The organism is Sphingobacterium endophyticum (assembly GCF_009733535.1).
GTDB classification, from domain to species: domain Bacteria; phylum Bacteroidota; class Bacteroidia; order Sphingobacteriales; family Sphingobacteriaceae; genus Sphingobacterium; species Sphingobacterium endophyticum.
Genome location: NZ_ML771899.1, coordinates 623,176 through 677,562, shown reverse-complemented (window position 1 = coordinate 677,562; position 54,387 = coordinate 623,176). Strand labels below are relative to the sequence as shown.

General features: G+C 36.3%; 52 protein-coding genes (1 of these 52 only partly in view). 31 read left to right on the top strand and 21 right to left on the bottom strand.

Annotation, left to right across the window (positions count from 1 at the left end; translation table 11 throughout):
- Window positions 1–326: 326 nt before the first annotated feature.
- Window positions 327–1,598: a hypothetical protein gene (locus E0Y80_RS02955; RefSeq protein ID WP_156305911.1), complete on the top strand. Its 1,272-nt coding sequence runs from the start codon at window positions 327–329 to the stop codon at window positions 1,596–1,598.
- Here E0Y80_RS02955 and E0Y80_RS02950 read toward each other — a convergent pair whose 3' ends face one another.
- Complete coding sequence (locus tag E0Y80_RS02950) at window positions 1,599–2,750, bottom strand: acyl-CoA dehydrogenase family protein (RefSeq protein ID WP_156305910.1); 1,152 nt, start codon at window positions 2,748–2,750, stop codon at window positions 1,599–1,601. It lies immediately after the preceding gene.
- A 282-nt stretch (window positions 2,751–3,032) separates the two neighbouring features.
- Between E0Y80_RS02950 and amaB the strand changes: the two genes are divergently transcribed.
- The 6 genes from amaB to E0Y80_RS02920 all read left to right on the top strand — a co-directional run bounded on the left by amaB (window position 3,033) and on the right by E0Y80_RS02920 (window position 10,626).
- On the top strand, window positions 3,033–4,562 hold the full coding sequence (gene amaB / locus E0Y80_RS02945; RefSeq protein WP_156305909.1) for an L-piperidine-6-carboxylate dehydrogenase: 1,530 nt from the start codon (window positions 3,033–3,035) through the stop codon (window positions 4,560–4,562).
- 3 nt (window positions 4,563–4,565) lie between these two features.
- On the top strand, window positions 4,566–5,858 hold the full coding sequence (gene lat, locus E0Y80_RS02940) for an L-lysine 6-transaminase (RefSeq protein ID WP_156305908.1): 1,293 nt from the start codon (window positions 4,566–4,568) through the stop codon (window positions 5,856–5,858).
- A 178-nt stretch (window positions 5,859–6,036) separates the two neighbouring features.
- Window positions 6,037–7,902, top strand: coding sequence for a DNA mismatch repair endonuclease MutL (mutL, locus tag E0Y80_RS02935; RefSeq protein ID WP_156305907.1), 1,866 nt, complete (start codon window positions 6,037–6,039; stop codon window positions 7,900–7,902).
- 15 nt (window positions 7,903–7,917) lie between these two features.
- A complete protein-coding gene (locus tag E0Y80_RS02930; RefSeq protein WP_156305906.1) occupies window positions 7,918–8,634 on the top strand; it encodes a rhomboid family intramembrane serine protease in 717 nt (238 codons plus the stop codon).
- Between the two features lie 16 nt (window positions 8,635–8,650).
- A complete protein-coding gene (locus E0Y80_RS02925) occupies window positions 8,651–9,526 on the top strand; it encodes a rhomboid family intramembrane serine protease (RefSeq protein WP_156305905.1) in 876 nt (291 codons plus the stop codon).
- Entirely contained in the window at window positions 9,526–10,626 is a 1,101-nt protein-coding gene (locus E0Y80_RS02920) for an endonuclease/exonuclease/phosphatase family protein (protein WP_156305904.1), read from the top strand. Before E0Y80_RS02925 ends, E0Y80_RS02920 begins: the two co-directional genes overlap by 1 nt.
- Here the strand turns inward: E0Y80_RS02920 and E0Y80_RS02915 are convergent, their stop codons facing one another.
- Window positions 10,627–12,234, bottom strand: coding sequence for a S41 family peptidase (locus tag E0Y80_RS02915; protein WP_156305903.1), 1,608 nt, complete (start codon window positions 12,232–12,234; stop codon window positions 10,627–10,629). It abuts the gene before it with no gap.
- Between the two features lie 137 nt (window positions 12,235–12,371).
- Between E0Y80_RS02915 and E0Y80_RS02910 the strand changes: the two genes are divergently transcribed.
- From E0Y80_RS02910 to E0Y80_RS02895, 4 genes are all read left to right on the top strand, one after another.
- Entirely contained in the window at window positions 12,372–12,938 is a 567-nt protein-coding gene (locus tag E0Y80_RS02910) for a hypothetical protein (RefSeq protein ID WP_156305902.1), read from the top strand.
- Window positions 12,939–13,017: 79 nt separating this feature from the next.
- Window positions 13,018–14,415 (top strand): class II fumarate hydratase, encoded by a 1,398-nt coding sequence (gene fumC / locus E0Y80_RS02905; RefSeq protein WP_156305901.1) that lies wholly within the window; start codon window positions 13,018–13,020, stop codon window positions 14,413–14,415.
- 258 nt (window positions 14,416–14,673) lie between these two features.
- On the top strand, window positions 14,674–15,924 hold the full coding sequence (locus tag E0Y80_RS02900; protein WP_156305900.1) for a site-specific integrase: 1,251 nt from the start codon (window positions 14,674–14,676) through the stop codon (window positions 15,922–15,924).
- A gap of 174 nt (window positions 15,925–16,098) precedes the next feature.
- Window positions 16,099–16,980: a hypothetical protein gene (locus E0Y80_RS02895; protein ID WP_156305899.1), complete on the top strand. Its 882-nt coding sequence runs from the start codon at window positions 16,099–16,101 to the stop codon at window positions 16,978–16,980.
- A 102-nt stretch (window positions 16,981–17,082) separates the two neighbouring features.
- Here the strand turns inward: E0Y80_RS02895 and E0Y80_RS02890 are convergent, their stop codons facing one another.
- The 4 genes from E0Y80_RS02890 to E0Y80_RS02875 all read right to left on the bottom strand — a co-directional run bounded on the left by E0Y80_RS02890 (window position 17,083) and on the right by E0Y80_RS02875 (window position 19,143).
- Window positions 17,083–17,364, bottom strand: coding sequence for a helix-turn-helix domain-containing protein (locus tag E0Y80_RS02890; protein ID WP_156305898.1), 282 nt, complete (start codon window positions 17,362–17,364; stop codon window positions 17,083–17,085).
- On the bottom strand, window positions 17,361–17,654 hold the full coding sequence (locus E0Y80_RS02885) for a helix-turn-helix domain-containing protein (RefSeq protein WP_156305897.1): 294 nt from the start codon (window positions 17,652–17,654) through the stop codon (window positions 17,361–17,363). Before E0Y80_RS02885 ends, E0Y80_RS02890 begins: the two co-directional genes overlap by 4 nt.
- A gap of 100 nt (window positions 17,655–17,754) precedes the next feature.
- On the bottom strand, window positions 17,755–18,135 hold the full coding sequence (locus E0Y80_RS02880) for a hypothetical protein (protein ID WP_156305896.1): 381 nt from the start codon (window positions 18,133–18,135) through the stop codon (window positions 17,755–17,757).
- 507 nt (window positions 18,136–18,642) lie between these two features.
- On the bottom strand, window positions 18,643–19,143 hold the full coding sequence (locus E0Y80_RS02875) for a DUF3408 domain-containing protein (protein WP_156305895.1): 501 nt from the start codon (window positions 19,141–19,143) through the stop codon (window positions 18,643–18,645).
- 546 nt (window positions 19,144–19,689) lie between these two features.
- Between E0Y80_RS02875 and mobA the strand changes: the two genes are divergently transcribed.
- From mobA to E0Y80_RS02845, 6 genes are all read left to right on the top strand, one after another.
- Window positions 19,690–20,124, top strand: coding sequence for a conjugal transfer protein MobA (gene mobA / locus E0Y80_RS02870; protein ID WP_156305894.1), 435 nt, complete (start codon window positions 19,690–19,692; stop codon window positions 20,122–20,124).
- 4 nt (window positions 20,125–20,128) lie between these two features.
- Window positions 20,129–21,394, top strand: coding sequence for a conjugal transfer protein MobB (gene mobB / locus E0Y80_RS02865; RefSeq protein WP_156305893.1), 1,266 nt, complete (start codon window positions 20,129–20,131; stop codon window positions 21,392–21,394).
- Window positions 21,395–21,615: 221 nt separating this feature from the next.
- Complete coding sequence (locus E0Y80_RS02860) at window positions 21,616–22,458, top strand: DNA adenine methylase (RefSeq protein ID WP_156305892.1); 843 nt, start codon at window positions 21,616–21,618, stop codon at window positions 22,456–22,458.
- Entirely contained in the window at window positions 22,451–23,740 is a 1,290-nt protein-coding gene (locus E0Y80_RS02855; RefSeq protein ID WP_156305891.1) for a type II restriction enzyme, read from the top strand. Before E0Y80_RS02860 ends, E0Y80_RS02855 begins: the two co-directional genes overlap by 8 nt.
- Window positions 23,704–24,606, top strand: coding sequence for a hypothetical protein (locus E0Y80_RS02850; RefSeq protein ID WP_156305890.1), 903 nt, complete (start codon window positions 23,704–23,706; stop codon window positions 24,604–24,606). Before E0Y80_RS02855 ends, E0Y80_RS02850 begins: the two co-directional genes overlap by 37 nt.
- A gap of 218 nt (window positions 24,607–24,824) precedes the next feature.
- A complete protein-coding gene (locus tag E0Y80_RS02845) occupies window positions 24,825–25,358 on the top strand; it encodes a fumarate hydratase (protein ID WP_231595895.1) in 534 nt (177 codons plus the stop codon).
- Between the two features lie 84 nt (window positions 25,359–25,442).
- Here E0Y80_RS02845 and E0Y80_RS02840 read toward each other — a convergent pair whose 3' ends face one another.
- The 3 genes from E0Y80_RS02840 to E0Y80_RS02830 form a co-directional block, all read right to left on the bottom strand.
- Complete coding sequence (locus tag E0Y80_RS02840) at window positions 25,443–26,549, bottom strand: toxic anion resistance protein (protein WP_156305889.1); 1,107 nt, start codon at window positions 26,547–26,549, stop codon at window positions 25,443–25,445.
- A gap of 1 nt (window position 26,550) precedes the next feature.
- Window positions 26,551–27,336 (bottom strand): hypothetical protein, encoded by a 786-nt coding sequence (locus E0Y80_RS02835; RefSeq protein ID WP_156305888.1) that lies wholly within the window; start codon window positions 27,334–27,336, stop codon window positions 26,551–26,553.
- A 98-nt stretch (window positions 27,337–27,434) separates the two neighbouring features.
- Window positions 27,435–28,952: a hypothetical protein gene (locus E0Y80_RS02830; RefSeq protein WP_156305887.1), complete on the bottom strand. Its 1,518-nt coding sequence runs from the start codon at window positions 28,950–28,952 to the stop codon at window positions 27,435–27,437.
- Window positions 28,953–29,081: 129 nt separating this feature from the next.
- On the opposite strand from E0Y80_RS02830, the gene yiaA reads away from it, so the two are divergent.
- From yiaA to E0Y80_RS02810, 4 genes are all read left to right on the top strand, one after another.
- Complete coding sequence (yiaA, locus tag E0Y80_RS02825) at window positions 29,082–29,549, top strand: inner membrane protein YiaA (protein ID WP_156305886.1); 468 nt, start codon at window positions 29,082–29,084, stop codon at window positions 29,547–29,549.
- Between the two features lie 87 nt (window positions 29,550–29,636).
- Window positions 29,637–30,590: a DUF2157 domain-containing protein gene (locus E0Y80_RS02820; RefSeq protein WP_156305885.1), complete on the top strand. Its 954-nt coding sequence runs from the start codon at window positions 29,637–29,639 to the stop codon at window positions 30,588–30,590.
- Complete coding sequence (locus E0Y80_RS02815; RefSeq protein WP_156305884.1) at window positions 30,580–31,650, top strand: DUF4401 domain-containing protein; 1,071 nt, start codon at window positions 30,580–30,582, stop codon at window positions 31,648–31,650. The genes E0Y80_RS02820 and E0Y80_RS02815 overlap by 11 nt, the downstream gene beginning before the upstream one ends.
- A complete protein-coding gene (locus E0Y80_RS02810; RefSeq protein WP_156305883.1) occupies window positions 31,637–32,125 on the top strand; it encodes a GDYXXLXY domain-containing protein in 489 nt (162 codons plus the stop codon). The genes E0Y80_RS02815 and E0Y80_RS02810 overlap by 14 nt, the downstream gene beginning before the upstream one ends.
- 47 nt (window positions 32,126–32,172) lie before the next feature.
- Here E0Y80_RS02810 and E0Y80_RS02805 read toward each other — a convergent pair whose 3' ends face one another.
- Window positions 32,173–32,547, bottom strand: coding sequence for a DUF3127 domain-containing protein (locus E0Y80_RS02805; RefSeq protein WP_156305882.1), 375 nt, complete (start codon window positions 32,545–32,547; stop codon window positions 32,173–32,175).
- 65 nt (window positions 32,548–32,612) lie between these two features.
- Here E0Y80_RS02805 and E0Y80_RS02800 point away from each other — a divergent pair, with 65 nt between their 5' ends.
- From E0Y80_RS02800 to E0Y80_RS02765, 8 genes are all read left to right on the top strand, one after another.
- Window positions 32,613–33,776 (top strand): THUMP domain-containing class I SAM-dependent RNA methyltransferase, encoded by a 1,164-nt coding sequence (locus tag E0Y80_RS02800; RefSeq protein WP_156305881.1) that lies wholly within the window; start codon window positions 32,613–32,615, stop codon window positions 33,774–33,776.
- On the top strand, window positions 33,745–34,425 hold the full coding sequence (locus tag E0Y80_RS02795) for an HD domain-containing protein (protein WP_231595894.1): 681 nt from the start codon (window positions 33,745–33,747) through the stop codon (window positions 34,423–34,425). Before E0Y80_RS02800 ends, E0Y80_RS02795 begins: the two co-directional genes overlap by 32 nt.
- Before the next feature lie 40 nt (window positions 34,426–34,465).
- Window positions 34,466–35,338 (top strand): phosphodiester glycosidase family protein, encoded by an 873-nt coding sequence (locus E0Y80_RS02790; protein ID WP_156305880.1) that lies wholly within the window; start codon window positions 34,466–34,468, stop codon window positions 35,336–35,338.
- A 16-nt stretch (window positions 35,339–35,354) separates the two neighbouring features.
- Window positions 35,355–36,116 (top strand): glycerophosphodiester phosphodiesterase, encoded by a 762-nt coding sequence (locus tag E0Y80_RS02785; RefSeq protein WP_156305879.1) that lies wholly within the window; start codon window positions 35,355–35,357, stop codon window positions 36,114–36,116.
- A gap of 1 nt (window position 36,117) precedes the next feature.
- On the top strand, window positions 36,118–36,954 hold the full coding sequence (locus E0Y80_RS02780) for an endonuclease/exonuclease/phosphatase family protein (protein WP_156305878.1): 837 nt from the start codon (window positions 36,118–36,120) through the stop codon (window positions 36,952–36,954).
- 118 nt (window positions 36,955–37,072) lie between these two features.
- Window positions 37,073–37,846 carry a DUF4197 domain-containing protein gene (locus E0Y80_RS02775; protein WP_156305877.1) on the top strand — a complete coding sequence of 258 codons (774 nt, stop codon included), beginning with the start codon at window positions 37,073–37,075 and terminating at the stop codon, window positions 37,844–37,846.
- 63 nt (window positions 37,847–37,909) lie between these two features.
- Window positions 37,910–39,163: a peptidase T gene (pepT, locus tag E0Y80_RS02770; RefSeq protein ID WP_156305876.1), complete on the top strand. Its 1,254-nt coding sequence runs from the start codon at window positions 37,910–37,912 to the stop codon at window positions 39,161–39,163.
- 36 nt (window positions 39,164–39,199) lie between these two features.
- Window positions 39,200–39,766: a nitroreductase family protein gene (locus tag E0Y80_RS02765; RefSeq protein ID WP_156305875.1), complete on the top strand. Its 567-nt coding sequence runs from the start codon at window positions 39,200–39,202 to the stop codon at window positions 39,764–39,766.
- Between the two features lie 45 nt (window positions 39,767–39,811).
- On the opposite strand, the gene E0Y80_RS02760 is transcribed toward E0Y80_RS02765, so the two are convergent.
- From E0Y80_RS02760 to E0Y80_RS02740, 5 genes are all read right to left on the bottom strand, one after another.
- On the bottom strand, window positions 39,812–40,396 hold the full coding sequence (locus E0Y80_RS02760; protein ID WP_156305874.1) for a hypothetical protein: 585 nt from the start codon (window positions 40,394–40,396) through the stop codon (window positions 39,812–39,814).
- A gap of 50 nt (window positions 40,397–40,446) precedes the next feature.
- Window positions 40,447–40,983: an RNA polymerase sigma factor gene (locus tag E0Y80_RS02755; protein WP_156305873.1), complete on the bottom strand. Its 537-nt coding sequence runs from the start codon at window positions 40,981–40,983 to the stop codon at window positions 40,447–40,449.
- Window positions 40,984–41,368: 385 nt separating this feature from the next.
- Window positions 41,369–42,622 (bottom strand): YeiH family protein, encoded by a 1,254-nt coding sequence (locus tag E0Y80_RS02750; RefSeq protein WP_156305872.1) that lies wholly within the window; start codon window positions 42,620–42,622, stop codon window positions 41,369–41,371.
- Between the two features lie 6 nt (window positions 42,623–42,628).
- Window positions 42,629–43,549, bottom strand: coding sequence for a TIGR01777 family oxidoreductase (locus E0Y80_RS02745; RefSeq protein WP_156305871.1), 921 nt, complete (start codon window positions 43,547–43,549; stop codon window positions 42,629–42,631).
- Window positions 43,550–43,551: 2 nt separating this feature from the next.
- A complete protein-coding gene (locus E0Y80_RS02740; protein ID WP_156305870.1) occupies window positions 43,552–44,985 on the bottom strand; it encodes a phytoene desaturase family protein in 1,434 nt (477 codons plus the stop codon).
- A 171-nt stretch (window positions 44,986–45,156) separates the two neighbouring features.
- Between E0Y80_RS02740 and E0Y80_RS02735 the strand changes: the two genes are divergently transcribed.
- On the top strand, window positions 45,157–46,323 hold the full coding sequence (locus E0Y80_RS02735) for a glycoside hydrolase family protein (protein WP_156305869.1): 1,167 nt from the start codon (window positions 45,157–45,159) through the stop codon (window positions 46,321–46,323).
- Window positions 46,324–46,374: 51 nt separating this feature from the next.
- Here E0Y80_RS02735 and E0Y80_RS02730 read toward each other — a convergent pair whose 3' ends face one another.
- The 5 genes from E0Y80_RS02730 to E0Y80_RS02710 form a co-directional block, all read right to left on the bottom strand.
- Complete coding sequence (locus E0Y80_RS02730) at window positions 46,375–48,168, bottom strand: acyl-CoA dehydrogenase family protein (protein WP_156305868.1); 1,794 nt, start codon at window positions 48,166–48,168, stop codon at window positions 46,375–46,377.
- A gap of 67 nt (window positions 48,169–48,235) precedes the next feature.
- Entirely contained in the window at window positions 48,236–49,408 is a 1,173-nt protein-coding gene (locus tag E0Y80_RS02725) for an acetyl-CoA C-acyltransferase (RefSeq protein WP_156305867.1), read from the bottom strand.
- A gap of 37 nt (window positions 49,409–49,445) precedes the next feature.
- A complete protein-coding gene (locus tag E0Y80_RS02720; protein WP_156305866.1) occupies window positions 49,446–49,802 on the bottom strand; it encodes a four helix bundle protein in 357 nt (118 codons plus the stop codon).
- Window positions 49,803–49,942: 140 nt separating this feature from the next.
- Window positions 49,943–52,369 (bottom strand): 3-hydroxyacyl-CoA dehydrogenase/enoyl-CoA hydratase family protein, encoded by a 2,427-nt coding sequence (locus E0Y80_RS02715; protein ID WP_156305865.1) that lies wholly within the window; start codon window positions 52,367–52,369, stop codon window positions 49,943–49,945.
- A gap of 22 nt (window positions 52,370–52,391) precedes the next feature.
- Window positions 52,392–52,838, bottom strand: a complete 447-nt coding sequence (locus E0Y80_RS02710; RefSeq protein ID WP_156305864.1) for a MarR family winged helix-turn-helix transcriptional regulator — start codon at window positions 52,836–52,838, stop codon at window positions 52,392–52,394.
- Window positions 52,839–53,106: 268 nt separating this feature from the next.
- On the opposite strand from E0Y80_RS02710, the gene E0Y80_RS02705 reads away from it, so the two are divergent.
- Window positions 53,107–54,069, top strand: a complete 963-nt coding sequence (locus E0Y80_RS02705; protein ID WP_156305863.1) for an isopenicillin N synthase family dioxygenase — start codon at window positions 53,107–53,109, stop codon at window positions 54,067–54,069.
- Between the two features lie 201 nt (window positions 54,070–54,270).
- Here the strand turns inward: E0Y80_RS02705 and E0Y80_RS02700 are convergent, their stop codons facing one another.
- Window positions 54,271–54,387: the final stretch of a porin family protein gene (locus tag E0Y80_RS02700; RefSeq protein WP_156305862.1), read on the bottom strand. It continues 651 nt past the right edge of the window; 117 of the gene's 768 nt are visible here — the last part of the coding sequence; the start codon falls outside the window, past its right edge; the stop codon is at window positions 54,271–54,273.

Genomic DNA, 54,387 nt, shown 5'->3' with positions numbered 1-54,387 from the left:
GCTCGGGTTTCGCTCGTGAATGGTCCGCACACCGTCCGGGAATGATCCGCAGTTCGTCCGCTCACACGCGGACGAGCTCCGGACGAGTTTTGGACAAGCTGTGGACGAGACACGAGCAAAACTTGAACAAAACACGAAGAGAACTAAAAGAAAATTTTCCGGCGACTAACCACTGTGTCAAATAGCTTGGGTAAAAGAAAAAAGGGAAGAATAATTTTAAAAACAACAATGAATCTCCATTCTATGTTAAATAACATTAAAAAATAAATCCAATAAACAGTAGTTTACCTAAATCCATTATATTTAAATAACCAATTAAATAAAGCATGGAAAACATTAGCCAGCAAGAGACCATAAATTATTTTCCTAAAAACCCTATCCTATTCAGATTTACATTTATTTTCATCAGCCTCTTCATCCTAGTATTTAATAATGGAACATTTTTACCATTAACCTTATACCCTGTCTTGAAATGGCCTCCGTTAGAATGGGCAGTAAACTGGATAGGAAAAACATTTTTTTATGTAGAACACACCTTGAAACTTCCAATGAATGGAAGCGGCGACACCAGTTTTCACTGGTATTCCTTAGTATTTATACTCCTCCTATCCATAATAGGCACATTAATTTGGTCAGTGTTACCTCGAAAAGCTAATAATTATAACAAATTGTATTATTGGTTAACTGTATTTGTAAGATATTATCTGGGATTGATGTTGATTCATTATGGATTTGTGAAATTTCAGCAGTCACAATTTCCATTTCCAGGATATGGATCATTAATCAGCCCCCTATCAGAATTTGGATTAATGCGATTAGCCTGGTCATTCTTTGGTGCCTCCCATGGATATAATATATTTATAGGTATAGCGGAAGTTGCAGGAGTTTTATTACTGTTTAGAAAAACAGCAACCTTTGGAGCTATGGTCTCTCTAATCACCGCAATTAATATTATGGCCATAAACTATTTCTACAATGTACCAGTTAAGATGGTTTCTACAGCCTTGGTTTTATTCAGTCTATATTTATTAGCTCCCAACATGATTCGGATCTTTCAGTTTTTAGTCCTTCAGCAACCAACTAGAATCTTGAGTTTTCCAAAACTCCCGGCCAGATCGAAAGTCTTAAAAGGAATATTAATTGGTATTAAATGCCTCATTATCGTATCCGTTTTTGTGTTTAGTTATTTAAATATGAACAATTCCAAAAAATACATGGCTAACTACATAAGTAAGGATACAGATTTCTATGGTGCATACTACCTATCCCCAAGCCAGGATGAAAACAGAAAGGCAATGGGAATTCCAGAACATTGGGAAAGATTGGTTTTTGAATATAAAAATAAGATGTCGAGCCAAAATGTTGAATTGAAAACTCGGTTCTATGATATTGAAGTTAACAAAAACAAAAAGGAGATTAGGATCATCAGCCCAGCTGGAGAAAAAGGATTTCATGCCTCCTATATAATAGGAAGCAATGGAAATATAACTTTGACGGATCTCAATTCAGAAAAGCCGGTTCAATTAATATTGACAAAAATGGATCTGGATGATATTCCATTAAAGAACAATCGCTTTAATTGGGTTATTGGGGATTAGCTAGAAAGCATTGATTCCCGTAATATCATTTCCGGTGATTAAAAGGTGAACATCGTGGGTACCCTCATAAGTAATAACGGACTCAAGGTTCATCATATGTCTCATAATGGGATAATCTCCGACAATCCCCATAGCTCCCAATATCTGTCTAGCTTCTCGAGCGACTTCTAATGCCATATTTACATTGTTCCGTTTTGCCATAGAAATTTGGGCAGGAGTTGCACGATCTTCATTTTTCAGCAAGCCCAGTCTCCAAGATAGCAATTGAGCTTTTGTTATTTCGGTGACCATTTCAGCCAATTTCTTTTGCTGCAATTGATAGGAAGCGATTGGCTTTCCGAATTGCTTTCTTTCCTTGGCATATTGCAAGGCTGTTTCATAGCAATCTACCGCAGCCCCGATTGCTCCCCAAGAGATGCCATACCTAGCTGAATTTAAACAGGACAATGGTCCACGCATGGAATTTACTTCAGGCAACACATTTTCTTCAGGAATGTAAACCTGGTCAAAAACGAGCTCCCCTGTCTTGGATGCTCTTAAGGACCATTTATTGTGGGTTTCTGGCGTACTAAATCCTTCAAAACTTCGCTCGACAATTACTCCGCGAATCTTTTTATCTTCATCTCTAGCCCATACCACGGCAAGATCACAGATTGGGGCGTTGGTAATCCACATTTTCGCTCCGGATAATCTAAATCCATTTCCGTCCCTAACGATCTTAGTTTCCATGCTTGCTGGATCCGAGCCATGGTTTGGTTCGGTTAAACCGAATGCTCCGATGAGGTGTCCGGAGGCCAGACCGGGAAGAAACTTTTGCCTTTGATCTTCGGAACCGAATTTATAGATGGGAAACATGACAAGAGAAGACTGTACAGATGCGGCGGATCGAATTGCAGAATCTCCGGATTCCAGTTCCTGCATAATCAGTCCGTATGAAATCTGGTCAAGACCAGCACCGGCATATTTTTGAGGGATAAAGGGGCCTAATGCACCGATAGCGCCAAGTTTTTTCATTAAATCTGGGATTTCCTGATGTGCTTGTGCAAATTTGTCAATTACTGGGCTGATCTCTGATTTCACAAAACCACGGATAGAGTCGCGAACCAGAATCTGTTCTGCTGAATAAAACTCCTCGATTTGATAGTAATCCATCGTTATATTGATTTAAAGATAAATAGTAAAGAACAGAAGCTTATATCCAACAAGCACAAATTTGCGTTGATATCGGTATAAACTTAAGGACTTATAAATTTATAATATGTTATGCAGTACTAAATTAAAGTTCTTCTTTTCGAAGAACAATGATATTGGTCATGTATTTTTAATAAAATACAAAATTTACATCGTTTTAGTATATAATCTACTGTTTATATTATGAAATAACAAAATTTATTCTTTATATTTATTAAAATTTCGAATAATACAAACCATATTATGACATCAAAAGAATTAAAGGCGCTTGGCATAGAAGCTGAGAATTTAGGAACATCCACTGGAACGAAATGGTTTGCAAAAGGAGAATTGCTAGAATCCTATTCGCCAACCAATGGAAAGTTGATTGCGAAGGTTAAGTGCACAACAAGAAAAGAATACGAAAAAGTAATACAGGAAGCCGAGAAAGCGAAATTGATCTGGAGGGATATTCCAGCTCCAAAACGAGGAGAGATTGTTCGCCAATTGGGTGAAAAATTACGTGAATTAAAGCCTGTACTTGGAAAACTGGTATCCTATGAGATGGGTAAATCCTATCAAGAAGGATTAGGGGAAGTACAGGAAATGATCGATATCTGTGATTTTGCAGTTGGATTGTCGAGACAGCTTTATGGGAACACCATACATTCTGAAAGGCCGGGCCATAGGATGTACGATCAATACCATCCCTTAGGAACAGTTGGGATTATTACGGCATTTAATTTTCCAGTAGCAGTATGGTCATGGAATGCTGCATTAGCATTAGTATGTGGCGATGTTGTTGTTTGGAAACCCAGCGAAAAAACTCCATTATGTGCGGTTGCCTGCCAGCATATTATTTCAGAAATTTTGAAATCCAACAAATTGCCGGAAGGTATTTCGTCGATTGTAACTGGAGATGCAGAGGTAGGAAAATGGATTTCTGAGGATGAGCGGATTCCGTTAGTATCGGCAACAGGGTCTACCCGTATGGGGAAAGAGGTTGCTACGGTTGTTGCAAAAAGATTAGGGAAGTCCCTTCTTGAGTTGGGCGGCAACAATGCTATCATTGTGAGTCCAAGCGCAGATTTAAAGATGACCATTATCGGGGCTGTATTTGGCGCAGTCGGCACTGCTGGCCAACGTTGTACCAGTACCAGGAGATTAATCATTCATGAAAGCATCTACGATAAGGTTAAAAAATCCTTAGTTGATGCTTATAAGCAGATAAAAATTGGGGATCCATTGGATAGCCAAAACCATATGGGTCCATTAATTGACAATCAAGCCGTAAAAATGTATTTGGATGCATTGGAGAAAATAAAAGCAGAAGGAGGAAATATACTTACAAAAGGAGAAGTATTGACAGGAAAAGGATTTGAAAGCGGCTGCTATGTTAGGCCTGTTATTGCAGAGGTAGAGAACCATTATGCCATTGTTCAACATGAGACATTTGCTCCAATTTTATATTTAATAAAGTATAAGGGCGAGGTTAATGATGCGATAGCACTTCAAAACGGGGTAAAGCAAGGATTATCTTCAGCCATTATGACCAATAGTTTACGTGAGGCGGAATTGTTCTTAAGTCAAAATGGTTCAGACTGCGGGATAGCCAATGTTAACATAGGTACTTCTGGAGCGGAAATCGGGGGAGCTTTTGGTGGGGAAAAAGATACTGGTGGAGGTCGAGAATCTGGCTCTGATGCTTGGAAAGTTTATATGCGACGACAAACCAATACAATTAATTATACGAGCAGTTTACCTTTAGCACAAGGGATTAAATTTGATTTATAAACCATGATGAGAGAAACACATAAAAGATTAGCGAAGCATATCCTAGCGGATGGCCTACCTGTAGTTATGGATCTGGAAAAGTCCCACGGTTCATACATCGTAGATATTGACGGAAAAGAATATCTGGATATGTTTAGCATGTTTGCATCTTCAGCAGTAGGCTATAACCATCCCTATATATTGGCAAATGAGAAACAATTGGAGAAGGTTTCTATTAACAAATTAGCCTTATCCGACATCTACCCAGATGAGTATGCTGATTTTATAGATACATTTGAACGAGTAGCAATTCCGAAGGAGTTGAGTTATTGCTTTTTTATTGATGGTGGTGGATTAGCGGTTGAAAATGCGTTGAAAGCAGCTTTTGATTGGAAAACGCGTCTGAACCTATCGAAAGGGATCAATCAAGAAGCGAGTCAGGTCATTCATTTTAAGCAGGCATTCCATGGACGTACGGGGTACACCCTATCTTTAACTAACACCAAAGATCCTAGGAAGTACATGTACTTTCCAAAATTTGATTGGCCACGCATCAGCAATCCGAAGCTTACTTTTCCATTAACAGAAGATTCTGTTGCTGAAACGATCGAATTGGAAAATCAAGCGATTCAGGAAATAGAGGCTGCCATATCGAAAAATCCAAATGATATTGCATGCTTGATTTTAGAACCTATCCAAGCCGAGGGTGGTGACAATCATTTCAGGAAGGAGTTTTTTGTTAAATTGAGGGAGATCTGTGACAAGAATGATATTATCTTAATATTAGATGAAGTTCAGACAGGCATTGCGATGACGGGAAAGATGTGGTGCTATCAACATTATGGTATTGTACCTGATGTTATTTCTTTTGGCAAGAAAACACAGGTTTGTGGAATTTTAGCGAACAAGGAAAAGTTTGACCGTGTTGAAAAGCATGTATTCCAGGAGTCAAGCCGTATCAATTCAACCTTTGGAGGAAACTTGGTTGATATGGTTCGTTTCAAATTGATATTGGAAATCATTGAGAAGGAAGATTTGGTGAATAAAGCCGAAACCTTGGGAGCCTATCTACAGGTAAAACTGAAGGAACTATCAGAGAAGCATACCTCAATCAGCAATGTGCGTGGAAAGGGACTGCTTATCGCCTTTGACCTGCCAACTACAGAGATTCGGGATAAATTCATTCAAGATGCTATGAAAGAGAATATGTTAATATTAGGATGTGGGGATAAATCAGTAAGATTCAGGCCACATCTGACGGTTAAGAAAGAAGATTTAGATAAAGCGATATCTATAATAAACAAGGTGATTGATTAAGTAAATTAGGGACCCCGATCTTAGGATTGGGGTTTTTTATTTGAAATCATTAGTTTACAATAGGTTATCCATAGGGTATTTACATAATTAAAAGTTGTTCAAAATTTGACAAAAAATAGGAGAAAGAGATGGGTTTAAAGCGTTAGTGATTGCTGTCATTTTTGTACATTTGTAGATTATGTCGGATATTATTCAATTGCTTCCTGATTCAGTAGCAAACCAAATCGCGGCGGGAGAAGTAGTACAACGACCAGCTTCCGCGATTAAGGAACTTATGGAAAATGCTATTGATGCAGGAGCGGATCATATAAAGCTTATTATAAAAGATGCGGGGAAGTCCTTGATTCAAGTGATTGACAATGGCTGTGGAATGAGTGTGACTGATGCTAGGTTATGTTTTGAGCGTCATGCGACTTCAAAAATCAGGAAAGCGGAGGATTTATTTGCGATTCGTACGATGGGATTTCGTGGGGAGGCCATGGCGTCGATAGCCGCGATTGCGCACGTGGAACTTAAGACGAGACGGGTTGAGGATGAGTTGGGTACGATAGTAGAAATCGAAGGATCGGAAGTTATTCAACAGTATCCGGACCAAGCGCCTGCCGGAACCAGCATCTCCGTTAAGAATCTTTTTTACAATATTCCCGCAAGGAGGAATTTTTTAAAGAGCAATTCAGTTGAACTCAGACATATCATTGATGAGTTTCAGCGCATCGCATTAGCGCATCCACAAATATTCTTTACTTTTCATCATGATGGTAATGAAATGTTTCATCTTCCAAAGGAAACCTTAAAACAAAGGATTGTACATCTATTCGGGAACAATTACAACCAAAGATTGGTTCCAGTAGAAGAGACTACGAGTATCCTTAATATCAATGGTTTCATAGGAAAGCCGGAATTTGCAAAAAAGACACGTGGTGAGCAATTCTTTTTTGTAAACAACAGGTTCATAAAAGACCCCTATTTGAACCATGCTGTGATGAATGCCTATGAGGAAATCTTGGCAGCAGATACCTTTCCATTATATGTTCTATTTATAGATATTGACCCTTCGAAGATTGATATCAATGTACATCCAACGAAGACAGAAATTAAGTATGAGGATGAAAAGGCAATTTATGCGATCTTGCGTTCGGCAGTAAAACGCAGTATTGGTCGCTACAACATCGCTCCATCATTGGATTTTGAGCAGGAAACTGGATTCAATAATCTCATTACTCCAAAGCCCTTGGACGAGATCCAAGCACCCACGATAAACTTCAACCCGAATTTCAATCCATTTGATGATGGGGTTAGAAAACATACTAGAAGCTATATTGCACCGGAACATGTTGAACGTAAAACCGCCATCCCGCAGAACTGGGATAGCTTGTATCAAATAACGGAGAGCGAGGAAACAGAACAATTAAGTCTATTACCGACAGACACGGATTTGAGCAATGAGACAGCGATTATTCAACCCTCGGATCAACCAAAGAAGCAATTTTTTCAATTACACAATCGTTATATAGTATCTCAAATACATTCAGGATTTATGTTGATTGACCAACAGACTGCGCATGAAAGGATATTATACGAACAGTTTCAACAACAGCTACAGCATAATCAAGGGTCGAGTCAACAAAGTTTGTTTCCCCAAACGATTGAGCTGAATCCAGTGGACTTTGCCTTGGTACAGGATATATTGCCTGAGATTCATGCTTTAGGATTTCAATTACGTCCATTTGGGAAAACTACGTATATTGTAGATGGAATCCCTGCAGATTTGGAAAATATAAATGAGAGCCAGATTATAGAAAAGTTATTGGAGGATTTTAAGAACCAAAGTGATTTGCGACTTAGCAAAAGGGAAAGGTTGGCAAAAAGCTTGGCAAAAAACGCTTCGATAAAACCAGGTACAAAATTGGATAATGACAGTATGTCGGAACTGATTGACAAATTATTTGCCTGTGAATCACCGAATATATCCTTATCTGGGAAACCAGTAATTATTACTTACACCCTACAAGAGCTTGCTGAACGCTTTGGTAGGACCATTTAATTTTGAAATAAGTCTATGAATAACCTCTTTGGAAATTTACCAATAGTAACCAAAAATCTTTTGATCATTAATATCATCTGTTTTATTGGTTCAATGATATTTGAAGCATCTACCCGTTTTTTCGGAGTATTCTATCCTGATTCGCCATTTTTTAAAATATGGCAAGTGATAACTTATATGTTTATGCATGGAAGTTTTGCTCATATATTCTTTAATATGTTTGCATTAGTGATGTTTGGATCAGTTATAGAAAGAATATTGGGGCCAAAAAGATATCTTAATTATTATTTAATCTGTGGCTTAGGAGCACTTGTTTTACAATATGGTGTTCAAGCTATAGAGGTAAACAGTATTGCCGGAACAATTAAGGCTTCACAATATTTGAATTTCAACTATACAACAGGTATGGTTTCAACCAACCTACCCATTACTTCTGATCAATTAAGTACCTTGTTATCAATTTACGGCACACCATTAGTAGGAGCGTCCGGAGCAATTTATGGCTTGTTGCTTGCTTATGGATTTTTATTTCCAAATGCAGAAGTAATGTTAATATTCTTGCCAATTCCCATAAAGGCAAAATATTTTATTCCAATTTTAATTGTCATCGAAATTGTGTTGGGTTTTTCAAACTCAGGTTCCTCAATTGCACACTTAGCGCATGTTGGTGGGGCATTATTTGGATTTATTCTCCTAAAAATGTGGGGAATCAAAAGAACAAATTATTATTAAGATTGTATCGTTAGAGATGAAAAAGGAAAATGGATTAAAAATGTTCTTTAGGACAACCTATCAAACAGGTTCTCCTATTCCATATATATTATCCATACAGATTACCCTTTTTATATTAATCCATCTTGCAGATTTACTTGTAGAATTAAATGTTATCAATTTTCCATTGTATGATTGGATGTTGACGAATTTAACCCTTCCGAACAGTTTTTCTGCATTTATTGCAAAGCCATGGACATTGATTACCTATCCATTTGTTTATAAGGGCTTATTCAATATTTTATTTGATTGCCTCTGGCTTTATTGGATGGGAACCACCTTTTTGAATTTCCTAAACAAAAGGCAGCTATTGACAGTCTTTTTTGGGGCTTTTGTGATTGGCGCCATTAGTTTTTTGGCATTGTCAGAGATTGGATTTTTGGCCAAGGGGCCATTTCCATATCTTTTATCAAATTCATTAGGCTTGTCGGCTTTGGTAGCAAGTTTGATGGTTTTGATTCCGAATATGGAGATTCGCTTGTTTTTATTTGGAATTGTAAAATTCAGGACCATAGCGATTATCTTTCTTGCATTGGAAATCTTATATCATTCTTTTGCAAACCGTGCTGCAGGGGCATCCTTTCCATTAGCAATCTGTTGGGGAGCATTATTTATGTACCAATTACAAGCAGGGAATGATTGGAGCAAACTCTTTACCTATAATCCTAAGAAAAAATTAAAAGTAGTTCATCAAGTTCGAAAGTCACCAACCTACAAAAGCTATAAGGGAGACTTGCCTAATCAAGAAGTGATCGATGAAATATTGGATAAAATTTCTCAAAATGGCTATGAAAGTCTATCTTCACGGGAGAAAGAAATCCTGTTTAAGGTAAGTAGAGAAGAGCAAGAATAATGTTAATTAAGAAAAAGAATTTAGGTTTTTTCAGCAAGACTGTAATGCTAGGGAACTTGGCGGCAATAGCTGCTCTTTTTTTCTGTTATTCAGCATCGATCATCAACCCCAAATCATTTTGGCCCATCTCCTTTCTGGGTTTGGCCTATCTTCCTATTTTGTTGATCAACATTGGATTTATTTTTTATTGGATCTTACGCAAGCCTAAATACTCCTTGTTTTCATTCATAGCCATATTGATTGGCTGGAATTTAATGACGAAACATGTCACATTTAATTCAGCGAGTCCCGTTGCTAAAAATGATTCATCATTACGAGTGATGACCTATAATGTGCATATGCTGGAGCCAATTTCTAAAACTGACAAGCCGGCGAAAGATGAATTTACTGAAATCATTCAAGAAGTAGATCCGGATGTATTATGCTTACAGGAATTTAGCAGCACCATCAAGGGAAATAAAAAATTCAGCGAAAAGATTAAATCAAAAATTAATTTTGACAGCTATTATTTTGCACCTTCACAGCAAAATGAATACAATGCATATGGACAAATTATCTTTTCCAAATTTCCAATCATCAATTCTGGATTAATTAAAAAGAATGAGTACGGTATCAACCGTATTATCTATGTAGATATAGTTAAGAATGAAGATACGGTCAGGGTGTACAATGTTCATTTAAGATCATTTGGATTGCAGAACGAAGACAAGGAGTTCATCCAAAATCCCAAGACAAAAGATGGTTCGGAGGAAACGAAGACCAAACAAGTTGGGAGAAAGTTAAAATGGGCTTTTGAGCAACGTAGCGATCAGGCAGAATCCTTGTTTAGCCATATGGAAGAAACAAAATTTCCAAAAATCGTGATGGGTGATTTTAATGACACCCCTATGTCCTATTCAGTAAACCTGATTGGGAAAAATATGGAAAACGCTTTTCAAAAGAAAGGCAATGGTTGGGGAGTAACTCATTTTGAACTTTTACCCATCCTTCAAATCGATTACATCTTTTGTGAGAACAAATTTTCGGTAAACAATTATCAAGTAGTTAAGAAAAAACTATCCGATCATTATCCGATTTACGCAGATTTAAGTATCAATTAATCAGGTATTATTGACACCAAGCATTTGTACTAATGCAGCTTCCACAAAAGCGTCGTATCTGTTTTTCACTTTGAAATAAGCTTCCCTTCCAAAATAATATCTACCTAACAGGGCTTCAATATCACTTTGTATTAGATCATGTAGATCCCGTTGCTTTCTCTGTGAAATATTCCATCCTTTATCGGTGAGGAATTTAATAAAACTATTGTATTCAGAAATTGGCAAATTATATCCTTGCAGGAAGTTTTCAATAGAATATGCAGGAAGTTTTTTGGTAAATCTACTATAGACAAATTGCTCAATGAGGCTAGATTGAACTAAATCCTTATAGAGCAAGCTAACTTCATTTGAATCGATGGGAATGATTATGTCAGGAACAATTCCACCACCGCTATAAAGTTTTTTTCCAAGTTTAGTCTGATAAGCTTGGGCATGGGCATATGTTGTATCTAAAGACCACAAACCGTTATACATACTTACATAGTCATTCATGATAGACCAATTGGGGCTATATTTTCTTTGAATGCTTCGTCCTAGAGGAGTATGGTACCTTGCGATACTTAGATTAATTGTTGATCCATCGGAGAAATCGAATAGTTCCTGTACTGTAGCCTTACCGTAAGTTCGACGACCTATAATCGTACCACGATCCCAATCCTGTACGGCTCCAGATACCACTTCGCTTGCAGACGCTGTTCTTTCATTCACCAAGACAACTAATTTTCCATGCGAATATGCACCCTTACCTTCGGATAAGAAATCCTGTCTCATTTCATGAGCTCCTTCGGTGTAGACCATTAATCGTTGATCCGGAAAAAACTCGCTCGCCATTTTAATAGCAACATGGAAGTATCCACCACCATTATCACGAAGGTCCAAGATCAGATTTTTCGCTCCTTGTTTTTTGAGATCAATGACCGCATTTTTAAATTCTTCAGCGGTTTTAAGGGAGAATCTACGAATTCTAATAAATCCTATAGTTGGTTTTATGAGATAAGCAACATCCAAGGAGCTTACATTGATTTGATCACGGATAGCCTTAAGCGGTCCAGGAACTTTCATGGAATCTCTTTCAATAATCATCTGTACTTCGGACCCTCGCTTTCCCCTCATTAAAGCTTCCACTTCTTCTTTGGAAACAGCTAGTCCAGCGACCTGACGTTTACCTATCTTCAAGATACGGTCTCCCACTTTGAATCCACCTTTGTCAGCAGGACCATTCGTAATCACCCCCACAACCAATAATGTATCGTTGAGATTAAAATACTCCATACCTATTCCTTCGAAAGTTCCTTCCAAAACTTCGGTTTGAGATTTGGATTCATTCGGAGTTAAGAAAGTAGAATACGGGTCAAGATGGGAAATAATATGGTTGATTGCACCATTTTGGACAGAATCCATATTAATGCTATCCACGTATCGATTGGAAATTAGGTCGACAACTTGTTGAATTTTATAGGAATTATCCGACAGACCGATAGGCACAAGAGATCCTCCGGTATTGAATCCTTGTTGGTCAGAATAGTTCTGTCCAAGGATCAATCCCAATAAGAGTGTTGCAGCATAAGTAGCTGCGACAAAGATATTTCGTTTTCTACCTTTTTGCATTGACGGTCTGGTGCGCAAAATTAATGAATAACCGTTTGTTTAAAAGAAATTTATAATAAATATTTTATAACAATTAACAGTCCAAATTACAGGATAGAAAGTAATAATTCCGCAATTTTCAATAATTTTACAGATAGATGCATGAATTAGAACCATATTATAACTGGCGGGACTATTATATAGCCTCAGATGACGATCGGAGTCCATTTTATGCGACTGTTTATAGTGAATTTGAATACGATAAAAAGATATATAATTATCTTCTTCATCCTCAATGGGATTATTTTGGTTCACAGACACTTTATTTAAAAATTATTTATGTAGACTACGAAAAAGGTTATTGCATTATTGAATTTATCGGGGAATGGAATGATGCCATCTACAATGATATCATGATTCTCAAAAGGGAGATGATTGATTTAATGATTGATGAGGGAATCAACAAGTTTATCTTAATTGGAGAAAACATATTAAATTTTCATTCTTCAGATGACTCCTATTATGAGGAGTGGTTCAATGATATAGAAGATGGCTGGATAGCCGGGATCAATTTTCGGGAACATGTGATAAAGGAATTTCAGGACAACCATATTGACTATTATATCAACTTTGGGGAATACTTAAATAATTTCCCATGGCGGACCTTAAAACCGAAACAGGTATTCCATCATATAGAAGAACATCTTCAACGAAGATTAAGCTAAAATATACGGTTAATTGACTGGCTTATTTTAGCTTAATTATCTATTTTTCCTTAGATTTGCCAATCAAAACATTGTAATTATGTCATTCAGAATAGAAAAAGACACCATGGGTGAAGTTCAGGTGCCAGCGGACAAATACTGGGGTGCACAAACTGAACGTTCAAGAAACAATTTTAAAATCGGAGCTCCTGGTTCCATGCCAAGTGAAATCGTTGCGGGATTTGCCTACCTAAAGAAAGCAGCAGCATATGCAAACTGTGAATTAGGGGTTTTATCGTCGGAGAAACGTGATGCTATTGCAGCAGTATGTGATGAGATACTTGCTGGAAAATTAGATGACCAATTCCCATTGGTTATTTGGCAAACTGGTTCAGGAACACAATCCAACATGAATGTCAATGAAGTTGTTGCAAACCGTGCACAGGTTTTGGCAGGAGGAAAGATTGGCGAAGGTGAACCTGTTTTGAAAGCAAACGACGATGTCAATAAATCACAATCATCTAACGATACCTTCCCAACAGGGATGCACATTGCTGCCTACAAAGCTGTTGTTGAAGTGACTATACCTGGGGTTGAGAAATTACGTGATACTTTGCAGAGAAAATCTGAGGAGTTTATGAACGTGGTAAAGATTGGTCGTACGCACTTAATGGATGCTACCCCACTGACTTTGGGTCAGGAACTTTCAGGTTATGTTGCGCAGTTGAGCTATGGGATTAAAGCAGTTAAAAACACATTATCTCATCTTTCAGAATTAGCTTTAGGAGGAACAGCTGTAGGTACGGGATTAAATACACCAAAAGGATATGATGTATTAGTTGCTAAATATATTGCTGAATTCACTGGTTTACCATTTGTGACTGCGGCAAATAAATTTGAAGCATTAGCTTCCCATGACGCTATAGTTGAAACACATGGTGCTTTAAAACAATTGGCAGTTTCATTAAATAAAATTGCTAATGACATCCGTATGTTGGCTTCAGGGCCACGATCAGGGATTGGAGAGATTATTATTCCAGAAAACGAACCAGGATCGTCGATTATGCCAGGTAAAGTAAACCCTACACAATGTGAAGCATTAACTATGGTTGCTGCTCAGGTTATGGGTAATGATGTAGCAATTACTATAGGAGGCACACAAGGTCATTATGAATTAAACGTATTTAAACCATTAATGGCAGCTAACTTCCTACAATCAGCAAGATTACTTGGTGATGCATGTGTTTCATTCGAAGAACACTGTGCGATTGGTATTGAGCCTAATTATGCTCGAATCAAAGAATTAGTAGACAATTCCTTAATGTTAGTTACAGCATTAAACACAAAAATTGGTTACTATAAAGCTGCAGAGATAGCTCAAACAGCTCATAAGACAAATTCAACATTAAAGGAAACGGCTATTAAATTGGGTTATGTTACTGCAGAAGAATTTGACGAATGGGTTAAACCAGAAGATATGGTTGGCAGTTTAAAATAAATTTTCAGTAAAAATACATCAAAGATTAATAACAGGGAAAACGATTGTAAATAAAGGCTTTACAATCGTTTTTTGATTTTTTGGTAATGATGTAAAAAGCAGAAAAAAGCGAGGTTAGGCAAAAGTAAGGTTACTAAAACGTTACTTTCAAGCATTAGAAGAAACCGCTTTAAAACGCTGTATTTCAGCTTTCTGCATAGTTTTTCATATTGTTCCGTAGCTCATATAGGTTTAATTTTATAATTAAGAATTGTGAGTATGGAAACGACAAAAAAATCAACGTTTAAGGTTCTTTTCTACCTTAAAAAGAATGCCCCGAAGAAGAACGGAAAGGTTACGGTTATGTGCAGGATTACCGTAAATGGTAAACAATCTGCATTCAGTACCAAGCTGGATATTTCTGCATCAAATTGGGATTTGAAGTACGGCAGGGTTTTAGGAAAAAGCCGAGAAGCCCAAGATGTGAACGGCAAGCTTGATAAAATCCGTTTGGGCATTGAGGAATGCTATTCCAAAATTCTGAAGAACGAGGGGGCTGTAAACAGTACTAAACTTAAAAATGCCTTCCTCGGTATGGAAAGCGGAGAAATGACCTTTTTCAAGTTCTATGAACAGTTCTTATCCGACTATGAGAAAAAGGTCAATAGCGGACTTCGGGTAAATGGTACACGCAGTAAGTATAAAACACTATTAAGACATCTTCGCAATTTTGCACTTACAAAATACGGTTACTCCGATGTGTCTTTTAACGACCTTACTCCTGATTTTATACAGGACTTTGATTACTACCTGCGTGATGACCAAAGCTTGACACATAACACCATTTGGCTGTATATGATTGGTTTTACCACGCTTTGCCGATTGGCAATGAGCAGAAAGCATCTTGCTTTCAATCCGTTCAGCGAGTACAAGAATACCAAAAAGGACAAAGACAGAGGTTATCTGTTGCGGAACGAGTTGGAACAGCTTGTAACGTTCAACTGCGAGAAAAAGAAAGACGAATTGGTTAAAGACCTGTTTGTTTTCAGTTGCTTTACTGGTCTTTCCTATTCAGATATGAAAGGGCTTAGAAACAGCAATATTCAGGATTTCTTTGACGGTAACCAGTGGATTATCATACGTAGGAAAAAAACCGCCACATCGTCAAATGTAATGCTGTTGGATATTCCCAAAATGATTATCGAAAAATATGCAGGATTTTCAAAGGATGGAAAGGTATTTCCCGTACCATCAAATACAGTTTGTAATGACAGCCTAAAGCAAATATCCCAACAAATTGACTGCCTTAAAGAGAAGAAAGTAACCTTTCATTTAGCACGTCATACGTTTGCCACGTTGTTTTTGAGCGAGGGTGTTCCGTTGGAAAGTTTAAGCAAGATGTTAGGGCATAAGAATATTGCCACTACGCAGATTTATGCTAAGATACTCAATGAGAAAGTCGGAAAGGATATGCAAAAGGTATCGCATAAGTTTAAAAGTATGGAAAGCTCTTTTGCGGTTCAACTTTAAAACTAATAATGCGATTAACGAAAGCCAATGCTGTTTTTGCATTGGCTTTTTTGTATTTTAGCTATTTACAAAAATAACATCTCACATTAGTTAAACAAGACCAACCTATTTAACTGTATTGCCTAGATTTTGTGAGAGTTATATTTACAATGATTAAAACAATATGATTGAAGTATGTTGACATATAACGAACGTATCGAATTAAGGGAAAAGTTGACTAATGGAGAAATTTCATTAGAACTTGCCAAAGAACTATATTGGAAGGATTATAAAGAAGGACAACGGTCGTGGCACACAAAAGATTGGAAAGAGAGACGAGCTAAAATTCTTAAAGAAAAATGCGAAATATGCGATAGTACAGACACATTAACAATTCAGCATCTTTCTCACCCCAAAAAATATTCCGACTATGAAAGAGAAATAACAAGAAAATATACTCAAATTTTCAAAGAAACTAATTCTGACCTTGATAAATCAGAATTTAAGAAACATATTGTAAAAAACTATGATTACATAGCTGTTTCCTTATGTCCAAATTGTGGAGACAACCGCCCCAACAAAAGAGTAAGAAAACTACCGCAATATCGTTGTGCAGTATGCAAGCACGAGTTCGATGAACCTATTTATAAATCGTTAGAAGAACTCATCACAATTTTTTATACAGACGAAGAAGCTCTTGATGTTCGTGATAAGTGTTTTGTATCAAAAGACAAATGGAAAAATAATCACAATTTATCCAATATAAAATATTGGTTTCAAAGAGAAAAAGCCAAAACCAAAGATGAGGGAATAATCGGGAAAGAAGCGTTTTTACTCTATTTGGTTGACGATATAAAGTATCTTTCTTTTGAAGAGACAATAACTGCGTGTAGAAGATGTGCTTCTAACTATGATTTAAAAAATATGGAGTTATGTCCTAAATGTAAAGTACACTACAAAGGCATTCAATATCCAACTTGCATACAATGCTTGCCCGAAGATAAACGAAAGTCAGCATTAGAAATGATTGAATTTGGAAAAGAATGGCGAGCAATGCACGATAAACTTGGAATTTAATCTACACGTTTATAAAACACCACAGCCCACCGCTTTAAGCAGTGGGCTGTCTCTTTAATTGACCGATACGTTTACAGTTTCAAAGCATTTATTTAAAATCGGCTAACGCTGATAGTTATCTTCCAACACTTTCATAATATCCGACTCTCGGAAAAGGATTTTCCGTTCGAGCTTGATAAAAGGTATCAGTCCGTCATCTCTGTACTGTTGCAACGTCCGTTTGCTGATATGCAACATCTCGCAAACCTGTTCGCCCGATAGGTATATTTCCCCTTTTAAAAGTGGATGAAAATATTCCCTGATATACAGCAGTTCATTTTTTATACCTACCACAGCTTCGAGCAGGGCAAGCATATCTTCGTTTGAATTTCCAATCTGTTTCATTTCTTTTGCTTTAATGGTCGCTCTCCCTGCATAAATAACTCCACTTCGGATAATCTGAAATATGTTTTCCGATTGATTTGCGTTGCCCCAAGAATACCTTTTGCCCTATACGTCTGCAAAGTTCGTTTACTGATGTTGAGCAGTTGGCAGGCTTCCTGTTGGTCGAGCCATTTTGTTGCCTGTTGCAATGCTTTGTAGGGGGCAGTCATTTCCGCTATCAAATTGGAAACTTCCTTTACTTCCTTATGCAATGCCTTTAAAATCTGAATGTCTAAAACTGTTATTTCCATATCTGCATCATTTAAACCTCGAAAATAAAAGCTATTTACATAGGTCATTCCAATGTTGCCGTCAGAGGTAGCGTTTGGCGTTCAGATGTCAAATACTTGGCTATAATCCCAACTTTGGCTTATTGTTTTTCTGGAGAGCTTGTTGCGGTTTGATTGCGTTGTCTGTCTTCAAGGCAGGCTTTTTGTTTTTCTGTACAATCTGACTTTTTTCATCGTTTTTGAAATCCGAAAGCATAATCGTTTTTGTTGCACCTATTATACTTTCAGGTTCGGCAGTCTTTTTTTGTTGTTCAACACGCTTGCCCCCGAACAGCTTGCCCAGACCTAAGCCCTTTGTATCTTTGAATTGAAGTTTAAAGTTAGTAATGAAATTGGAAATTGGGTCGCTATGCTTATCGACCTGCATAAAATGAGTGTTCTTTTTCTTCTCGGATAGCTCGTTTTCTTTACGCTCTTTTTCGGTAATTGTTTTTTGTGCCATAGGTTCAAAATTTCCCCTAATTTAGAACACAAGAGAATGTATTATTTTAATTTGGCATTACGTGGTAGTATTTGGCTTGTGTTGGCACGATATAAATGGAAAGCAATCCTCAAAACACTTTAAATTTTCCTCGCAAAGCTTCTTCACATTTAAAGAGTTTTGTACGGATAAAGGAAAGCATACCAAAAACACCCAATACTTATCCCATACGTGTTTTTTGTATCCTTTCTTTGATTAGAATTGATAAAAAAATGAACAAAAGGTAGCAAATGTAAGGCGGACAGCCACCGCACCACCCAACCAAAAGCTTACGGCATAATGGCAGGGCAAATATGGTGGCTTCGCCCAGTTGTTGTGTGATTGCCCTGCCACCCTTCGGGATTTATTCCGTTTCCTTTTGGTTCTTCCACCTGTCCGCCTTGTTAAAATGGCTTTCTTTTTTTTCTGTTTTTTTCTTTTGGAAACAATTTTAAGAAGAAGTTACGCATCCTGACCAAAGGACGGTTATCAAAACAACGGTTTGTGCTTCTCATTATAGATTTCGCTAATTAACTCCCCGAACTCCTGAAAGTGGTACTCGATAATGTTGTCCAGATACGCATAAATCGTCAGTTTGTCGATGTCCATAATATTGGTAAGCCTGTTAAATTTTTCGTGGTGTTCCTGCCGTACATAGACCGATTTACCCCTACTTGCAGTACTGTTCGGAATTTTAAAGAACTGTCCGCAGTAGTCCTGTTTGGTCAGCTTCTTTGGCTTGAAGGTACTTTTTTTCGTACTGTTCGCTGACGGTTTAGTTTGTTCCGTTTCTGTTGCTATTTCCTCGGGTTTTTCTCCTGCCATTACACGCATAATAGCTTCCTCATCCACATCGGGTTTGGCAAAGTCTTTCCTATGTGTTGCTCCTTGTTGTTCTATCAAAGGTTGCTTCTTTTCATCAGTTAGGAAATTTTCAATAGAAAAATCCTCTTTTTCGGGTTGTTGATTTTTGTTTTCTTCGTGTATCATATCTCTTGTTTTTAATATTATCTCAAATTAGCTATCTGGTTAGCTGAATAGTCAGTTGTATATATTATTGTATTTATGTAACCAACTATTTACCTATGCACATGCATACACTTAACTAGCTAGTTCATTAACTCAAAAATCTGTAATTGGTCTGCATTCAATCACGCAGATTTGCTGTCGGGATTTATGCCGACTGGCTACATATTTAAGGTTATAACCAATCAGCCAGTTAACCAGTTACAAAGAAAATAAAAGCAATTCCAATCCACATAAAGGTGGCATTCTTTGGCGTTTAATGGCTTTATTTGGCGTGATTCTAAATGACTGTTATTCAAATAGTCTTACCGAAATTTGTAATAGAAACGATGGGGTTTCCCTGCTAACTCCAATCCGTTTGCAAAACGGATTTTTCTGAACTCCTGTTCAGAGCAAGTTATCTCTTGAGGTCCTCGAAATAAATTTCCGCACCTCAAGAGCACTTGCCCTTGCAGGGGGTTGGAAACGGCTCCGAAGTCGCTCGTTTGTTTAAAATTAAAATGGATTATTATGGAAGAGAAAAACAGAAAACAGATTAGGAAATCAGGACGAAAACCAAAGATTGACCCTGCGGTTCATCGATATTCCATCAACCTGAATGCACAGGATAACGCCAAGTTTCTTGCCCTTTTTGACCAATCAGAAATGAAAGTAATTGCTCATTTTATCACAGCTTGTATATTTCAGAAGACGGTAAAAACCGTCAAAATTGATATGGATGCTATTGAATATCACGAAAAGCTGACCCGATTTTTTAGCCAGTTCCGAGCAATCGGAACAAATTATAATCAGATTGTGAAGATATTGTACCGCAATTTTTCGGAGAAAAAAGCAGGAACTTACCTTTTTAGATTGGAAAAGGAAACCATAGAATTGGTACAAGTTACTAAAGAGGTTATCCGTTTGACACAGGAATTTGAAGATAAGTATCTGAAAAAAGAGTAAAGTTATGATTGCAAAAATCGGAAAGGGAAGCAATATGTACGGAGCGATTTTGTACAATCAACAAAAAGTAGATAAAGAAAATGGAGCGGTTCTGTTGCTGAACAAGATACCCGATACGGTGGACGGTAAGTATTCCGTAGCCTATTTTAATAAATGCTTTGAGCCATATTTATCGGCAAACATCAAAACGGAAAAGAAGGTACGGCATATATCGTTGAACCCAGATCCTGCGGATAAGGTCAACGATGAGCAGTTTACCGAAATGGCTCAGGAATATATGGAGCGTATGGGCTACGGCAATCAGCCCTATATTGTTTTCAAACATACGGACATTGACCGTACACATATCCATATCGTTTCGACCTGCGTAGGTATTGACGGAAAGAAAATCCCCGATGACTACGACCATCCACGCTCCATGGCAATCTGTCGGGATTTAGAACAGAAATATAATCTGCAGAAAGCTACTGAACAAGAGCAGAAACAAGCCAATAAAGTTTTCAAGCCTGTAAATCATAAAAATGGCGACACCAAAAGTCAGATTGCTTCGGTAGTAAGGCATCTCCCAAAGTATTATAGCTTTTCAACTATGGGTAGCTACAATGCATTACTTTCTCTTTTCAACATCACGGCGGAGGAAGTCAAAGGTGAACGGAACGGACAGACCGTAAACGGATTGGTGTATTTCGCATTGGATAAAAACGGCAACAAGGCTAGCAATTCGTTCAAAGCATCGCTATTCGGAAAAGATGCAGGAGTAACACAACTGCAAAAACACTTTGAACAGTCAAACGAGAAAATGAAAACTAACCCTACAAAGTCTGTTCTGAAAAATATTGTGGAACTTGCCAAACATACTACAAGCAACGAAAGGGAATTTAAGAAGCAATTGACTGAACAAGGAATTAATACGGTTGTAAGACGTAATAATGAAGGACGAATTTACGGAGTGACCTTTATCGATCACCAAAGCCGAAGTGTTTGGAACGCTTCGCAGTTAGATAGAAATCTGTCGGCAAATGTATTCAACGATTGGTGGAACAATGGAAACAAACCCGAATTGAAGACACAGAATATTCCTGTTTCTAAAGCAAATGAAATAGAAAATGTACCGAAAAAAGACCTTTTTGAATTTCTTTCAAATGAGCATTCGTCTAATTCCGATTTAGGATTGCTCAGCTTATTACCCGATGCACAGGGTGAGGATTACGAGGAAGAACAGTTTGCTAATCGAATGAAGAAGAAGCCATATCTACGCCCAAAAAGATAAAAATTGTCTAATGATTAATTATAATTTTTAGTAAATGTTTTTTTTCATACATGTATTTCAAAAGGCATAAAAGCCAGAAGCAAAAATAAATGTCATAACTAACTTTTTTTACAATACTACCTTAATAATTATTCTATAAAAACAACAAGAAAAAACTAATTTACCTGATCAAAAATTGCTATTTTAGCACTCGAAAGATATAGCAATAGAACAGACTTAAAATGGCAAAAAGCAATAAATTAGTAGCACCTTTCCTAAAGTGGGTTGGAGGTAAAAGGCAAATTATGTCTTCAATTGTGGATTTATTGCCTAAAAATATCAAAGATTTAGAATATGTTGAGCCTTTTATCGGAGGAGGTGCAGTACTTTTTCATTTACAACCAAAAAACGCAGTAATTAATGACTTTAATAAAGAGTTAATTAATGTATATGAAGTTATTAGGAATAATCTTGCTGAATTAATTGAGGATTTAAAAAAACATGAAAATAATGCAGAGTATTTCTATCAAATACGAGGTTTAGATAGAACTGAAGAATTCAACAATTTAACATCTATTCAAAGGGCTTCACGTGTTATTTTTTTAAATAAAACTTGTTTTAATGGGCTTTATAGGGTTAATAATGCAGGTGAATTTAATGCTCCATTTGGGAGATATAAAAATCCTAATATTGTAAATGAGCCGACATTAAAAGCTGTAAGCAAATACCTTAATTCAAATAATATAATTTTAAAAAGTGGAGATTATGCTGAAACTTTGGGGACGCTTAATGAAGGTTCTTTCGTTTATTTAGATCCGCCTTATCACCCAATTTCAGAGAGTTCAAATTTTACTGGATATGTTCAAGGTGGTTGGGGAGCGTTGGATCAAATTCGATTGAGAGAAACTTGTGATCAATTAAATGCAAAAGGTATTAAATTTTTACTTTCTAATTCTTCTGCACCTTTAATAATTGACCAGTATAATGATTATAATATTACTACTGTAAAGGCTAATCGAGCAATTAATTCAAACGGAGCAGATCGAGGTGAAGTAGACGAAGTTTTAATACGAAATTATGAGTAGCAAATCTAAAAATGATATAGCTTGGGAAAAAATATTTGAAAAGTACAAAATTACAAATAGGGTTTTGGAAGATGGTCATGCTATAATTTCATCAACTCATATAAACGAGTTTAGAGAGGCACGATTAATGACAAAATTTGACCATAAATCTCAGCTTCCAAGGCTTTTCGCTGATAATAATCTATCTATTCTACCCACTTCCAGGGGAGGTTACATAATAGGATCTTTTGAAACGTTTTGTGATTTTAATACAGACGATATCGAAGTTACCCCAATTGAATTTCCAACATTTTTAGAAAGTTTAGATTATAGAGATATAACTAGTGAAGCAACAGCGATAAATTGTGCTTTTGTTTCAAAAATACTTCATGATTTTACAGAAGAAGGAAATCTATTACCGACAGTTAGTGGACGAATGAGTTCATCTTCTTTTGGATTCGACATTAATTCATCGAAGGGGTTATTTAAAGTAAATGTTGGAAATTCACAAGTAGAAATCGATGGAGGGTATGAGGGAGATAGTTCTTTGAGTCTAATTGAAGCTAAAAATTATATTTCGGATGATTTTCTAGTTCGTCAACTTTATTACCCTTATAAACTTTGGAGTGGTAAAATACAAAAACAAGTACGCCCCATATTTCTAACCTATACAAACGGTATTTTTCATTTACGAGAATATGCTTTCGGTAATGTGAACCATTACAATTCGCTTGTTTTGGTTAAACACAAAAAATATGCAGTTCAAGATGGCGCATTCAATATTGAAACTATCCAAGAAGTTTTAGACAAAACTAAAACAGTCAAAGAACCTGAAATACCTTTTCCTCAAGCTGACAACTTTGAAAGAGTAATTAATCTTTGCGAACTTCTTAAACAAAAAGAATTTATAACTAAAGAAGAAATAACTCAAAACTATGACTTTGACGCAAGACAAACCGATTATTATTCAAACGCAGGTAAATATTTGGGACTTTTAGAAACAGGAAGAGATCCATTAAGTGGACAAATTGGTTGTTTTTTAACAAATAAAGGCAGACAAGTTTTTAATACTAACTTGATTGACCGACAAAAAGAGTTTGCGAAAGTCATTATTTCTCATTCGGCATTTAAACAAACTTTGAAACTTTACCTTGAAAATGGAGAAATGCCAAGTAAGAATGAAATCGTAGAAGTAATGAAACATTCTAAATTACATAAAGTTGGTTCTGATACAACGTATTTTAGACGAGCATCAACTATATCAGGTTGGATAAATTGGATAATGAACCAAATAGAGGAATAACTATGGCTTGTAACAAAGATCATTCTGCCACTGATTTAATTGTCAAAGACTTACCAATAAGTCAGGGTAATTTTGAACGTCATAAATGTGCTTCATGTGCATATGAAAAAGGGTTAGAGAACGGTACACTAAAACTATTGAATTTTGATCTAGAAAATTTTATATCAAATTTAGAAGAAAGTCAGAAAGGAGATCGTCGACATAGAAGTGCAATAGAAGCTTATACCTTAGGTTTTTTTCACGGTTTAAATGGACAGAACAACCATCTAGCCATTAAAGATAAATTTAAAATTGCTTCTCAAATGAGAGATTTCGGGCTCTCTATGGTTGCGAAAGGTATGGTCAATGCAACATTCTCAGAGGCGGGAGAACCTTATTCCCATGCCATGGGACTTGTGCAAGTTGCAAATGGATTTGAAATTTTGATAAAATCTAAAATTGTGGAGGAACACCCTTTATTAGTATTTAATAAAATTCCTAAAGAGGCAAATCTATTAGATGGAAACATTAAAATGGAAGATCTGATAGAACATGGTCAGACAATCATGTATTCAGAATTACCTGATAGACTTTGGGCTACAACGGGCTATAAGATAGCGCCTATCGAACTATTTAACAGATTTGGTCGAGTAAGAAATCAAATTATACATTTTGCAATTCCGAAAATATCATTATCAGATTTAACATTGGAATTTACTTTTAAAATAATTGAAAAAGCAATAAATAGCTGGTGGGATACAACCATTCTAGATTATTCACAAGATTACGATGATACAATATTAGAACACATTTTTGATCGTTTAAAAGATTTAAACCTTTCAACTAATTATACTGTTGATCATGAATATAATTTAATAAAAATTTAGTTATAATGTCGTGATTCTAAATTATCCTGTATAGTTAGAATTCAGATCATCATTTTATAACTAGAAATTTGTATATTTATGTTGAGTTAACGGAAGCACGTTGAAAAGCAAAGCAATAAGCACCATTACCAAATCGTTACCTGACTTTTTTGATAATCTTTATAAAAGCTTAGTATTCAATCGATACAGCTTTTTCCTGAAAACTTTAAAATAAAATAGTGAATAAAAAGAGCAATACATATTCTCAATTAAAAGCATACCTATCTATCATGGTAAGTATGCTTTTTGTTTTTGCAAGTTGTCAGCGACATACTGATATGCAAGGTGAAGGCGAGGATTATTTACAAGGGATTTGGGTTCAGGATAGTATTCCTGGACAAGATCAATTGCTGAATTACACCCTTTACCAATTTAAGTTCACCTGTGATTCGGTCTATGCAGAAATGCAGGTTCGGAATAAGGTTCAGAGTATAGCAGACAGCTGCTATAATAATGGTAAGTGGACTGAATATGCAAAAGCTGTTTATTCTGTTCGCTCCGATAGTATGATTGTGGATGGTGTTTACACCAAACCCAATGGGAAGCAAAAGATTTCCGGCTGCCATAAGCATGGAATTTACGGACCTAGATTTTTGATTAAGTTCAAAAGTAAGGATAGCCTGGTTTTGGAAAACAGGTTTGAAAGTAGGCCTATTATTTTACGCAAAACCGCGGACCTTAGCTGTGTCCCTAAGAAACGTTGGGAATTATAATTCGATAAAAACAGAAATATCAGATAAAAAGAAAGCCTAAGTATTTAACCCTAGGCTTTCTTTTTATAATGATTATTTTTTTACCTAATTGATCAAACGTGTATCATCTGAGGATTTTAGGATATGGTTTTTAAGTTCAGTTTCTGCCTGCAATAGTTCACCTTCAGCAACTTTACGTTTCTCACGTCCTTCACGTTGAATTCTTAACACTTCCTCAATAGTTGTAATGATATCCGTATTCGCTTTTTTGATGGTATCCATATCAATGATTCCACGTTCGGTTTCCTTAGCGACATTGATTGTTGCATCTTTAAGCATTTCAGAATTTCTTTTCAGCAACTCATTAGTGGCATCAGTGATTGCACGTTGAGCTTCCAAAGCACTTTGGGCATGTGCAATACCCAATGTCAACACCATTTGATTTTTCCACAATGGCAACGTATTCACAATACTAGATTGAATCTTTTCCATTAGAGAGCTGCTATTGCTTTGAATCATTCGGATTTGAGGTGCAGTTTGCAATACTACCATTCGGGTCAACTTCAAATCGTGAACTTTACGTTCAAAGCGGACAACATGTTGTTCCATGTCTTTATATTCCTGAACCTTATGTTGGTCACCAGTTGCTTCGGCTTCAGCTTTCAAAGCAGGCAATGTCGTAGTTAAAACTTCTTGAAGCTTCTCTTCTCCAGCCTGAATATGTAAAGAAAGGTCTTTGAAATACTGTTGATTTTGAACAAATAATTTATCAAAGATATTAACATCCTTCGCTAAGTTTTTATAATGACCTTCGAGCTTTAATTCAATAGAGTGAATATTTTTTTCAACGGATGCATATTCAGTACGCATCCTTCCTATTTTCTTTTTGATATTATCAAAAAAAGGCAATAAGGGTTTTTTGTTGACTTTATCATCGAACTCACGAATTTCAGAACGGAGATTAACAAGAATATCCTCCGCACCCCCAAGATCTTTAGTTCGTACCTGTTTTAATATTTCATTTGAAAAATTACTGACGTTGCTTTGTGCACCGACACCGAACTGGATAATATCCGTAGTAGATGTTAAGTTAATTTTGTCTTTATATTGTTGAATAAGTTGTTTTTCCTCATCGGAGAAGTTTACTTTTACCTCGGAGGGCTTATTCTGGTTTTGATCATCATCAAGGTTTGTCAAATCTAAATTTGCCATATTATTCTTTTAAAAGGTTTCTACTTTTGAGGGTTTGGATGTAAACATCTGTTTCAGCAGATACATCCAACATACCCATTTTAAACTGATTTGTTACTTCTTGTTCGACGGCTATTGCAGCTTGGCGAATAACATCCTCCAATTTTCTTTTGGATTCTATGGTAATACTGTTATTCAGTTTTGCGTTTTCAAGCTCATCATATTGCATTAAGACATTCACGATAGTTGAATGCCTGACTAGGAACTTTTCAGCTTCGCGTTTATCTTTTTTCTCCAACAATTGGAAAAGCCTTAAAATATTATCGATATCCTTATTGATTTTAGGGTTATTAATTTCCTTCCTCCAATGCAACAATCTTTCGACAAAGAATTGAGGGGTATCAATTGTTGGAGCAGCAATTTCAATACGTTTTTGTGAACCGATACTTGGTATCCAATATAATTCTCTTACTTCCGCAAGCTCCATCCTTTGTAAGTATGGTCTTGCTTGATTCAATAATAAACCATTTCCCACAATATAAGACAGAACCGAACCTCCCAAGGTCAATAACATGGCCTGACTGAGCGCACCAAAGAAGATTACGAAAGAAACAAAAAGTCCAATCTCAACCGCTAGCAAAAGCCAAGCCGTCAGCATCCAAGACCTCACCTTAGCTTTTTTTGCCTGGGACATCATCACTAATGGATGGATGTGAATAGGCAAAGGCAAGAACAGCAAGATAGAAAGTACAGTCCATCCCATTTGCTTAATCTTCCACGGTATACTTTTTTTTGTTACCAATCCCATTCTTTAAATTTAATTATTTTTATAAAAATACAGCAATTCTTAATCCAATGTAAGTATTGAATATGACTATTAGGTGATTGGCATAAAAACACCTGTCATTACGTCATTTTTGTCGGTGAATTTTCTTTAATTTCTTGAATAAGTCTTAAAGATACCACATAAGGTTTCTGTTTTTCCCATCTTGAAACCAACCAGGCAATAAAGCTAAGATTGAAGATGTCCTTATTTTCTTCTCTATCCAACATCGAATAAACAGTTTGTTGATAGGAATGTTGAAAAATAATATCAGGATTTAAAAGATATTTTTTCACCAAGTTTAAAAAATGTAACACTCTTTCTTCGCCTACACTCCTTAAATATTGTTTATACCTACGTTTAAAACTTTTCATTCTCGACATCGCTAATTCTATATTTTCAAATTGAGCATGCAGGAGGATTTCCATTAGATTCTTTCTAATACTCCATAACATTCCCAGTTTCTTTTCATACCATGCATCAGAATGAGTTAATCTAGCCAGATAACTCATGGAATTACGATCATCTAGTTGAGCTAAAAACATAGCCTTACTTAAAATAAGGTCGTCCCTATCCTCTTGAGAACTTTTGACCGGCAGGTTTTGCAAGGTATTTTCCAATGAATCGATCCCAGCTTGCGCATCCCCACTAAAAAAATAGTTAAGTGCGAAAAGCAGATTTTGTCTAACAAATAAAAGCTCAAAGTATTGTTTATTCTGCTCCAGCAAGCCGTTTAACTGCTTGAGATAGTTTAGGCTTTCACTGAAATTCCTATTACGGAGGGTAAAGTTAGCCAGATAGTAAAGTATATGCAGATGATAAAACACCTGAGATTTTGTATTAATTTTTTGTCCTTCAATGAATTGGTGACTTTTTATGAGATATTTTTCAATCAGTCCATAGTTTTGATTAATTGCTGCATATTCATTTGCTATATAAAGGATTTGATAGAGTGATTTATAATTCATCAAATCCAGCATGTTTATATGGTAATGCCTGATGGTATTTTCAATGAGTTCAGTTAGGTTGACTACTTTAGCCTTTAAATGTATTTCATTAAGTTCTCTTCTCAAGGCCGCATAAGCAAGTCTGAGTTTAGCTTCACGTTGCATATGATTTTGGTTGATTCGGAATTTCTCCGTTAAATCAGTAAGATTAATATGCTCATCCAAATGGGAAAATTGCAACCGCAGCAAGAGAATTTCATTTAGATAACTGTACTGTTCTTGAGTTTCAGCAAGTTTTTCGGCTTTAACTAGGGTTTTAAAACCTATTTTCACCAAGTTTCTCTCGAGGAGAAATCTTGCTACGACCAAAAACCTCAAAATATCATAAGCTTCATCACTGCTGTTTTCAAATGTTCGTTGGGAAATAAAAACCAACAGGCTATCATACAATCTCTTTCTTAATGCATGATAGGCATCTTTATTTTTTGATGTTTTGAATAGATTATTTACTGATTTAATATCGTCAGTTTCTATGAAATTGAACAATTTGATATTCTTAACATCTTGTCTTTTGTTTTTTCCATTTAAGAATGCTTTAAATGCTATTTTATCCTGTTCATTTAGAACTTCTATTAAATCCTTTAAAGAATCCATATTGAAATATAAGTTGAAATTATGCTTAAAAATACAATTTATATCATCAGTTTTCATCAGTTATTTGATTTGGTATTCAAAAAATGCTGGCGAAATTTGGATCAGTATTAATCATTAAAACAAATAAAAATGGAACCGCTAAATAAAAAAACTGAGGAGATATTAACTCCATTAAAACAAACGGAAGAGAATAACAAATCCTTCAAACCAACTGCTGCATTTGTTGGGGCCTCATGGATAGCCATGTTAACAGGAATCGTTGGTTATTGCATTGGATTATGGAATGCAAGCATGGAATTAAATGAGAAAGGCTATTACTTTGTTATCCTATTATTTGGATTATTCGCCGTAATCTCTGTTCAAAAGAGTGTTCGAGACAAGGCCGAAGGACTACCCGTAACGGAACTCTATTATGGTCTAAGCTGGTTTGCTACATTAGCATCAATCATCCTATTAATTATAGGACTATGGAATGCAGATTTACTTTTAAGCGAAAAAGGGTTTTATGGAATGTCCTTTATTTTAAGTGTTTTTTCAGCAATTGCTGTTCAAAAAAACACACGTGACGCTAAATTATTCAAGGAAGAAAACATATAACTTAGCGGTTACCCTGCAGAGTCCAATTTGGCCTGCAGGGATTTTTAAGTTTAAAAAATTAAAAATGCATACAAAATAGACGTTAAAATGGAAGATCTAGAGAGAAGAGACCTACAGGCTATTTCCGAGAATACGGATATTACAGGAAAGGAATTACAATCGATCCTAGAAGAAAATATATACCCAAAACAAGATTCATGGGAAAAATTCATAAAAATAGTTTTGTTAACCTTGGGTATAGGTTTCCTAGCAGCAGGGATTGTATTTTTCTTTGCATACAATTGGCAAGACCTAAATAAGTTTTTAAAATTGGGCATTGTCCAAGGTCTAGTAGTTATATCGGTCTTATTGGCCATGTTTTTGAAAATTGAAAAGCTATATAAGGATATTATTATAACAGGTTCGACACTGCTGGTTGGTGTTATGTTTGCTGTATTTGGCCAAATCTATCAAACCGGGGCAAATGCATATGATTTCTTTTTAGCCTGGACTGTCTTTATAAGTTTATGGGTTTTTATAAGCAATTTCCCACCGTTATGGATAGTTTATTTGGGACTTTGCAACCTTACCATTTATTTATATTGGGATCAAGTCGCCAGAAGCTGGGATTTTATTTATTTAAGCTCTGGATTATTTGTTCTAAATGGCAGCATCTTGTTGGTCTGCGCATGGATTAAAAGTAAGGGTAAAGGGAATATTCCTACCTATTTCACAAACCTATTAGCATTATCTGCTGCTATATGGTCTATTTATTCCAATTTATATTGGATTTTGGGAGATAGGACTCAGGATGCAATCATTATTGTTGCTGCCACGCTACTTTTTTATGGCCTAGGTTTATGGTATGCTAATCGGGAAAAGAGTGTTTTTTACATGGGATTAATCCCTTTGAGTGTAGTCATCATTCTTTCAGGAGCAATCCTGAAAATATCCGAGGAAGACTATATTTTCCTAGGATTGAGCATTTTCATTATAGTAAGTGTGAGTTTAATAATTTGGAATCTTATCAATATGCAAAGGAGGAAAAGTCATGGACAATAACAGATTTCCCAAGGTTTTACATTGGGCCGAAGAAAACATAGGTCGATCATTTACTATCGATCAAAAGAAACTCGAGGAACAATATAATCATGATCGTAATCAACAGTCGATGACCATTAAGGTATTATCCATCCTTGGAGGGTTTCTTGCTACATTGGCATTTGTTGTGTTTTTATATTTAGCGAGATTGGATCGGTCTGAGGCCGCTATGTACATTCTATCCCTGACCTTCTTTTTCACATCCATTTGGATCAATAAAAAATTTGACAAGGTCATTTTAGACAGTATTTCCGTCTGTTTATATTTATTGGGATTTGGACTGTTTTCTATGGGATTTTATGCTTCTGGAGGTAATGCATTTCAAACACATTCCATTTTTATTTTATTTGGAATAATAACCTTGTTCCTCAGCAAAAGTTATATCCTTTCCTTTTTATCGGTATTGATCATTTTTGGATCATCCATAGCAGTCTTATTTGATTTAGAAATATTCGATCTCATTCATGCCATTTATATCTGTATAGTTTTATTATTCATTTATTACACCTTTAAAGAGGGGCGTTTAATGAAATCATCCATGTTAGCTGGCAAGCAGTATATGTCAATAAGGACTGGCTTGGTATTCTCCTATATGATTTGTTTATATTTTATAAGTAGCCCAAGAATATCGGAAGGAAATTGGCATTTCAACTGGATCAGTTCAGGATTTAATATCGCAATCGTCATCTGGCTTATCCATTGTTTACTAAAAAGGTTTAAATGTGATGAATTAGGCAAGCGGATTTTTATTTTTCTAATCGTAACAGTCTGTTTAGGATTTACCGCTATGAGTCCAGCAATTTCTGGTTCTTTATTATTACTATTAATAAGTTTTAAAGTAAACTATAAAACTGGTTTTGCATTAGGAATACTTGGATTTATATATTTCATAGGTCAATATTATTATGATCTAGATTTGAGTTTGCTGTATAAATCTATTTCTATGATGGCATCAGGTTTATTCTTTATCATACTTTATCTCATGATTTTTAAAAAATCGACACAACATGAAAAAGCTTAGTCTAATAATTATAACGGTCAATTTAATTGGTTTATTGATTTATTTCAATTACAGTATAAGTCAAAAAGAGCAGATATTAAAAGTTGGAGAGTTGGTGCTATTAAAACTTGCGCCGGTTGACCCAAGGTCTTTAATGCAGGGTGATTATATGCAACTATCCTATGAAATAAGTCAAAATCTTATATTAGATAGTATTCCAAAGCGGGGTTATGTTGTCTTGCGAATGGATAAAAATGCTGTTGGGCATCGTATAAGATACCAGCCTACCAGATTACCTTTGAATTCAGGAGAATTATTGATTGAATTTACTAGGCCAGATAATTGGAATTTGAATATAGGTTCAGAGTCTTATTTTTTTGAGGAGGGCACAGGAGATCGCTATGAAAAAGCGGTGTATGGTGGTCTTAAAATCGATGAGAAGGGGAACAGTCTATTGGTAGGATTATATGATAAAGATCGTAAACTGATAAATTAGGCAATAAAAAGGGCTCACTTCGTTGAGCCCTTTTTTATAATTTTTAATTAGAACGGTAAATCATCATCATCCGATGAATTTGCTGAAATATCTACTGGAGGCATATCAGCATATCCGGGAGTAGATGCAGCTTGGGCAGTATTGGCCAATTTAGTAACTCTCCATGCCACTAATGAATTAAAGTAAGTTGTAACTCCATCTTTATTAGTCCATGGTCTGCCACGTAGGTTGAAAGAAACTTCTACTTCATCACCTACTGCCAAATTATCAAATATGTTGACGCGGTCTTGTGTTGACTCGAAACGAATGTACTCTACAAATTGTGGGTTTTCAGCATAGGCAACGATTAAATCTCTCTTTTTGAAAGATTCGGTTACTTGTTGCGTTGCCCCTATCTCATGTACTTTTCCTCTTATTTCCATAACTTATCTATTAAACCGTAAAATTAAACATTTTTTGCTAAGAGAATAAGTAACTTTGCACAAATATGGCAGAAGTTTTCAACAAAAAGAATAAGGTTATTGTTACATGCAACCGAAGGTTGTCCCCTTATTTGGAGCAGGAAGTCCGCGAATTGGGATTTGACATCAAGCGGGCATTCAATACAGGTGTAGAATTACAAGCATCTGTTAATGAGTGTATAAAATTAAATTTAAACCTCAGAATAGCGAGTCAAGTATTATATGAATTAAAATCATTTAGGGCGAATAATGCGGATGAATTATATAAACATTTGCTAGGTATCGCATGGGAGGATTTAATTCCAATCGATGGATATTTTACAGTAACATCGAATGTTCACAACGAAACGATTACTACACCATTATTTGCGAATGTTAAGGTAAAAGACGCCATTGTAGATCGTATTAAAGACAAAAAAGGCCTTCGTCCGAATTCTGGTCCAGATTTAAACAGGGCAGTTATCCACTTACACTGGATGGAAGATCGTGCAGAAATCTTTTTAGACACTTCAGGAGAGACCTTGGCAAAACATGGCTATAGAAAACATCCTGGGAAAGCCCCCATGTTGGAAGCTTTGGCTACAGCAACGATTATGGCGACCCAATGGGATGGCAAAAGTCCATTTGTCAATCCGATGTGCGGTTCAGGGACATTAGCTATCGAAGCTGCTTTGATGGCGCAAAATCGTAAACCTGGATTACAAAGGATGAACTATTCGTTCATGCATTTTATTGGATATAACGAAGAAGTATTTTTTGAAGAAAGAAGAATACTAAAAGATATTACAGATAAGACCAACTTGCCTTCTATAATTGCCTCGGATATATCCTCAGAAGCGATTGAGATTTCGAGGTTAAACGCTCGAACAGCAGGTGTTGAACATTTAATTGAATTTGAAACCTGTGATTTTGCGGACACTACGATACCAAATGAAGATGGTGTTATTATGTTCAACCCGGAGTATGGGGAGAGATTAGGCGTTCATAGTAAATTAGAGGCCACTTATGCAAGGATTGGTGATTTCATGAAGAAAAACTGTAAGGGATATCGTGGTTATATTTTCACAGGGAACCCTGACCTAGCGAAGAAAATAGGTCTCAAAGCCTCAAGAAGGTTTGAATTTTTCAATGGGAAACTTGACTGTAGATTATTGCAATATGAGCTATACGATGGGTCAAAAGAAAAATAAAGAAGAGGATTTCATTAGAAAGACTGCTGAATTTGTTGAAGAAAAGTTAAAAGGCGCGGAATCGGGTCATGATTGGTGGCATATTTTACGGGTATGGAACAACACGAAATTGATACTGCAAGAGGAGAATGCAGATAGGTTAGTCTGTGAACTCACGGCTTTATTGCATGATATCGCAGACAGCAAATTTCACGATGGAGATGAAACGATTGGCCCTCGAGTGGCGGGGGAATTCCTGAACGGAATCGGAGTAGAGGCAGCTGTGGTTGAACATGTTCAAAATATAATATTGAATATGTCCTATAAAGCATCTTTAGGAACCGTTAATTTTCATTCTAAAGAATTGGAAGTTGTTCAAGATGCAGATAGACTAGATGCTATCGGAGCAATCGGAATTGCGCGGGCTTTTAACTATGGAGGATTCAAAAATAGAGAAATATATAATCCTGATTTACCGGTACTGGAAAACCAAAGTAAGGAAGCATACAAAAACACGACCGCACCTACGATTAATCATTTTTATGAAAAACTATTGTTATTAAAGGATAGAATGAATACCAAAACCGCTAAAAAAATTGCTGAAGGAAGGCATGAATTCATGGCCAGCTTTCTGCAACAATTTTATAGCGAATGGAACGGAGCATCATAACTTTAATAATTTCTTAATATTAAATGGGTAAATTCGAGACATGTTACCAAAAGATATGTCTCGAATGACCTTTAAAAGACTAATTCAAATTAGCACCTATTTACTTTTGTACCTTCCATTTATGGTCTATTCTCAAGACCAGGATTCCCTTCAAATAGTAAAAGCGAAATGGGCAAAGAAAGAGATTAGGAAAGGAGTTGTTTGGAATCAAGGACATTTTAACAAGCTGTTCAATTCAGTTCAAGAAATCAATTGGGTTGAAATAGACCTAAATAAGAATAATAAAAACATTCATATTGCAGCTGAACCATCGACCTTAAAGAATACATCAGAATTTGCTAAGGAAGAAGATGCAATAGTTGCAATAAATGCCTCTTTTTTTGACATGAAAAATGGAGGTTCCGTTGATTATCTTAAGGTTGATGGAAAAATTATCAATAAACCAAAAGATGTTAAGCCGAATGAGCGTGCGAATGCGGTATTCAGTATTCATAAAGATCGAATTACAATAGAACAGACGAATAAAATAACGGTTGAGGAATCCTCTGCGGAATCCGTTATGGTTGCGGGTCCATTATTATTAGAGGCTGGAACCTATGTTCATTTAAAAACAAACCCCTTTAATGACAACCGCCACCCAAGAACAGCAGTTGGAATTACTCAAAAGAAGAAATTAATTTTCATACTTATCGATGGCAGAAGTAATCAAGCGAATGGAATGAATCTGACGGAATTAAGTAAAGTAATGAAATGGTTGGGGGCAAAAGATGCCATGAACTTAGATGGCGGCGGTAGTAGTACACTTTATATACGTAATGCGACTGAAAACGGGGTTGTTAATTACCCATCGGATAATAAGAAATTTGACCACGAAGGGCAACGTTCTGTGGCAAATATTATATATTTAAAATGAATAAGTAATTAAAACAATGAAAAGACAGGTATTATTACTAGCTATGACAATTGTATTCCATGCTGGATTATTTGCTCAAACATCCATAATTGCGCACCGTGGTGCTTGGAAAAACACAAAAGTTCCTCAGAACTCAATTGCCTCTTTAGATCATGCGATTGAAGAGGGATGTTGGGGGAGTGAATTTGATGTTTATTTAACTAAAGATGATATTTTGGTTGTTAATCATGACCGAGATTTTCATGGTTTGGAGGTTGAAGACCTCACCTATCAGGAATTATTAGCTAAGAAACACGATAATGGCGAGTCCATTCCGACTGTAGAGGAATATTTAAAAAGAGGATTGCAACAAAAAGGAACCAAATTAATTTTCGAACTAAAAACGAGTAAGTTAGGTAAGGAAAGGACCATGAAAAGTGTTGAACATTCCTTAGCCATTGTTAAAAAGTTAAAAGCAGAATCCATGGTTGAATTCATAGCATTCGATTGGGATGCATGCTTGAAATTCAGGGAATTAAATAAGAAAACAAAGATACACTATCTAAATGGCGATAAATCACCTGCAGAGGTAAAAGCGGCAAAATTAACTGGTGTAGATTATCATTATACTATTTTTCAGAAAAACCCTAACCTGATCAAGGAATTTAAAGCATTGAAATTAAAAACAAATGCATGGACTGTGAATAAAGAAGAGGATATGAAATTCTTAATCGACCAAAAAATCGACTTTATTACAACTGATGAGCCTGAACTTTTAAAAACTATATTGAACAAATAAAATGAAGAAATTCTTAATCAGCTTAAGCCTATTATTGAGCATGGGGTTTACTTATGCCCAACAGATGAATGTTGCAACCTTTAACATTCGTCAGAAAAACAATGTGGATACTGGAAATATGTGGGATGACCGTAAAAGCTACTTGACGGATTTAATTAAATTTCATGAGTTTGAAATTTTTGGAGTTCAAGAAGCCTTTAAAGACCAGTTAAATGACATGTCTAGCAATTTACCCAACTTCAAATATATTGGTGTAGGTAGAGATGACGGAGCAGATAAAGGCGAACATTCGGCAATTTTCTATAATACAGATCGTTTTGAGGTTGGCAAAAGTGGAACCTTTTGGTTATCTGCAACTGACACGGAAAAACCTAATAAAGGTTGGGATGCGGCATTGCCAAGAATCTGCACATGGGGAATTTTTAAGGATAAATCCAACGGTAAGAAGTTCATTTTTATGAACACACACTTTGACCATGTTGGAATTGAAGCAAGAAGAGAGAGTGCAAAATTAATTTTAGCCAAAGCAAAAGAATTTGCAAAAGATCTTCCATTGATTCTGACAGGAGATTTTAATATTGATGAGAAAAATGAAGCTTATTTTACCTTGGCAAAAAGTGGTGTCGTACAAGATGTGTATGATTTAGCGAAAATTGTATATGAACCTAACTCAAGTTTTAATAGTTGGGGAAAATCAATTCGTGATAAAGGACGAATAGATCATATTTTTATTACAAAACCCTTTAAGGTTCATAAATATGGAATTTTGACTGACACTTATAAAGGAAAGTTTCCATCTGATCATTTCCCGGTATATACAGAGTTAAACTGGAAATAACTCAATCTTAAAAAATATGATGCCTCAAAAAAAAACAATTTTGAGGCATTGTTATTTTTAGGCTATGCGATGTTCAAACATTTAATTTTATATCTATTAAAAACCTTAATTTTGAGCAATGAAACAACTGAAAAACATTCAAATATTTGGGCTAATTAGCGCAGCATTATTATTAACAAGTTGCGATGCTTTAAATCAAGGAGGCATAACCTTACCTCCACAGGGAACCGGATCAACAAGCAGTACTCCGAGCAATTCCAATCCTGGCACAATTACACAAACCGAGGCAACAACAGGGGTAAAACAAGCGCTGAATAATGGTCTTCAAGAAAGTATCAAGACCTTATCGATTAAGAATGGTTTTTTAGGAGATGCAGCTGTTAAGATTCTAATGCCTGAAGAGGCTAGAAAAGTTGAGTCGGCATTACGTGCTGTGGGGATGAATAAATTATGCGATCAATTTATTGCGAGCATGAATCATGCGGCAGAATCGGCGGTTAAAGAGGCCTCCGGAGTGTTTGTGAATTCTTTATCAAAAATGACCGTCAACGATGCTTTTAGCATTTTATTAAGCGGGCAACAGGATGCAGCAACTAACTACTTTAAAAAAACCACCTCCTCCGAGTTGACCATCAAATTCAGCCCAATCATACAGACTGCGATGGGACAAAATAATGTAACCACCTATTGGAACCAACTGACATCAGCCTATAATAAATTACCACTAAGCAACAAGATTGAAACCAATCTAACGGCTTATGTAACGCAGAAAGCGATAGATGGTTTGTTTGTAAAAGTTGCAGATCAAGAACTTAAGATCCGAAAGAATATTGGCGGGGCGAGAAGCTCAGGTATTCTTGAAAAAGTCTTTGGTTGGGCAGATAAACAATAAGGTAGATGAATAAAAGGCATTCAAACGATGTATTGAGGTTAATTAATTTGTAGTTTTGTTTCTATGGAGATTAATGATATTCAAAATTTTCAGGTAGCTGAGAATTTTATAAAATATGTTCAGATTGACACACAATCTGATGTAGAGTCAAGTACAGTCCCTTCGACTGAAAAGCAGAAAGATTTAAGCAAGGTTCTAGTAGCGGAATTACAGGCAATTGGAATAAAAGATGCGCATTTAGATGATTTAGGATATGTCTATGCCACAATTCCATCCAATACAGAAAAGGATGTTCCTGTCATTTGTTTTTGTTCACATGTTGACACCTCACCGGATTCTTCAGGAACAGATGTAAAGCCTTTAATTCATCAAAATTATCAAGGCCAGGACCTTGTTTTGCCTGATGATGAAAAAATTATTATTCGTCTTACGGATCATCCAGATTTAAAGGAGCAATTTGGTAATGATATTATCACAGCAAGTGGGAAGACCTTGTTAGGAGCAGATGATAAGGCAGGAGTTGCAGAGATTATGGATGCAGCTCGGATTCTTATGCTGAATCCAGAAATAAAACATGGTGAAATAAAAATTTTGTTCACTCCTGACGAAGAAATAGGCCGTGGTGTCGACCATGTTGACCTTAAGAAACTAAGTGCGGAATATGCATATACGATGGATGGAGAGAGAGCAGGAACGATTGAAGATGAAACATTTTCTGCGGATGGTGTAAAGGTTAAAATAGATGGTATTTCTATTCATCCGGGTTATGCCAAGGGTAAAATGGTCAATGCTATTAAAGTAGCATCAGCAATTATCGATCATTTGCCTAAGGAAAGATTATCTCCTGAGACAACGTATGCAAAGGAAGGTTTTGTTCACCCCACAAATATTGAAGGTTCAGTTGAAGAAGCGAGCATAAGTTTCATAATCAGAGATCATGACACGAAAAAACTGGCAGAACATGAGGCGGAGCTTGAAAATATTGTCAGAACAGTCCTTTCGAAATACCCTGGAGCATCCTATACATTTGAGGTTACGGAGCAATATCGCAATATGAAGGAGATATTGGATCATCATTCTAAGGTAGTAGAAATAGCAATGATGGGTATTGAGCGTGCGGGGATGAAAGTAGAAAAAAGAAGTATTCGAGGGGGAACAGATGGTTCCAGGTTATCGTTTATGGGATTACCATGTCCAAATATATTTGCTGGGGGTCATGCATTCCACGGTAAGCAAGAATGGGTTTCCATTCAAGATATGCAAAAGGCAGTTTTAACAATTTTGCATATATCTGCATTATGGGAAGAACTTTCTTAGTTACCTTAACTTACAATCAATCAAAAAAAATAAAATATGAATCAGAACGAAGTATTAAAAAATATACAATTTAGAAGAGCAGTTTTTCAAGCAAACTATACAGATCAAGAGGTTAGCAGAGATGAACTTCTAACGATTTTAGAAGCGGCAAATGCAGCCCCTACCCACAAAAGGACTCAGCCTTGGAGATTTGTAGTTTTCCGTAATGAAGGATTAGTACGATTAGGTGATGAACTAGCTAGAATATATAAGTCAGTAACTCCTGCTGAAAAGTATACGGAGGCGACGGAACAAAATATGGCAAAGAAAGCTACACAATCAAAAGCTGCGGTAGCTATTATTGTGAATTACAGTGGAGAACTTCCGGAGTGGGAAGAGCTGGCTGCTACAGCTTGTGCTGTTGAAAATATGTGGTTAGCTGCGGCTTCCATTGGAATCGGTGGTTATTGGGCGACACCAGGATTAATCAATCATATTGGACAGTTTTTAAACTTGGAAGAGAACCAGCGCTGTATAGGATTTTTTTATATGGGTCATCATGAGTCAGAACCAAGAGAACCTGTTAGAAATCCAATTGAAGAAAAGATTCGTTGGGAAGAATAAAATAAAAGCGGTCAGGGAAATTCCTGACCGCTTTACTTTTACATTCTATTTTTGGATATCCAGAATAATTCCACCCTTCTCCCCTTTCCATCTTACTTTCTGGTCCATAAAATTACTTAATACTTCTACTAATTCCTGATCCTTGGCAGGACTGATTTGCAAATTTTCAGCAATACCATCGATTACCTCAAAAGTGATGGTTAATCTACCGCTAGCTTTCACATCTCTTAATTCAGAATTCAATTCTTCATTGAATTTTTCCCATCCTTCTTTTGGAACAGCATTAACATTATCCATAATTGTGGATTGGACCTTCATATTTTCATCCATTAGAATAACTTCTGTATTCTTTTCATGGGTATGATTAACCATATATTTAAATAGGATAAGAGATGATGCGACCAAAAACAAGACTGCTGCGGCCATACCGATGGTAAGGCGATGCCAACTATAGAATCTTCTTTTTTTATCGTCGGCTTTTGAAGCAATTTTCTTGGCTAGCCTTTGTTGCAAAATACTGAGTTGATGCGAATCCACTCCACGTTGAAGTCTGTAACCATCAATAGCATCTTGCAAGAAGGGATCATTTAATGCTTCACGTTCTATCTCATACATCTCTTCTTTACTCATGAGACCCATGATATAATTATGAATTCTTGTTAATTGATAATTATTTTCCATTACTTTTTCTCCATACAAATTTTAAGATTACGTCTACCATTCTGTATATAGCTTTTTACTTTTGCTATATCGAAGCCAGTTTGGTCCGCGATATCTTTATAACAATGCTGCTCCAAGTAAAATAATCGGATGCAGCGTTCCTGTTCTATATTAAGTCCAGCGATACAAGTTTCTAACTTTTCGAAATCCTGTTCGTTCCATTTTTTTTCATCTTCGTTTTCGAGCATTTTCTCAGATTCAAACAGGTTATCTTCGATATCTACTTTAATAACTTGTTTGTTTTTTCTGAGTTGCATAAGGCAAAAATTACGCGCATATACATATACCCAACTTTTAAAATTATCTACCTCATACACGCGTAATTTTTCAATTAGCTCATCAAAAATTTGCATGACCGCATCTTGGCTTTGCTCGGTATCCTGAAGATATTTATAGCATACACCATATAATAATGACATATATGGAGCATACAGTTTCCCCAGGCTATCTAAATTGCCGGTCTGCCTAAAATGTTGCAATAGCTGTTTTTCGTCCATGCGATTTTCTCTACACTTATATGATGATTTCCAATCTCAATTTGCATAAATTATTTGAAATATTCGTATCGGCTTTATCATGCTGATTGGATTTGGAAATATGTTACGCCTATGCTGTTGGATGGGGGAATTGAAGTTCATTGTATATTCCAACTCTATGGGATTTGTTCAAAATGTTATCCTAATCAGATTTGAAAACGAGTTAGCTCTGGATAAAAATCCCATCGGGATGGTATATCTATAGCCAGACCCAAAGGGTCTGGAATAGGGTGCAATTCAAATCAACTCCGTAGGAGTGACATATTTAATCCATAGAATTTAAATAAAAAACCGTCCCAAATATTGATTTGAGACGGTTTTAAAATAATTTTATTTTTGGAATTTTTTAGCCAAATAAAGCAATAGCCAATACCAATGTTACCAATATATTGAAGGTCTGAGCGATTAAAAAGGCATACAAAGGTTTTTTATTGTCCTGTTTAAATAAATCCTTGAAATTTGTTTCCAACCCTATGGAAGTAAATGCCAATGCAAACCATAATCCTTGCAAACTCTTTAAACTATCTTTTATTCCAGCATTTGTTTCAGGCGAAATAACGAACGAGAACATTAATGATACAAAGACAAATCCTACAACGAATTTTGGGAACCTCTCCCATATTAATTTTAAGGTTGGTTTATCTTTTTTGGTTTCATCATCTACAGATTTAGAATAAGTCCAATAGATACTGATAAAGAAGGCAGCAATACCCAATAGGACGTTTTGAGAGAATTTCACAATGGTACTGATTTTTAATGCTTCCTCTCCTACCAAAGTTCCGGATGCTGCTACTGCCCCAGTTGTATCAATAGATCCACCGAGCCAAGCACCTGTAACTTCTTGCGAAAGGTTCATCATATCTGCCAGGTAAGGCATGAAAATCATCATTGGTACGGCAGTAATAAGCACTAATGAAATCACATAGGATAATTTCTTGTTGTCTCCTTGAATAGCACCAGAGGTTGCGATTGCGGCAGAGACACCACAAATTGAAACTGCACTGGAAAGCATTAAAGACATTTCCTTATCAATTTTCAATTTCTTACAAATCCAAAAGGCAAAATACCAGACTGAAACAACGACCACCAAGGCTTGTACCAATCCTAAAGAACCAGCTTTTAAGATATCTCCAAAAATTACCGTCGTACCTAATAAGACCAATCCGATTTTTACATATAATTCAGTACTTAAAGCTTCTTTAAACCAAGAAGGAATTTTGAAGAAATTACTGATGATCAAGCCAATTGCCAAACTGAAAATTACGGCTTCCAAGTTGAATGATTTTACTCCTGCATTACCTGCTAAAATCAAGGCAAAGAGCGTTAATATGTAAACGATAGGAAAAACAATCAGTAGGGCTTTCAAATTTTTCTTTAACAACAATGCTCCAACAATTGCAGTTACATAAACCAGCACGAACTGCAGGCCCATTGCTGTTAGGTTTTTCCCTGAAAGGACTTTAGAAGATAATTCTTCTGAATTTGCCCAGCTAAATGCCGGAACAGGAACGATAAATCCTAATAAAGCAATAGCTATAATTCCGATCCCCAAAATAACTACTACCCAATCTTCGGAAAGTTCAAATGATTTACTTGACATAAAAGTTTAAGTTGATGATTTAATAAAAGTATTAAATGCGGGCTGAATATATGGAAAATTAAATTTAAAGCCATTTTTTATGGTTAAAATTGTTGTTACGGGAACTGATTCTAACAACAGTACAGGGTCAACGCCTTTGATAAATGCGCCAATTTTTGCCATAACTGAAGGTAATGGAAGTCCAAAAGAAACTTTACATTCCTTTCTTAATGCGTGCATGAATTCGGCATTACTTACAGGATTGGGGCTACATGCATGATAAATCAATTCTCTATGACTAGATTTTACAATCCAATCAATCAACCTAATAAAATCACTTTCATGAATCCAAGAAACCATCTGCTTACCGTCACCAACTTTACCACCCAATCCCATTTTAGCCAAAGGGTATAATTCAGCAAACATTCCGGACTTTTGACTCAATATCGGGCTCATTCTTAGGATTACTTTTTCAGTATCTTTAGTTTTAGCTTCTTTAAAAGCATTTTCCCAATCCTTCGCTAACGTACCTAAGAAATCATTTGCAAAATCTTTTCCGTTTTCATCCTGAAGGCTTTTTGCAGCATTAAAAATTGATACGCCTGAGAAGTTGATCCATAATTTTACAGGATTTTCCAAGGTCGAAATAGCTTCTCCCAATAATGTAGTTGGGATTATTCTTGATTTCCACAGCAATTCCTTATTTTTTTTTGTAAATCTTCTATTGATTGATAGTCCGCAGAGATTGATGAGGACATCTGCATTATCTAGTTCCTTTTGCCAAGGGCCAAGATTTTCAGCATCCCAATTTACATATTGAACGGTTGAATCACCACTATGATTTTTTTGTCTAGAAAGAACAATAATCTTGTGGCCTTGTTCCTGAAAGAGATTTATCAAAAGACGACCTAAATTTCCCGTTCCTCCAGCTAATACAATCTTTGCCATACTTAATTTTCAATTTTGATGTTAAAATGATCTTTTAAAGCAATCCTAGCGGCATGAAATCCGCACATTCCATGCACCCCACCTCCAGGTGGAGTGGATGATGATGCGATATATACTTTGGGATTAGATGTTCGATAAGGGGTTAAAGACTTTGTTGGTCTTGTAAATAGCTGTAAAATATCCATTTGCCCACCATTAATGTCTCCACCAACATAATTAGGATTATAATTTTGAAGTTGCATTGTGTTCATCGTGGATTTAGCAAGAATTGTATCCTTGAAACCAGGTGCAAATCTTTCAATTTGGTTTTCAATAGCTTCGGTCCTATCCATTGAAGATCCATGTGGAACATGACAATATGCCCAACCAGTATGGTTTCCCTTCGGAGCTCGGCTTGGGTCAACAATACTTTGTTGTGCAAAAAGAACAAATGGTTTTTCAACAAGTTTTCCATTATAGGTTTCCAGTTCACTTCTCGCTATTTCCTCGTAAGTATTACCTAAGTGAACCGTTGATGCGAACTGACTTTTTCCATCTTTGAATGGTGTAGGATCAGATAATGCCCAGTCTATTTTAAACACTCCAAGCCCATACCTAAAATTTTCCAATTGTTTTTTATAGCTATCATTGATGTTCAAGCCATTCAATTTTAATATTTGCAATGGTGTAAGATCGAGCAATAAGGTTTTGTGTTCTGGAAGATCCTCTACATTTTCTAGCCAAAAATTCAGTTGGTGCTCCCCTCCCAACGACTTATAGTAAAGTAACATAGCATTTGCAATAGATTGGGATCCACCAACAGGGATTTTCCATCCGACTTTGTGTCCAAGAGCGGATAAAATCATTCCAATTGCAGCAGTAGTTAATTTAGAGAAAGGCAAAATGCCGTGGGCAACAAGCCCTGCCCATAAAGCTTTAGCTTCTTGGGTTTTAAATCTACTGGCAATATGATGAGCACTTCTTAATCCATTGAGTCCAAATTTGGCCATTAAAATGGGATTTTGAGGGACTTTTAGAGGGCTTAAAAGGTCATTTGAGAGCGCCTCCCAATTCTTTATGAGGGGTTCTAAAAGAGTGATATAGGTTTGATAATCTATCCCTAGCTCGGATTTCATTTGATTAAGATCCTGATGTAGTAAGACTGAATTTCCGGAATCAAGAGGCTGTGATACTTGGTATTCTGCAGATTTGAAAGAAAGACCAAAATCAGAGAGAGGCAGTTTTCTCATAAACGGAGAGCCTAACGCCATAGGATGGATAGCTGAGCAAACATCATGTTTAAAGCCTGGCAGAGTCAATTCTTTTGTTCGCATTCCTCCACCAATTGTATCAGCTCCTTCGATCAATAAAGTGCTGAGCCCCTGCCTTTGAATTGTGATTGCAGCAGCTAGTCCATTTGGACCTGAACCGATAATAATGGCATCGTATTTTTTCAAATCTTAATTAAGAAACTTAAAGTTAAGATAAAGAGACATTAAATGTGAAATTCAAAGTAATATTAGCCTAATATACATCAATATCCACTTATAATTCATCAATCTAAGCTTGACAAACATTGAAAAATAATTGTTTATTAGTATTAGTAATTAAAATTATATCCACTGAGAATGAATAAAATATCAAAGATTATCCTATTCCTCCAATTGTTTTGCTTTCATGTGGGTTATAGCCAAGAAGGAACCGACCTTAATATTTCTGAAATCATGCCTGCTGAAGTTGATCCTGAAAATATTTTTATGGATGAGCACTATTATAATTGGTGTCCATCAGTTATCCAAGGAGAAGATGGGAAATATCATATGTTCTATTCAAGATGGAAACATGGAAAAAGGAATGTTTCGATAGACAGTATGGAGCATATTTTTGATGGTTTTCAGGGTTGGTTAAAATATTCTGAAATAGCCTATGCAGTTTCAGATCATTTAAACGGTCCCTATAAATATGTTAGTACAGTTATTAAAGGAGACGGGGATGAGAAAAGATGGGATCAGTTCACGATGCATAATCCACAGATTAAAAAGTTTGGGGAATATTACTATCTGTACTACATCAGCAATTCCTATGATCCTAATTTCAAGATAGACCAGGAAATCAGCAATGATTGGGGGGAATGGTTAAAATACAATTGTACTCAGAAAATTGGTGTTCTCAAAGCGAAAAGCCTTTCAGAACTAATCCAGGGAAATTTTGAGCCCACAGAGCCATTGATGCAACCAGATAATAAACTAACATATGAGGTTGCCAATAATCCATCGGTAACGCAGGGTCCGGATAAAAAATATTATATGATTTTTAAATCACGGAAACCAAATGTTGGCAATATGACGATGTGGTTAGCAAAAAGCGACCATCCTGATAAAGGTTTTCAAATCATCAGCGATGTATTCACAGAGGCTGATCTTGCCTGTGAGGATCCATTCCTATGGTATGATTCATCAAGAGCTACATTTTATGCTGCAGTCAAGTACTTTTCCCATAGCAAGGTTTTGGTTCCACAATTTGGGGCCTTGGCATTGATAAAATCTAAGGATGCAATGCATTGGGAACCTGCTGAACAACCATTAATTTCATTACGGGAAATTCGATTGAAAGGAAAAGAAAAAATAATGCTTGAACATCTTGAGAGACCATTTATTGTTTTTGATACTTCTGGCAATCCTATTTCATTAGTTTCAGCTGCCACGATTGGTAAGCCTGGAAAGCACGCTGAAAATGAAGTAAATAATATTAATAATTCCTTTATTATCAGTTTTGATCTAGATACGAGGGAGTGAAAATTAAAAAGCCCCGTAAACGGGGCTTTCTTTCATAATCAACCTTAATACTTAGAAACAGTATTTATTTTCTTCGATCAATTTCTTCGCGATTCTTTGACGAGCTTCTTTGACATTGAAAGGTTGGGCTTTTGTAAAGCGACGTAGACCGACCATCATCATATTGAACTCATCACCTTCAGCGAAAGAATTTAATGCTTCTTTACCTGCTGCATTTACTTTATCCACGGCAGTGTAAAGGTATATTTTAGCCATATCGGCTGCATAATCAGCTTGTTCCCCTGGCTGTGTGACCTGCAATTTTTCTGCTCTTAACAGTACAGATTCAGCAACATATACATAACCAATAATATCCGCGATATTCATCAAGATTTCTTGTTCTTTTGACAAGGACATCATTAGTTTCTGCACAGCACTTCCTGCGATCATTAAACCAGCTTTCTTCAAATTTGCAACAATTTTCTTTTCAGCAGCAAAAGGCGTATCGTCCTCAGTTCCGAAATCTGGAATTGACATTAATTCGCTGGCTACAGCTTGTGCTGGCCCCATTAAATCAATTTCACCTTTCATCGCCCTTTTCAGTAACATGTCAACAACCAGTAAGCGGTTAACTTCATTCGTACCTTCAAAGATTCTATTAATACGAGCATCGCGATATGCTCTTTCCATTGGAGCTTCGGCAGAATAACCCATTCCACCATAGATCTGAACACCTTCATCTACCACATAATCTAGCATTTCCGAGCACCACACTTTGATAATAGCACACTCGATAGCAAATTGTTCAACTGATTTCAATTTTGCTTTTGCTTGATCCATTCCAGCAGCAATTAGCGCTTCATATGCGTCATCGATATTTTGACCGGCACGGTATGCTGCAGATTCGTTAGCAAATAAACGGGTTGCCATTTCAGCAAGTTTATAACGAATTGCACCGAATTTAGAGATCGGCAAATTAAATTGAACGCGTTCATTGGCGTATTTTATAGCTGTATTAATGACAGACCGAGCAGAACCAATGGTTGCCGCCCCTAATTTAATTCGGCCAATATTTAAGATATTTACTGCAATTTTAAATCCATTTTCTCTTTCAGAGAGCATGTTCTCTACAGGAACAGGACAGTCATTGAAGAATATTTGACGGGTAGATGAGCCCTTAATTCCTAATTTATGCTCTTCAGGGTTCATGGTAATACCACCGAAATCTTTTTCAACGATAAATGCTGTAAGATTTTTATCGTCATCGATTTTTGCAAATACAATAAATACATCAGCAAATCCGCCGTTTGTAATCCACATTTTCTGACCATTGATAAGGTAGTGTGTTCCTTCGGCATTTAACTTTGCAGAAGTTCTACCTGAATTTGCGTCAGACCCTGAATTTGGCTCAGTTAAACAATAAGCTGCTTTCCACTCGCCAGTACCAAGCTTTGGGACATATTTTGCTTTTTGTTCCTCGTTTCCATAGTAAAGGATCGGTAAAGTTCCAATACCGGTATGGGCAGAAAGCGCTACGGCAAAGGAGAATCCTCCACCTACCGCGTCAGCAACAAGCATAGAGGTGTTAAAATTCTTTCCAAATCCACCATATTCTTCAGGAATTGAGACTCCCAACATGCCCAATTCGCCAGATTTATCCATTAAACTTTGCATCAGACCTTCTTCCTGGGCATCGATACGATCAAGTTTATTTAGAACTTCAGTATCTAGGAAATCAATACAGGTTTGGCGAATCATTTTCGCCTCTTCATCGAATTCCTCAGGAATAAAAATATCTGTATATGGGGTTTCACGAATGACAAACTCCCCACCTTTAATTGCCTTATTTTTTACTTCTTCGCTCATGATATTCTTGTTGTTTAGAATAAAGTGAACATGCACCTCATCTGTTTATATTTTTGTTAGTTCAATATTATAGTAATTCAAAAATTCCCGCAGCCCCTTGACCAGTACCAACACACATGGTTACCATTCCGTATTTCTTTCCTCTTCGTTTAAGTTCATGCAATACCTGTACGGTAAGTTTAGCACCTGTACATCCAAGAGGGTGTCCTAGCGCAATAGCTCCGCCATTTACATTTACTTTTTCTTCATCAAGGCCTAATTCGCGGATTACGGCCAAAGATTGAGAGGCAAAAGCTTCATTCAATTCAAATAAGTCGATATCCTCTTTCTTCATGCCTGCTTGTTCTAAAGCTTTAGGAATTGCAACGACCGGTCCTATCCCCATAATTCTTGGAGGTACCCCAGCAACGGCATAACTAAGTAGTTTAGCAATAGGTTTTAAGTTTAATTCCTTTAGTTTTCTTTCAGAAACAACGAGAACAAAAGCTGCGCCATCCGATGTTTGGGAAGAGTTACCCGCAGTTACAGACCCTTTCGCATCGAACACTGGCCTTAATTTAGAAAGAGCCTCCAAAGATGTATCTGCACGAGGACCTTCGTCCGTATCGACTACATATTCTTTAGTTGCCATCTTACCATTTTTGACATAATTTTCTTTAATGGTAATAGGTACAATTTCCTCTTTGAACTTTCCTTCTTTTATAGCTGCAACCGCTTTTTGATTAGATTTTAGCGCAAATTTATCCTGATCTTCTCTAGAGACATTAAAGTCTTTAGCAACAGCTTCCGCTGTTAAACCCATTCCCCAGTACCAATCAGGATGTTCTTTAGACACGACAGGATTAGGGACGATCTTCCAACCACCAAAAGGCATTCCTGACATGATTTCAACGCCACCCGCAACAATCATATCGGCCATTCCTGATTTAATTTTAGCAACAGCAGTGGCGATTGTTTCTAATCCAGAAGCACAATAACGGTTTACTGTAATTCCCGGTACTTTATCAGTATCTAATCCCATTAGGGAAATAAAACGACCAACATTGAGGCCCTGCTCAGCTTCAGGCATTGCATTACCCACAATCACGTCGTCAATATCTTCTTTGTTTACATTTGGAACAGACGCCATTAAATGCTTAATAACATCTGCTGCCAAATCATCCGCACGTGTAAATCGAAAACCTCCTCTAGGAGCCTTTCCCACCGCTGTACGAAATCCTGCTACAATGTATGCTTCCATGTTAAAGTATTTAGTAGTTAGTATTTAGTAGTTAGATTTAGCAACCTCTTAGTTTTTTCTGAAGAACAAAGCTCATTTTTTGAACTTCATAAATCTTAAATAAAATAGTTTCTAAATCACTTTCTAATAAATAACCTAAATTTTTTGATATAATTAATTGTGTCTCCAATTCATAGGTTGATCCGTGTGATATTCCTAAAAATTGAACAAACATTTTATTGGAATTTCTTCCGGCACCTTCTGCAATATTAGACGGAATTGAAATTGCTGCTCTCTGAATTTGACTTACTAAATTAAATCGCTCCCTTTCAGGAAATAAATCAGTCAATTTATAGATGTCTGAAACTAAATCAATAGACTTTTGCCAGACTTTCAACTCCTTATAGTTATGCATTTTTATCTGTATTAAGTATTTGTATTTATTTAGTGAAATTTATCTTTCTATTTTAACATTACATTAAAAATCATTTAATCAAAACATTAAACTTTATAGATAGCAATCTCATCTTAATACTAAATACTCAATACTTAATACTAATTTCTGAACGGTTTTCCTGTTGTTAGCATGTGCTGAATGCGTTCAAGGGTTTTGCGGGTTGCGCAAAGTTCTAGGAATGCTTTTCTTTCCATGTCTAAAAGGTATTGTTCATCGACTTCTGTTGGTTGGGAAAGGTCACCGCCGCACATTACCCATCCTAGTTTTTCGGAAATTAACTTGTCGTGCTCGGAGATGTAATGTCCGGCTTCCATAGAGGAAGCGCCTACGTACACGATTCCTAGTCCTTGATTTCCTAAAACCTTAATATTCTTGCGATGAGCTGGTTGGACATAGCCAGCATTTGCTAATTCTAATGCTTTGGCTTTAGCATCAGCCAATAACCTCGCGCGGTTCATGGTGATTTCATATTTTCCTTCCTGAAGGTATCCTAGTTCAAAGGCCTCCACAGCTGATGTAGATACTTTGGCTTGGCCAATAGTTAAGAAACGATCTTTCAGGAAGTTCTGATCAATTTGATCTGCTCGGAAATCGTCCGATGCTCTAAGAGCAAATTCTTTAGAACCTCCACCACCAGGGATGACACCAACACCAAACTCAACAAGTCCCATATAGGTTTCCGCATGTAGCTGAACAAAATCAGCATGCATCGAGAATTCACAACCTCCACCTAATGCTAATTGGAAAGGAGCGGCAACGACAGGAATAGCCGAATATCTTAAGCGCATTGATGTATCTTGAAACATCTTCACCGCCATATTAAGTTCATCATAATCCTGCTCAACAGCCATCATGAAGATCATACCAATATTTGCACCAGCAGAGAAGTTTTTACCATCATTAGATATCACCAATCCACGATAATCTTTTTCTGCTAGATCAATTGCTTTGTTCAATCCTTGAATGACATCACCACCAATAGTGTTCATTTTAGTATGGAATTCACAATTGATAATTCCGTCACCTAAGTCAATGATGGATACTCCGGAATTTTTCCATATCGTTTTAGATTCACGAATATGGTCTAAGACGATTAAATCCTCGGTTCCAGGAATTGGGAGATAAGATTTCGAAGCAATATCATAATAATGGCGCACGCCATTTTCTACTTTATAGAAGCTTTCAAAACCAGCATCCAACATTTCATGTACCCATTTGGCGACTTCGCCAGTCTGCCCTGGGAGGCGTTTTTCTTCTTTTTTTATTTTTTCAATAGTATCTCTAACACCTAGGGCGTCCCAAACTTCAAAAGGGCCAATTTCCCAACCGAAACCTGCACGCATAGCATCATCTATACGGAAGAAATTATCCGTAATTTCTGGCACACGGTTAGAAACATATTCGAACAAAGGATAATGCATAGCTCGGAATAATTCTGCTGCCTTATCAGTACCTTGCTCGTAGACTTTCATTCTTTTGCGGATATCCTCCACAGGTTTAGTAGCCTCAAGGGTTGAAGATTTCACTTTTTGCTGAGGACCAAAGGTCATATCTTTTAAGTTCAATGAAAGGATTTCAGAATTTCCTTTATCATCTTTGACCTTTTCATAGAATCCTTTTTTCGTTTTTTCTCCCAACCATTTATTTTCCACCATTTTGCTGATGAATTCAGGGAGAATAAAAACTCCTTTAGCTTCATCATCTGGTGCATTTTGTTCCAATCCCTTAGCTACATTTACTAAAGTATCCAAACCGACAACATCTGCTGTTCTAAAGGTTGCGGATTTTGGGTGTCCCATTGCAGGGCCGGTAAATTTATCTACCTCTTCAACAGATAGTCCTAATTTCTCAACAAGGTGAGTAATAGCCAACATCGAATAAACACCGATTCTATTTCCGATAAATGCTGGGGTATCCTTACATAACACCACTGTTTTACCCAACATTTTATCTCCGTATTCAATTAAGAAGTCAACAACTTCTTTCTTGGTATCCTTGGTTGGAATAATTTCCAATAAAGGAAGATAACGGGGAGGGTTAAAGAAGTGAGTTCCACAGAAGTTTTCTTTAAAATCCTGAGAGCGGCCTTCTTCCATTAGGTGAATAGGAATACCGGAAGTATTGGTGGTAATCAATGTCCCTGGTTTTCGGAATTGCTCAACCTTATCAAAGACAGATTTTTTGATATCCAAACGTTCTACAACAACTTCAATGACCCAATCAGCATGGGCAATTTTGTTCATATCATCATCGAAGTTACCGGTAGAAATACGCGTTGCAAAGGATTTGCTATATAAAGGTGCAGGGTTTGATTTAATGGCAGTTTCCAAAGATTGGTTAACGATTCTATTACGCACCAATGGGCTGTCCAAAGTTAATCCCTTCGCTTCTTCAGCAGGCAATAGTTCTTTCGGAACAATGTCCAAAAGTAAAACCTCTAAACCTATATTAGCAAAGTGGCAAGCAATTCGGGATCCCATTACTCCGGAACCTAATACAGCTACTTTTTTAATATTTCTATTCATATCACGTATATTTTCTAATTTATTAAGGTTCAATTTGTACTTGAGGAGAGTAGTTAGTAGCTACCTCGTTTATTTTTTTCAGGAACTTTATTAAAGTTGCCTTTTCCTTTTCAGAGAAAGATGTGCTCAAATGATCATTGAATTCGCGAACGACATCTTTAGCTATCTTTCTTTTCTCTTGGCCTAATTCGGTTAAATACACTTTAACGGAACGTTTGTCGGTATCACTAGTTTCACGATAGATAAATCCTAGTGATTCTAAGTTATTGAGGACTCTAGATAAAGAAGTCGTTTTCACACCGGTAGAGTTAGCGATTTGCGAAACAGGAGTACCATCCCGATGAATGTTAATTAATATGTAACCGGCAGCTTGTGTAAAACCATGCTGGGAAGCTATCACATTATATTTATTGGCAACAGTTTGCCATGCGGTTTTTAAAAAATAATCGATGGTATTGTCTTGGCTCATATTCGGGTTTCTAACATTTATTATGCAAGCATAACAAATTTAAATTTTTGAATTGATAAATCAAACTGTTTTGTGATTTTTTAATAAATAGTTGACATTAACGGTTTGATATAAAATAATAATGTGAGAATTTACGAAATGTTATGAAATGTGGAAAACTTTTAGGGATTGAATTTCAAATCATTAAATAAAATTTTAAAGGGGTTATAAACAGTTTATAATTTTGGATATTATTATTACATTAACTTTGCATCAAACAAATAAAAACATGGCATTAGTAAATATTCCAAGATTAGACCTGACACATTTTACGGCTGGCAGTTCTGAAGAACGCCAACAATTCGTGTCAGATATCGGCAAAGCATTTAACGAGACAGGATTCGTTACCATTGCGAATCATGGCCTATCTCATGAACTTATTGATGAATTATATCAGGTCGTAAAGGAGTTTTTCGATCAACCCGCAACCATAAAAGATAAATATGAATTTCCTGAATTAGCAGGGCAAAGAGGATATACATCGAAAGGGAAAGAAAAAGCAAAGGATTCGAAGACACCAGATTTGAAAGAATTTTGGCAGAGGGGACAAACAATCGTTGGGGAGGAATATTCAAAAGCGGATTTTCCGGACAATCCATTAGTTGCCGAATTACCTCGTTTTAATGAGGTTACAGCAGAAATATATAAGAAACTCGAAGATGCAGGTCGCAATTTATTAAAAGCCATTGCTACATATTTGGAGTTACCTGAAGACTATTTCGAACAATATGTTATTAATGGAAACTCGATTTTACGCGCCATCCATTATTTCCCTATAGAGAACCCTGATGCTATTCCAGCAGATGCTGTTCGCGCAGGAGCTCATGAAGACATTAATTTAATCACTTTATTAATTGGCGCAAGTGCTGATGGATTAGAGGTGTTGACAAAGGAAGGGGAATGGTTTGCCATTAAAGCAAAAGGCGAGGATATAGTCGTTAATGTAGGCGATATGCTGCAAAGATTAACGAATAATAAATTGAAGTCTACCACACATCGTGTTGTCAATCCTCCTCGTGAATTGATGAAAAACTCTCGTTATTCTGTTCCATTTTTCTTACATCCAAAATCAAATATGAGCTTAGCATCATTAGACTCTTGCATAGATGCAGAACATCCAAAAGCTTATGCAGATTACACCGCAGGACAATATTTGGACGAAAGATTGAGAGAAATCGGGTTGAAAATGTAGAGGAGACAGTAGACAGTAGACATAAGACATAAGAACTGGAGGGTTGAGAGTTGGGAGGATGGGTGTTAAGTGTTGAGGAGGTTGGGTGTTTATGTGCTGGGGGGGGGTAGGTGTTAATGTTTTAGTCTATACTTAAATATAAAAAAGAGAGATGTTGGTATATTAACATCTCTCTTTTTTATGCATTTTGGTAATCTAGGGCTAGAAAAGTCTCATTCCTACGCCTATGTTCATAAAGATATTATGCATGTTGAAACTAATGCTTTCAAAACCAGTTTTCATTATGCTGTTGAATCCATAGTCAAGTTGAGCTGAAGC

Bases quoted from the DNA above. Each gene is read 5' to 3' on its own strand.
- E0Y80_RS02785 (WP_156305879.1), top strand. From the start codon at position 35,355: ATGAAAAGACAGGTATTATTACTAGCTATGACAATTGTATTCCATGCT.
- E0Y80_RS02720 (WP_156305866.1), bottom strand. From the start codon at position 49,802: ATGCATAACTATAAGGAGTTGAAAGTCTGGCAAAAGTCTATTGATTTA.
- E0Y80_RS02730 (WP_156305868.1), bottom strand. From the start codon at position 48,168: ATGAGCGAAGAAGTAAAAAATAAGGCAATTAAAGGTGGGGAGTTTGTC.
- lat (WP_156305908.1), top strand. From the start codon at position 4,566: ATGATGAGAGAAACACATAAAAGATTAGCGAAGCATATCCTAGCGGAT.
- E0Y80_RS02895 (WP_156305899.1), top strand. From the start codon at position 16,099: ATGTTGACATATAACGAACGTATCGAATTAAGGGAAAAGTTGACTAAT.
- E0Y80_RS02880 (WP_156305896.1), bottom strand. From the start codon at position 18,135: ATGGCACAAAAAACAATTACCGAAAAAGAGCGTAAAGAAAACGAGCTA.
- E0Y80_RS02780 (WP_156305878.1), top strand. From the start codon at position 36,118: ATGAAGAAATTCTTAATCAGCTTAAGCCTATTATTGAGCATGGGGTTT.
- E0Y80_RS02760 (WP_156305874.1), bottom strand. From the start codon at position 40,396: ATGAGTAAAGAAGAGATGTATGAGATAGAACGTGAAGCATTAAATGAT.
- E0Y80_RS02910 (WP_156305902.1), top strand. From the start codon at position 12,372: ATGCATGAATTAGAACCATATTATAACTGGCGGGACTATTATATAGCC.
- E0Y80_RS02710 (WP_156305864.1), bottom strand. From the start codon at position 52,838: ATGAGCCAAGACAATACCATCGATTATTTTTTAAAAACCGCATGGCAA.
- E0Y80_RS02775 (WP_156305877.1), top strand. From the start codon at position 37,073: ATGAAACAACTGAAAAACATTCAAATATTTGGGCTAATTAGCGCAGCA.
- E0Y80_RS02915 (WP_156305903.1), bottom strand. From the start codon at position 12,234: ATGCAAAAAGGTAGAAAACGAAATATCTTTGTCGCAGCTACTTATGCT.
- E0Y80_RS02930 (WP_156305906.1), top strand. From the start codon at position 7,918: ATGAATAACCTCTTTGGAAATTTACCAATAGTAACCAAAAATCTTTTG.
- E0Y80_RS02805 (WP_156305882.1), bottom strand. From the start codon at position 32,547: ATGGAAATAAGAGGAAAAGTACATGAGATAGGGGCAACGCAACAAGTA.
- pepT (WP_156305876.1), top strand. From the start codon at position 37,910: ATGGAGATTAATGATATTCAAAATTTTCAGGTAGCTGAGAATTTTATA.
- mobB (WP_156305893.1), top strand. From the start codon at position 20,129: ATGATTGCAAAAATCGGAAAGGGAAGCAATATGTACGGAGCGATTTTG.
- E0Y80_RS02815 (WP_156305884.1), top strand. From the start codon at position 30,580: ATGGACAATAACAGATTTCCCAAGGTTTTACATTGGGCCGAAGAAAAC.
- E0Y80_RS02820 (WP_156305885.1), top strand. From the start codon at position 29,637: ATGGAAGATCTAGAGAGAAGAGACCTACAGGCTATTTCCGAGAATACG.
- E0Y80_RS02735 (WP_156305869.1), top strand. From the start codon at position 45,157: ATGAATAAAATATCAAAGATTATCCTATTCCTCCAATTGTTTTGCTTT.
- E0Y80_RS02795 (WP_231595894.1), top strand. From the start codon at position 33,745: ATGAGCTATACGATGGGTCAAAAGAAAAATAAAGAAGAGGATTTCATT.
- E0Y80_RS02705 (WP_156305863.1), top strand. From the start codon at position 53,107: ATGGCATTAGTAAATATTCCAAGATTAGACCTGACACATTTTACGGCT.
- E0Y80_RS02750 (WP_156305872.1), bottom strand. From the start codon at position 42,622: ATGTCAAGTAAATCATTTGAACTTTCCGAAGATTGGGTAGTAGTTATT.
- mutL (WP_156305907.1), top strand. From the start codon at position 6,037: ATGTCGGATATTATTCAATTGCTTCCTGATTCAGTAGCAAACCAAATC.
- mobA (WP_156305894.1), top strand. From the start codon at position 19,690: ATGGAAGAGAAAAACAGAAAACAGATTAGGAAATCAGGACGAAAACCA.
- E0Y80_RS02955 (WP_156305911.1), top strand. From the start codon at position 327: ATGGAAAACATTAGCCAGCAAGAGACCATAAATTATTTTCCTAAAAAC.
- E0Y80_RS02875 (WP_156305895.1), bottom strand. From the start codon at position 19,143: ATGATACACGAAGAAAACAAAAATCAACAACCCGAAAAAGAGGATTTT.
- E0Y80_RS02855 (WP_156305891.1), top strand. From the start codon at position 22,451: ATGAGTAGCAAATCTAAAAATGATATAGCTTGGGAAAAAATATTTGAA.
- E0Y80_RS02860 (WP_156305892.1), top strand. From the start codon at position 21,616: ATGGCAAAAAGCAATAAATTAGTAGCACCTTTCCTAAAGTGGGTTGGA.
- E0Y80_RS02890 (WP_156305898.1), bottom strand. From the start codon at position 17,364: ATGAAACAGATTGGAAATTCAAACGAAGATATGCTTGCCCTGCTCGAA.
- fumC (WP_156305901.1), top strand. From the start codon at position 13,018: ATGTCATTCAGAATAGAAAAAGACACCATGGGTGAAGTTCAGGTGCCA.
- E0Y80_RS02715 (WP_156305865.1), bottom strand. From the start codon at position 52,369: ATGAATAGAAATATTAAAAAAGTAGCTGTATTAGGTTCCGGAGTAATG.
- E0Y80_RS02925 (WP_156305905.1), top strand. From the start codon at position 8,651: ATGAAAAAGGAAAATGGATTAAAAATGTTCTTTAGGACAACCTATCAA.
- E0Y80_RS02765 (WP_156305875.1), top strand. From the start codon at position 39,200: ATGAATCAGAACGAAGTATTAAAAAATATACAATTTAGAAGAGCAGTT.
- amaB (WP_156305909.1), top strand. From the start codon at position 3,033: ATGACATCAAAAGAATTAAAGGCGCTTGGCATAGAAGCTGAGAATTTA.
- E0Y80_RS02725 (WP_156305867.1), bottom strand. From the start codon at position 49,408: ATGGAAGCATACATTGTAGCAGGATTTCGTACAGCGGTGGGAAAGGCT.
- E0Y80_RS02840 (WP_156305889.1), bottom strand. From the start codon at position 26,549: ATGGCAAATTTAGATTTGACAAACCTTGATGATGATCAAAACCAGAAT.
- E0Y80_RS02885 (WP_156305897.1), bottom strand. From the start codon at position 17,654: ATGGAAATAACAGTTTTAGACATTCAGATTTTAAAGGCATTGCATAAG.
- yiaA (WP_156305886.1), top strand. From the start codon at position 29,082: ATGGAACCGCTAAATAAAAAAACTGAGGAGATATTAACTCCATTAAAA.
- E0Y80_RS02920 (WP_156305904.1), top strand. From the start codon at position 9,526: ATGTTAATTAAGAAAAAGAATTTAGGTTTTTTCAGCAAGACTGTAATG.
- E0Y80_RS02790 (WP_156305880.1), top strand. From the start codon at position 34,466: ATGTTACCAAAAGATATGTCTCGAATGACCTTTAAAAGACTAATTCAA.
- E0Y80_RS02810 (WP_156305883.1), top strand. From the start codon at position 31,637: ATGAAAAAGCTTAGTCTAATAATTATAACGGTCAATTTAATTGGTTTA.
- E0Y80_RS02900 (WP_156305900.1), top strand. From the start codon at position 14,674: ATGGAAACGACAAAAAAATCAACGTTTAAGGTTCTTTTCTACCTTAAA.
- E0Y80_RS02755 (WP_156305873.1), bottom strand. From the start codon at position 40,983: ATGGACGAAAAACAGCTATTGCAACATTTTAGGCAGACCGGCAATTTA.
- E0Y80_RS02950 (WP_156305910.1), bottom strand. From the start codon at position 2,750: ATGGATTACTATCAAATCGAGGAGTTTTATTCAGCAGAACAGATTCTG.
- E0Y80_RS02745 (WP_156305871.1), bottom strand. From the start codon at position 43,549: ATGGCAAAGATTGTATTAGCTGGAGGAACGGGAAATTTAGGTCGTCTT.
- E0Y80_RS02800 (WP_156305881.1), top strand. From the start codon at position 32,613: ATGGCAGAAGTTTTCAACAAAAAGAATAAGGTTATTGTTACATGCAAC.
- E0Y80_RS02830 (WP_156305887.1), bottom strand. From the start codon at position 28,952: ATGGATTCTTTAAAGGATTTAATAGAAGTTCTAAATGAACAGGATAAA.
- E0Y80_RS02835 (WP_156305888.1), bottom strand. From the start codon at position 27,336: ATGGGATTGGTAACAAAAAAAAGTATACCGTGGAAGATTAAGCAAATG.